The sequence below is a fragment of the Streptomyces sp. NPDC044064 genome (assembly GCF_056434245.1).
This window is the reverse complement of the sequence record NZ_JBWKFN010000032.1, coordinates 1-57,671: the sequence shown is the minus strand read 5'-3', so window position 1 is coordinate 57,671 and position 57,671 is coordinate 1. Positions and strand designations below refer to the sequence as shown.

Genomic DNA, 57,671 nt, shown 5'->3' with positions numbered 1-57,671 from the left:
GACGGCGAACGCCGCGGCCAGTTCGATCACGACCGTCTCCCGCCTGCGGGCGCGCCTCCCGGAGGAGCTTCGGGTACTCACAGCCTACGAAAGCCCTCCCCGGGCCGCCGCCGAAGCCGGCCGCGGCCCGCACGCCCCGGAATCCGGACCCGGTCCTACTGCAGCATCCCCGGGATGATCTCCCCGTCCTCGGCGGTGGCCCCCCTGATCGTGATGCCCGCCGGTGAACCCGGCAGCATCAGGGAACCGTAGGTGCCGGTCACGTACAGGTCGGCCATGCCGTCCCGGTCGGTGTCGCGCAGCCGTACCGTGCCGCCGAAGGCGTCGTCCTCCTGGGGGTAGCCGGGAACGCCGGGGCTGCTGCGGGTGAACCACTTCGAACCCTTGCCGGACAGACCCGTGCGCGATCCCCACAGGACGGTGACCGCACCCTCGTCCTTGTGGCTGCCGTCGTCCTCATGGGGCCCGACACCGCCAGGTCGCCCTAGCCGTCGCCGTTGAAGTCGGCCGGGTACTTCGCGGGGGCGGCCGCGGCCGGCGAGGCCGGCGCGACCGGGGGCAGGCCGCAGGCGAGCAGGGCCGCCGCCAGAAGCGTGGGGCGCTTGGGCAAGGGGTCTCCAGGGTCGAACGAGCGTGCCGCATGCGGTCGTTCACGCGTCCGGGGTGCCATGGCGATCAGGAGACAGCCGGCAACTGACGAGGGTTGCCGGGGACTTGGGTGAACAGTTGAGGTCTCTGTGGTGTACGGGGACGGGGCCCCTCACACCCGGCTCGACGTCGCCGTGTCCGAGGACAGCCGCTGGGCGACATAGATCGGGACGACCGACAGCAGGACGAGGACGGCTGCCACGACGTTCACCACGGGCGCCTGCTGGGGCCGGGTCATGTTGTCGAAGATCCAGATGGGCAGGGTCTCGATACCGGGTCCCGCCGTGAAGGTCGTGACGACGATCTCGTCGAAGGACAGGGCGAAGGCGAGCAGGCCGCCGGCCAGCAGCGCGGAACGGACCAACGGGAAGGTGACGTCGGCGAAGGCGCGGAAGGTGGTCGCCCCCAGGTCCATCGCCGCCTCCTCGTACGAGGAGGCCGTCCGGCGCAGCCGCGCCACCACGTTGTTGAAGACCACCACGATGCAGAAGGTGGCGTGGCCGACGATCACGGTGAACAGACCGAGGCCCACACCGATCGGCGCGAGAACGGTGCCGAAGGCCGAGTTGAGCGCGATGCCCGTGACGATGCCGGGCAGCGCGATCGGCAGGACCACGATGAACGACACCGTGTCGCGGCCGAAGAACCGGTACCGGGCCACCGCGAACGCGATCAGCGTGCCGAGGACCAGCGCGATCGCGGTGGCGCCCAGGCCCGCCTTCACCGACACCCACAGGGCCTCGCGCGCACCGGAGTTGTCGAGGGCCACGGACCACCAGCGCAGCGTCAGCCCGGGCGGTGGCCAGCTCGCACTGCGGTCGGGGTTCAGGGAGTTGACGAGGACGAGCAGGAGCGGGACGTAGATCACCGCGAAGCCGAGTGCGGCTCCTGCCCGCAGGGCGGTGCGCGCGGTGCGGCTGAGATGCATGGCGCTCTTCTCCTACAGGCTGGTCAGGGCGCCCGTGCGGCGGATCGCCAGCAGGTACAGGACGATCACGAGCACGGGAACGGTGCCGAGCGCTGCCGCCATGGGCAGGTTGAGTTCGATGTTGGAGTACACGAGGTTGCCGACGAGCTGGGTCTTGCCGCCGACGATCTGCACGGTGATGTAGTCGCCGAGGCTGAGCGAGAACGTGAACACGGAGCCCGCGGCCACGGACGGCAGCACCATGGGCAGCACCACCGAGCGGAAGGTGCGGCCGGCCTTCGCCCCGAGGTCGGCCGAGGCGTCGAGCAGATTTCCCGGAAGCTGTTCGAGGGCCGTGTGGATCGGCAGGATCATGTACGGCAGCCACAGGTAGGTCAGGGTGAGCACGGTGGCGGGCAGCCCGAAGCCCGGGCCGCTCAGCCCGAAGGGCCTCAGCATCCAGTCGGCGAGGCCGCCCTCGGAGAGGATCAGCCGCCAGGCGTACACCTTCACCAGGTAGCTCGCCCACAGCGGCGTGAGGATCGCCACCACGAGCAGCGGGCGCCACTTGGGGCGGGCCACCCGCGCGGTGTAGAAGGCGACGGGGAAGGCGATGACGACGCACAGCACGGTCACCGCGAGCGCCACGCCCACGCTGCGCAGGATCACCTGGCGGAAGACCGGGGTCGTGAACAGGGCGTGGAAGTTGTCCGTCGACCAGACCCTCACCACCTGGGAGGTGAAGGAGTCGGTCGTCCAGAACGCGGAGACGAACAGGATCGTCAGCGAGCCCAGGTAGAGGACGGTCAGCCACAGCAGCGGCGCGGTGAGCAGCAGGGCGAGGCGGAGCCGGGGTCTGGTGTGCAGCGCTCCGGCGAGCCGCCGGACGGTGCCCCGTCCGGCGGCGGGCGTCACTTCACTCGTCACGGCTCAGCCCTTGATCTCGGTCCAGGCCTGCACCCACTTCGCGTACGGCACGCACTTGACGTCCGTGCGGCCGTCGAGGCACTGCTCGATGGGGGTGTTCCAGAAGGCGATGTTCTTCCAGTAGCCCTCGTCGGCCGCGTGGTAGGTCGTGCAGAAGTTCTTGTCGCTGGTCTCGGCACAGGCCCTGGAGTTGGCCGGCGCCTCACCGAAGTACTCGGCGACCTGGGCGTTGACCTTGGGGGAGACGATCCAGTCGAGCCACTTGTAGGCGCAGTTGGGGTGCTTGGCCTTGGCGTACACCATCCAGGTGTCCGACCAGCCGGTCGAGCCCTCCTTGGGGACGAACGCCTTGACCTTGGCACCCTCGCCGGCGGTCAGATTGGCGATGACCTGCCAGGTGGTGCCGACGACCGAGTCCCCGCTCTTGAAGGCGGAGATCTCCTTGAGGTAGTCGCTCCAGTACTCGCCGATGTCCGCGTTCTGCTGCTTCAGCAGGGCCACGGCGGCGTCGAACTGCTTCTGGTCGAGGGCGTACGGGTTCTTGATCTTCAGTTCGGGCTTGGCGGCCTTGAGGTACAGGGCCGCGTCCGCGATGTAGATCGGCGAGTCGTACGCGGTGACGTGCCCCTTGTACTTCGGGGCGTCGTCGAAGACCGCCGACCAGGAGGTGGGCGCCGGGCTCACCTTCTCGGTGTTGTACATCAGCAGGTTGGCGCCCCGGCCGTGCGGGATGCCGTACATCTGCCCCTTCACCGAGTTCCAGGAGCCGTTCTTCAGTCCGCTGAAGACGTCCTTGTAGTTGGGGACGAGGCCGGTGTTGACGGGGGCCGCGTCACCGGAGGCGATCAGGCGCAGGGAGGCGTCCCCGGAGGCGGAGACGGCGTCGTACTCCCCGGTCTTCATCAGCTTGACCATCTCGTCCGAGCTGGCGGCGACCTTGGAGTTGACCCGGCAGCCGGTCTGCTTCTCGAAGTCGCTGACCCAGTCCACCTTGGGGTCGTTGGAGCCGTCCTCGACGTAGCCCGCCCAGGCGATCAGGTTGACCTGGCCCTCGGTCTTCCCGAGCTTCGTCGGGGCCTTGAGGTCGGGCGGGTTGAAGCCGGTGGCTGAGGAGCCGCTGCCGGAGGAGCTGCAGGCGGCGGTGAGCAGCAGGGCCGCGGTGCCGGCCGCGGCCACGAGGGTTCGGGTGAGACGCACGACGTTCTCCATGAGTGAGGGAGCCTTGCGCGGAGCGGAGGGTTCGGGGGGGTGGGGTCAGGAAGGGATCCGGACGGAGTGTCCGCGGTGCCACCGGAGGCGCACCCGGGTGCCGCGGTAGGCGGCGACGTCCTCGGAGGAGGTCTCGAGGTTCTGCTGGAGGGCGGTGAGGCGGCCGCCGCCGTCGAGGTCGACGAGGAAGCGGGTGGCGTCGCCGAGGTAGACGACCTCGGCGACCGTGCCGGTGACGGTCGCGTGTCCGGGCTCGTCCGCCTCGGCGGACTCCTTGAGGACACGGATCTTCTCCGGGCGGATGTTGTACGTGCCGGGTGCGCCGACGATCCGGTGGGCCGCCTCGCCCTCCAGCAGGTTCGAGGTGCCGACGAAGCCGGCGACGAACGGGGTCGCCGGGCGCTCGTATATCTCGGCGGGGGTGCCGACCTGGGCGATGCGGCCCTGGTCGAAGACGGCGATCCGGTCGCTCATCGTCAGGGCCTCCTCCTGGTCGTGGGTGACGAAGACGAAGGTGATGCCCACCTCCCGCTGGAGTGCCTTGAGTTCGACCTGCATCTGTTCGCGCAGCTTCAGGTCGAGGGCGCCGAGGGGCTCGTCGAGCAGCAGGACCCGGGGGCGGCCGACGAGGGCGCGGGCGAGGGCGACGCGCTGGCGCTGGCCCCCCGACAGCTGGGCGGGGCGCCGCTGGCCGTAGCCCTCCAGGCGGACCTCGGCGAGCGCCTTGCGGGCGCGGACGAGGCGTTCGGGCTTGGGCACCTTGCGGACCTTGAGCCCGTAGGCGACGTTCTGCTCGACCGTCATGTGCGGGAACAGGGCGTAGTCCTGGAAGACCGTGTGCACGTCCCGCTCGAACGGGGCGAGGCCCGTGACCTCCTGCCCGGCCAGTTCGATCCGGCCCGCGGTGGGCGTCTCGAATCCGGCGACGAGCCTGAGGACCGTGGTCTTGCCCGAGCCGGAGGGACCGAGCATGGAGAAGAACTCCCCGTCCCGGATCTCCAGATCCACACCGGCCACGGCGGTCGTCTCCCCGAACGACTTCCGCACGTCCTGCAGCCGGATCGCAATTCCCTCCATGCGGGAACCTTTCTGGCGCGCTCTGAGTTGACCGCAAACATATGAAGTCATAGTTCTAAGCTCAAGATCCCCTTAGGGTAAAGTTTGAGTCAACGCACAAGGTGGTGGCCGTGAGGCAGCACGAGATCGACGGCGGCGCCCGGGGAGCGGGCGGCGGTGCCCGTCGTGCCGTCTTCGCGCCGGTGGACAACCGGGCCCGCGTGGACACGGTTGTCCGCCGCATCGGCGACGCCATAGAGCTGGGACTCCTCGCCGACGGCGAGCAGCTTCCCGGTGAGAGTGAACTGGCCGGGCAGCTCGGGGTGTCGACGGTGACCCTGCGTGAGGCACTGATGGCGCTCAGGCAACAGGGTCTGGTCACCACCCGCAGGGGCCGCGGCGGCGGCAGCTTCGTGTCGCTGCCGGAAGTCCCCGCCGACGACCGGCTCCACGCCAGGCTGGGCGGCTGGAGCACCGAGGAACTGCGTGACCTGGGCGACCACTGGGCCGCCCTGTCCGGCGCAGCCGCCCGCCTCGCCGCCCAGCGCACCGAACCCGAGGACCTCAACCCCCTGCGACGCACGGCCGAGGAGCTGGCGCACGCGCCGGAGACGGCGGCGCGCAGCCGCCTGTACGGCCGCTTCCACGTGGAACTCGCCGCCGCAGCCCAGTCCGCCCGGCTCACCCGCGAGCAGGTCGCGCTGCAGAGCGAGGTGGGCGCGCTGCTGTGCCTGGTCCTGGGGAGCGGTGAATATCGTGAAGAAGTGGCGGACCGTCACCGCGCCGTGATCTCGGCCGTGCAAGATGGGGCCCACGAATCGGCCGGCGCACTGGCCGAGCGGTGCGTCAGGGAGTCGACGGCCCGGCTCGTCGCCGTACGCCTCACCCTCTGAACGCGCCGCGTCCGGTTCCCGTCCCGCTGGAGGACACCATGGGCTGGAGCCCCGGGCAGGTCCACTCGGCTGCCGCGACGCTCGACACGGACACCGAGGCCTGGGTCGCCTCGCAGGTGGGCCGTGCGCTGGAGGCGGTGTTCGAGGCCGTTGCCGCCACCCGGGCCGACACCGCGGCCCTGCTCGCCAGGACGGCCGCACAGGGCCGTCGCCCCGCGAGCGCGGACCTCGCCGCCCTCCGCCCCGGCCTGCACCAGCGACTCACCCGCCAGGAACTGGTCTCCGGCGTCGGCTTCGTGGCCGCCCCCGGCCTGCTGGCCGACGTACCCGCATGGCTGGAGTGGTGGCAGACAGGCGCCGACGGCGACGTACGCCCCCTCCTGCTCGACCTCGATCCCGGGCACTCGGCGTACTCGGACTACACGCACTGGGACTGGTTCGCCCTGCCTCGCGACACCGGGCGCCGCGCCGTGGCCGGGCCGTACGTCGACTACCTCTGCTCCGACGAGTACAGCCTCACCCTGTCCGCACCGGTCGAGACCGAGGGACGTTTCGCCGGGGTCGCCGCTGCCGACGTCTATCTACGGCACTTCGAGGCGGCCGTACTCCCGCTGCTGCGTCGGCTGCCCCGGCCCGCCCATCTGGTCAACGCCCGCGGCCGGGTCGCCGCCTCCGCCGACCCCGCCCACCTGGCCGGTTCCCTCACCAAGGGCCCCGACTTCGGCGACCTGCTCACCGAGGGCACGCCCGCCGAGCACGCGGGCCTGCGGCTGGTGCCCTGCCACGGCGTCCCGCTCGTCCTCGTGCTGGCCGGGACCTGAGACGCCGGACGCAGCCGCCCAGCACGTCCAGCACGCCCAGCACGTCAGGGCTCCGAGGCGGCCCGTTCACTCGGACGGGTCATTCCCGCGGCCTTCCGCGTGCCCGGGCGCATGGGCGGTCCCGAGCCGGTGAGACATCGGTCATGGAAGAACCGACACCCGGCGGCCCGTTTCCGGCTCCCCACATCCCGCCCGGGTCCGACGTGGTGTTCACGGCGGACTTCGCGTCCGTCACGCAGTGGGTCGCGGGCCGTTCGTGGGCGTATCCCGACGGCGGCCCGGTCAACCCGGGCGACGACAAACTGGACCACCTCGTGCCCGATGCCGACTACTGCCGCTCGGGCGTCTTCCGGGCCACGCGCCGGCCGGACGGCAGATGGAACACGGGACTGCTGACCACGGAGGGCAGCGAAGAGGCGTTCATGGTCCGGTCGGGAGACGTCCTGGAGGCCCGGGTGCGGCTGCCCCGGGAGATCGGCGCCTGGCCGGCCATCTGGACCTGGCGGGACGGCGACCAGGAGATCGACGTGTTCGAGTACCACCCCGACAACCCGGACCTGCTGGAATTCACCAACCATGTGCGCGGCGGCGGCAGTTACTTCCGCGCCGCCGCCGTACGCCCCGGAGCCTGGGTCGACCTGCGCACCGAGTTCGGGTCCCGCTCCGTCGTCTGGTCGGTGAACGGCGCGCAGGCCTTCGCGGACTCACGCGGCGTGGGGCGCGGCTGGCACGCCCATCTCATCGTCAACCTGTCCGTGTGCGCCGGGCGTTACCACCCTGCGCCCGCTGCGACGACGACCGAGATGTCGTTCGAGGTGAGCGAACTCGTCGTACGGCGCCCGTCCGGCGGGGGAGTGCCGGGCGAGCGGCCGGCCGCGGAGGGAGGTGAGCAGCAGCCGGCGTGACCGGGACTCAGTCGGCCGTCCACTCCCGGTACGGTACCCGCGCCGCCTCGCGCACCTCCCCGACCGTGCTCCACTCGTTGCCGCCCAACCGGGCCAGGGGGCGCAGCAGTCCGATGTCCGGCCGGCCTTCCACCAGGACGTCCTCGCTCACGGCCGCGTGCACGACCTGGCCGAACACCACCGTCGAGTCGCCGAGCCGCAGTGCCGAGTGCAGCGTGCACTCGAGCGCCACCGGGGAGGCGGCCACGCGCGGCGGCTTCACCCGCAGCGACGGTTCGGGCCGGATGCCCACCGCGTCGAACTCGCCCTCGTGCCGCGGAAAGTCGGTCGCGGTCGCGTTGACCTGCTCGAAGAGCTGCTCGGGCGCGAAGTTGACGACGAACTCCCCTGTCTCCTCGACGTTGCGCAGTGAGTCCTTCCGGCCCACGGAGGTGAACTGGACGATCGGCGGGGCGGTGCAGGCCACGGTGAAGAACGAGTGCGGGGCGAGGTTAGCGGTCCTGCCGTCCGCGGTGAGGGTCGAGACCCACGCGATCGGGCGGGGTACGACCACGGCGGTCAGCAGACGGTAGAACGAGCCAGGATCCAGGGACTGGGGCGAGTAGTCGACGCGCATGGCAGCAGGCTATGCGGCGCCACCTCCGGCCAGAGATCCGTTCTGCAAAGAGCCAGCAAAGGTGTACCGCCCCACGGTGAGGTGGCCACGAAAAGGGCAGGCGCGCGCACAGCGCTGAGCAGGGCGCTGAAGGTGCGATCAAAAGGTCAAACCCCTTTGTCTGCTTCGGATTTCGTTGATCAGGCCGGGGTTGTACCTGCGTTCCGCGCATGCCACGCTCCCTTCCGTCGCGACACCGAGATCATCGACTGACCGGACGCAATCGCGAAGGGCCACCGTGCGTTTCGAGACACTCAAAGCCAAGATCCACCGTGCCACCGTCACCCAGTCCCACCTCAACTACGTCGGTTCGATCACGATCGACGTGGACCTGATGGAAGCGGCGGGCATCCGCCGTCACGAGAAGGTCGACCTGGTCAACGTCACCAACGGCGCACGCCTGTCGACCTACGTCATCGAAGGACCCCGAGGGTCGGGCGTCATCGGCGTCAACGGCCCCTCAGCCCGCCAGGCACAGGTCGGCGACCTCGTGCTGATCGTGTCGTACGCCTCCGTCACTCCCGAGGAGGCCGAGGAGTTCGAGCCGAAGGTCGTCTTCGTCGACGGCAAGAACAGGATCACCGGCTTCGGCGGCGACCCGGCGGAGGTTCCGCCGGGCAGCGGCCTGGTCCGCGGAGACCAGGTCGCCGGAGCCTGACCCGGGCGGGGCCCCGGGGCGGCGTCAAGCCCCGGGGCCCCGCCCACCCTCCCCACTCCTGTCACCTCGGCAGCCTCCGGACCGGCCGCCCCCCCTCGCGGCCCGTCCCCCTACCTGAACGGGAACGAAGTGCACCCCACCCACTCCGCATCCGCAGAGACCTCCACAGCCACGGTCCTGAAGAGCGCCCTCACGCACTACGACGCCGAACTGCGGCAGGCGTTGACCGTACTCGAACCCGACCGTGCCGACGGCCCCGACGGGATCCCGGCGTTCTCCCCGGCGTTCCGTCTGCCCGACCCCAGCCCCGCTCTGGAACGGTTCTTCGCCGTCTCCCACATAGGCGTCACCGACCTGCCCTCCTACCGCGGCCATCGCCTCCGCCTGCTCGACCTGATGCGCAATCCGGCGACCCGCACCACCAAGACCCTGGCCTCGCTGGTGATCGTCGCCCGTGCGGTGCGGCACATCACCACGACCGGCGAGCGCGTCCTGATCGTGACCCCGTCCTCCGCCAACAAGGCCACCGCACTGCGCGACGCGGTCCACCGGGCCGTCGACAGCGGGCTCGTGACGGCGGATCAGCTGCACATCGCGAGCGTGGTGCCGGCCCAGTCCACGGCCAAGCTGTGGGCGTCACCACTGAGCGACGATCCCGCACTGCGCCGCCGCAACCCCCTCGTGGTGCACGACTCCGCGGAACCGGCGTCGGTCAAGGACCTGGCCACGGCGTTCGCCGTCGCCCATGCCGACCGGCTGTGGAGGCAGTACGGCACCCGCGTCTGGTACACCCTCGGGCTCGACAACTACCGGGCAGCGGACGTGCTGCGGGCCTTCGCCGAGCGGGACCTGCTCCCCACGGACGACGACGGCACGCACAGCCGCACCCATGTGCACTCCGTCTCCAGCGCCTTCGGACTGCTCGGACACGATCTGGGCCACCGCACGGTCACAGCCGGCGGACGCAGCCTGCCGCAGGCCCGCTATTTCCTCGTCCAGCACCTCGGCACCCCGGACATGGTGCTCAGTCTGCGCCACGGCAGCCACGACCGGGAGAACCTGCCCGCGTACCGCTTCGACACCGCCACGGGGCTGTACCGGCAGGACGACGACCCGCACTTCCCGGCGACCACCTTCCATCCCGAGGAGCAGCTCGACCCCACCTTCTACACCCGACGCCCCGTCACCTCGGCCCGGATGGACCCCCTGGTCGCCGCGCACGGCGGAGGAGGAGTCGTCGTCTCCCTGCACGAGTGCCTGAGCCGCTATGCCGAGGTGCGCGGCCTCCTCGCCGCCGCCGGCCTCGCCCTGCCCGCCGATCCCCGCAGGCTACGAGAGTGGTCACTGGTCATGGCCGTCACCGGCACGCTCAACGCCGCCGACCGCGGCCTGCTCCCGGACAGCGACGACCTGCTGATCCACGGCTCGGGCAGCTACGCCGACCAGGACTACCGGCCGGTCCCCGAGGCTCACCGCCGCTTCGCGGCCGACGTGACAGAACTCGCGGGCCACATCGAGGACGCGGTCCGCGCCACGGCCACCCGGTGAACCGGCCGCGGACCGGACCACACGAACAGGAGGAACCATGCCCAGGCAAGCCGACAGCCTGCTGTCCCTGACCGACTTCAACGGCGCACCGCTCGCCGACGAGCTGGTGTGGAAGAGCTTCCACGCCCTGCTGGACCGCCACGGCTACGTCTTCATGAGCCGCGTACCCGACACCTTCGACCCGGTGGCCTTCTGCAAGCGGCTCGGCGACTTCGTCCCCCAGTACACCGGCGTCCTGGTCGGCGACGTCAGGCCGGAACCGGGCATGGACGAGTTCTACCACGCGGGCAACACCAAACCGCTCTACCCGCACTCCGAGGGCTACGACTTCGAGGGCCTGCCTCCGCGCTACCTCGCCCTGTGGTGCGAGACCCCCAACACAGGAGCCGGCGGGGAGACCACGCTCGCCGACGCGTACGCCTGGACCGGAACGCTCACCGAGGACGACCGCGCCTACCTGCGCGAGCGGATCTGGAGCTGGGAGACCACCGACGCGATGCGCCACCTCGGCCTCGACCTGCATCCCGAGCACCCGGTCATCGAGGACCACCCCGACGGAACCATCGTCCGCTACTCCTTCAACAATCTGGTCCGCGCCGACGACGAGCGCATAGGCCCCCTGCTCGAGGGCGCGAAGGCGTACTTCGAGCGGGAGCACATCACCGTCCAGTACGAGCGGCGCGACATGCTCGTCTTCGACAACTGGCGCATGCTGCACGCCCGCAACGCCTTCACCGACGCCGGACGTCACCTGCGGCGTATCCAGATCGCCCAGCGGGTCACCGCATGACGGCCGAGGAGGTCGCCCGGCACGGGGAAGCGCGGGGCGTCGCCGTGGTGGGCGGCGGCTCCCTGGCCCGCGCCATCTGCTATTCGCTGGCCGTCGCGGCCGTGCCCCCGCCCGGTACGGTGACCGTGCTCGCCCGTTCCGCGCCGGCCGCGCACGAGATCGCCTGTGTCGCGGGCGCCCGAGCGGCGGTCTCCGGTTCGCCGGCCCGCTTCACGGCAGAGCCCGTGGACGCGGCCGACCAGGAGGCGCTGGCCGCGATCCTCGCCCGCACCCGGCCCCGGGTCGTGGTCAACTGCGCGTCCGTACAGTCCCCTTGGGAGGCCGCGCGGGATCAGTCGGCATGGACGGACCTGCTCGCGACCGGCGGCTTCGGTATCGGCCTGCCGCTCCACGCCGTGCTGGCCCGCAGCGTGGCCCAGGCGATCCGGCGCAGCCGGATCCCCGCGCTGTTCGTGAACGCCTGCTACCCCGACGCGGTCAACCCCCTGCTGCACGCCGAGGGACTGCCCGTGTTCTGCGGCGTCGGGAACTCGGCCACGCTGGCGGCGTCCCTGCGCGCCGTGCTGCGACCGCGGGCCGGTGAACGCCTCAGAGTGCTCGCCCACCATGCCCATCTGCACGCTCCCGCCGACGCCTCGGACGAGGTCCGGGTCTGGCTGGACGACCGGCCGGTGCCGCACGTGGGTGAGCTGCTCGCGGCCCACCGTGCCTGCTCCCGCGAGGAGTTGAACGCGGTGACGGGACACACCGCCGCGGTGCTCGCCGCGCGGCTGGCCGCGGAGCAGGAGGTGCACGCCGACCTGCCCGGGCCGCTGGGGCTGCCGGGCGGCTACCCCGTCCGCATCACAGGCGGTCGCATCGCCCTCGACCTGCCTCCCGGCCTCACCCAGGAGGACGCCGTGACCTGGCAGACGAGGATGGCCGCACACGACGGTGTCACGGTGCTCCCGTCCGGCGAGGTCCGCTTTGGGCCACGGGCCCACCAGGCCCTGACCGCCCACCTCCCGGACCTGGCCGGCGACCGTCGCGCCGGCGACCTCGCACCGTTGACGCACCGGCTTCTGCGCCTGCGCGACACCCTGCGCATGCAGCGGCCCGCAGTGCACGTGGACACGGCCGCGTGACGTCCTGACGCACCCCCCGGACCCCGCCGCCCACGTTCCTCGGGGGCAGGCGGCCCAGCAATGATCCGCGACAGAAAGGCGGCCCGTGCCATGCGGGCGGGCCGCCGGAAGGAGGCCAGTCATCAGCCGGCTTCACACCCCCCGCGCACGCGCCGCCGCGGCGATCGGCCGAGGGCTCGGTGGCGTACCGGCCCCGGGACTGGTGATGGGCGGTGTGCTCGGCCTGCAGTGCGGGGCCGCACTCACCACTCGCCTGTACCCCGTCGTGGGGCCGGCCGGGGTGGTGACCCTGCGGCTGTGCATCGCCGCCGTCGTCCTCACCGCCCTGTGGCGGCCCCGGATCCGGGGTGACCGGGCCACCCTGTACATCGCCGCGGCGGCGGGCACCCTGCTCGCCGTGCATCATCTCGCCTACTACGAAGCGGTCGACCGGCTGCCCCTGGGCGCCGCCACCACCCTGGAGTTCCTCGGCCCCTTCGCCATCGCCCTGTGCGGTTCGCGGCGCGTGCCGGATCTGCTCTGGGCGTGCCTGGCGGCCACCGGAGTCGTGCTGCTCAGCCGATCCGGGATCGCCCTCGACACCGCGGGAGTCCTCTGCGCCACCGCCGCCGGTTGCTGCTGGGGCGGCTACATCCTGGTCGGCAAACAGCTGGCCGAGCGCGTCCCCGACGGACGCGGTCTCGCTCTCGCCGTCACCTGGGCCGCACTGCTGAGTCTGCCGTACGGCATCACACAGGCGGGCAGCCGGCTCCTGGCCCCGGGAACCCTCGCCGTGGCCGCCGTCGTGGCCGTCCTCTCCAGCGTCCTGCCGTACACCTTCCACCTGGAGGCGCTGCGCCGGCTCCCGCCCCGTGTGTTCGGTGTGCTCACCAGCCTGGAACCGGCGGTCGGTGCCCTGATCGGGCTGGTCCTGCTGGGCCAGCACCTCGCCGCGACCCAGTGGGCGGGCGTCGCCGCCGTGGCCCTCGCCTCGGTGGGGGCCACGCGCACGGGTGGGACCACGGACGTTCCTGACGAGGCAGCAGAGGCCGAGGACGACGACGGCCTGTCCGAGGAGACGAGAGTGATGCCCGGTCGGCGTTCGCCCGGGAAGGGGGCGTGAGAGCGCGAAGCGGGGGCGAGGAACCGGCCTCAGCCGCCGGTCCAACCGGGGACCGTCGGCAGCACCCGCTCGGCGACGCGGAGCAGTGCCGTGTCGTCCGGTGGTACGTCGTCCTGGCGCCAGATGGCGACCTCGAACGAGCCGCCCCCGTCCTTGGCGTCACGGGCGACCAGCAGATGACGGGCGAGGCCACCCGGGCCGGTGCCGATCTTGCCGCCGCCGAGGTTGATCTTGAGACCGATGGTCTGCCCCGAGTACAGGACGGCGGGGTGACCGAGAATCTTCTTCGACTCCGCGGACCTGCCGAGAAGCCCGGAGAACTCGCGGACCCGCATGTCGCCGTCCGACGCCCACAGCTTCACCGAGTACGTCTTCAGCGAGACCTCCGCATCGGGTGAGGGGGTCTCCTTGCCGTCGGCGTCCTTGAACGAACTCTCGGACCCGTAGGCGGTCTCGGCCTTTTCCCGCGGTGTGCCGAGGAGCGTGGGCAGGTCCGGGCGGTTCAGTGCCTTGCACAGCTGTTTCGCGGACACGCGCTCGGACACCGGCTCGTCGTCGTACGAGCACGTGGCCGGTCCCGGCTCGGAGGGGCGCTGCAGTGCCATGTGCACGAGCAGGGCTCCCGGTATCCCCAGGGCCAGCACCGCCACTAGCGCCTGGACCCAGGGTCTGCGGTCCCTCTCGGACGCGGGATCGTCGACGTCAACCATGTTCCCCCACCTCGGTCGTCCCCCGGCAAACGCTGGAGGATCCTAACCGGTGATCGTCTTCGCCGGCATCCCCGATTTCGTGGTGCCCGTCAGTCGACCGGCCAGGTGTGCACCGGGGCGTTGAGGTGCATGAAGTCGATGTACAGCTCGGTCATCCGCCGCAGGGCCTCGTGCCGGCCGGCGTGCGTGGTGGCGTCGATGCGGTGGAGCATCTCCTTCTGCCACACGGCCCCGTTGCGGGCCGTGACACAGCGCTGCTCGATGATGCCGAGCAGCGGCTCCCGCCAGGCCGCGTCCATGCCGGACAGCTCGAGCCCGCGGTGCGCCAGCGGCAGCAGCCGCCGCAGGACCAGTTCGGGCACCGGCAGTTCACCCATGCCGGGCCAGTACAGCAGTGCCTCGATGCCGTGCCGGGCCGCCGTGTGGAGGTTCTCCTCGGCCGCGGAGAACGACATCCGCGACCACACCGGACGGTCCTCCTCCACCAGGGCGCGGGTGAGCCCGTAGTAGAAGGCGCCGTTGGCGAGCGTGTCGGCGACGGTCGGTCCGGCGGGCAGCACCCGGTTCTCCACCCGGACGTGCGGCTTGTCGTGGGCGACGGCGTAGACGGGCCGGTTCCAGCGGTAGATCGTACCGTTGTGCAGGGTGAGTTCGGAGAGTTCGGGGATGTCCCCGCGGTCCAGCGTCTCCCCGGGGTCCTGCTCGTCGGTCAGGGGCAGCAGGGCCGGGAAGTAGCGCAGGTTCTCCTCGAAGAGGTCGAAGACGCTGTTGATCCACCGTTCCCCGAACCACACCCGCGGCCGTACGCCCTGGATCTTGATCTCCTCCGGGCGGGTGTCGGTCGCCTGCTCGAACAGCGGGATACGGGTCTCGTGCCACAGCTCCTTGCCGAACAGGAACGGCGAGTTGGCCGACAGCGCGACCTGGACCCCGGCGATCGCCTGCGCCGCGTTCCAGTAGCCGGCGAAGGTCTCCGGGGACACCTGCAGATGGAACTGCGTGCTGGTGCACGCGGCCTCCGGAGTGATCGTGTCCGCGTAGGTCCGCAGCCGGTCGACGCCGTCCACCTCGATGCGCAGGTCCTCGCCCCGGGCCGCGAAGATCTGGTCGTTGATCAGCCGGTAGCGCGGGTTCTCCGACAGGGACTCCTCGCCGATGTCCTCCTGGCGCAGGGTGGGCAGGATGCCGACCATGACCAGCCGGGCGCCGACCGATCTGGACCGCTCGTCGGCGTGGTTCAGCGCCGCGCGGATCTCGGACTCCCAGGCGTCGGGTCCGCCCGTCGTCAGCCCACGCGGCGGAACGTTGATCTCGAGGTTGAACCGGCCCAGTTCGGTCGACCACGAAGGGTCCGCGATCGCCTCCAGCACATCGGCGTTGCGCATCGCGGGCTCGGCCCGGTCGTCGACCAGGTTCAGCTCGATCTCCAGTCCGACCTGAGGTCGTTCGGACTCGAAGCGTGCGTCGCGGAGCATCTGTGCGAACGCGTCGAGGCACTCCTGCATCTTGATCCGGTACCGGCGGCGGTCCTCGCGGGTGAAGACGAGCGCCGGGACGTCCCGTCCCATCGGCCCTCCAGGGTTCCGCTCCTCGGACACCTCTCCAACCAGAGTCCCACCGACGGGCGAACCCCACCAAGCGGATGGAGCGGCGCCCCGGTCTACAGGGCCCGTGCGACGAGCAGGGCCACGTCGTCGTGGTCGTCGGGATGGCGCAGGCCGTACAGCAGCCGGTCGCAGGTCTCCTCGAGCGGCCGGCTGGGCTCGTCGAGGAAGCCGAGGAGGACGGAGAGACGGTCGTCGATGGGGTGCTGCCGGGTCTCCACGAGGCCGTCGGTGTACAGCACCAGCAGGTCGCCGGGGGTCAGTTCGGCCGTCGTGGTCTCGAACGGGATGCCGCCGACACCGAGCGGGGCCGCGGTGGGCAGGTCGAGGTACACCGGTGCCTGACCGGGCCGCGCCAGGGCGGGCGGCATGTGTCCCGCGTTGGCGATCGTGCACTGCCTGGTGCGGGGGTCGTAGACGATGTACAGGCAGGTGACGATGTAGTGCTCCAGATCGCAGGTGATCTTGTCCAGGTGCTGGAGCACCGCGCCGGGGGCGAGGTCCAGGTCCGCGTACGCACAGGTCGCGGTGCGCAGCCGGCCCATGGTGGCGGCCGCGTCGATGCCGTTGCCCATGACGTCACCCACCACCAGGGCGGTCTTCTCGTCGGCCAGCGGGATGACGTCGTACCAGTCGCCGCCGACCTCGCTGGTCGCCTGTGCCGGCTGGTAGCGGGAGGCGAGTTCCAGGCCCGTGTGGTGCGGCGAGTGGTCCGGCAGCAGGCTGCGCTGGAGCGTGAGCGCGGTGTTGCGCACGCTCTGGAACCAGCGGGCGTTGTCGATGGCGACGGCGGCACGGCTGGCCAGCTCGCCGGCCAGGACGACGTCGTCCTCGTCGAAGGGCAGCGGGTTGCGGGTGCGCTTGAGATCGAGGGCGCCGAGCACCTCGCCGTGGGCGATCAGCGGCACGGCCAGATACGAGTGCACGCCGGCCTGGGCCAGGAGCTCGCCGGACTCCGGATCCCGGGCGATCTGCCGCAGATCCCGGGCACCCACGTGGCGCACCATGACCGGCCGGCCGGTGTGGACGCACAGGGTGACCAGGCGGTCGCCGTCGTACGAGGCGACGTTGCCGGGCGCGCCGGCGGCGCGCAGCGCCACGGTGGGGTGAGCCGCCTTGAGGGCGAGGGCGCGGAACAGTTCGGGGCCGTTGTCCGGCCGGCGGGCGCGGCGCAGGGCCAGCGCGGAGTCGAGGACGTCCACGGCGACCACGTCCGCGAGCACGGGCGTGCAGATCTCGGCCAGCTCGAGAGCGGTCTGCTCGACCTCCAGCGTGGTGCCCACCCGCGCGGACGCGTCCGCGATCAGCGCCAGGCGCCGCCGGGCCCGGTCGGCCTCGGCGGCCGCGTGGTGCCGCTCGGTCACGTCGACGACCGACGTGGCCGCGCCCAGTACCCGGCCGCCCGGGTCCTCCAGCCGGTAGAAGGACAGCGACCAGGCGTGCTCGTGCTCCGGATCGGCCGGCGGATGGCCCACGTGGTACTGGTCGAGGAGGGGCATGCCGGTGGTGAGCACCTGGCGCAGTGCGGACTCGACGGTGTTGACGTCGGGGAACGGCAGGGTCTCCCGCAGATGACGGCCGATGTGGTCCTCGGCCGGGATCCCGTCGATCCGCTCCAGCGCCGGGTTGACCAGCAGGTACTTCAGATCGGGATCCATGAGGGCAAGCCCGATGGGGGACTGGTTGATCAGCCGCTCGCACAGCGCCAGGTCGGTCTCCACGCGCTGCAGCAGGGTGTGGTCGGCCGCAATGCCAAGGGCGTACACGTCGCCGAGGTCGTCCAGCAGCCGCATGGTGCGGAACTCCGTCAGCCGGCTGCTGCCGTCCTTGTGCCGCACGGGAAAGGCGCCGGCCCACCCCCGGCCGGTCTCCAGCACCTCCGTGAACAGGCTCACCACGGCCTGCAGATGCTCGGGACGGATCAGCAGCCGCACCGCGAACTTCCCGAGGACGTCCTCCGCCGTGTAACCGAAGAGGTCCTCGGCCTGCGGGGTCCAGAAGACGATGCGGCCTCGGGTGTCCAGCGCCACCGCGGCCACGCTCAGCATGTCCAGCAGGCCGGTCGGCCGCGGCGGCTCGGGGCTCTGCTCGTCGTCGCCGGCGCGCAAGGATTCCAATGCCATGCCAGAACCACCTCCAGCGGCCGGTCACCCGTCCGGGCCGGTACGGCCGCAGGCCCGAGCGCCGATGACCGTCACCTCCATGCTGCCCCCAGGATTCCGCCTGCCCCAACCGCAGCACCGGCCCATGCGTATCCAGCGGACAAGCAGGACCATGGTGGAGAAAGAGGATGGAGCAGATGGAACCACCGCGAGAGGGTTTCGACGCGTCCGCATCCGTGGCATCGCGTGGTCTCCTGGACGCCTCCACCGACGCCGCGGCGGTGATCTCGGCGGACGGCGTCGTGGTCGGCTGGACCGTGGGCGCGGAAGCGCTGCTCGGCCGGCGTGCGTCCGAGGTCGTCGGCCACCCCGCCGCACGCCTGCTGGCGGTGCCCGCGGATCCGGCCCGTGCCGCCGCGATCGCGCAGCGGTGTCGCGCCGGAATGGGATGGAACGGCGTCGTGCCCGTGCAGCACCGGGACGGCCGCCGCATCGAGCTCGATCTGCGGGTCTCCGCGGCCTTCCGGATGGGCGGGCAGGAGTGCTTCCTGCTCTCGGCACGCGAGCAGCGGCCGCAGTGGACGGTCGGCCAGTCCGTCCTGGACGGATTCCTGACCCGCTCACCGGTCGGCATGGCCGTGATGGACATGGAGCTGCGCTACGTCTGGCTGAACGACACACTGGAACGCTTCGGCGGCGTGCCCAGGGACCAACGGCTGGGACGCCGGCTGAGCGAGCTGCTGCCCGGGCTGCAGGCGGACACCCTGGAAGGCCTGATGCGCAAGGTGCTGGCGACGGGGGAGCCGGTCACCGACTACGAGTATCTCGGCTGGAGCTGGGCCGATCCGCACCGCCAGCACGCCTACTCCACTTCCTTCTTCCCTCTGGTGAACGCCGGCGCCGGCGTCACCGGGGTCTGCTACATGGTCCTGGACGTCACCGAGCGCTGGACCGCCCGCCGGCTCCTGTCCCTGGTCAACGAGGCCGGCACGAGCATCGGCACGACCCTCGACGTGCTGCGGACGGCCCAGGAACTGGCCGACTTCGCGGTGCCCCGGTTCGCGGACTTCGTCACCGTCGACCTCCTGGAGCCCGTGTTCAGCGCCGAGGGCCACGGAGCCTGGCTGACCGACGCCGGGCCGGCGCCCGTCCGGCCCGTGATGCGTCGCGCGGGACTGCAGTCCGTGCGGGAGGGCTGCCCCGAGGCCATGGCGGGGATCGGTGAGGAGGTCGACTTCCTGCCGCCGCTCCATGACATCAACCTCCTGATCAGCGGCGATCCGTTCCTCGTCCCGACCCTCGACCCGAACGACGCCCCGTGGATCGCCGAACAGCCCGAGCGACTGGCCCGCATCCGGGAGTTCGGCCTGCACTCCCTCATCTCCGTACCGATGCGGGCACGGAACACGGCGTTGGGCCTGACCACGTTCGCCCGCTCCCTCAACACGGTCCCGTTCGGGCAGGACGACGTCCTGCTGGCCCAGGAACTGGTGGCACGGGCGGCGGTGTGCGTCGACAACGCCCGCCGCTACACCCGGGAGCACACCGCCGCCGTCACCCTGCAGCGCAGCCTGCTGCCCCACGTCCTGACCGGGGGAACGGCGGTGGAGGTCGCTTCCACCTATCGTCCGGCGGACCCCACGGGCGGTGTCGGCGGTGACTGGTTCGACGTGATCCCCCTGTCCGGCGCGCGCGTCGGACTCGTAGTCGGGGACGTGGTGGGTCATGGGATCACAGCGGCGGCGACCATGGGCCGACTGCGTACGGCGGTGCAGACCCTCGCCGACATGGAGATGCCTCCCGACGAACTGCTCGCCCACCTCGACGACCTGGTGCTGCGGCTGACCGACGAGGAGGCCGACCGCGCCCCGGCCGACGGGGACACGGCGACGTTCATCGGCGCGACCTGCCTCTACGCCGTCTACGACCCGGTCTCCAGGCGGTGCTCGATGGCCCGGGCCGGGCACCCGCCGCCCGTCGTCGTCATCCCGGACGGGCGCGCCTACTTCCCCGACGTCCCGGCCGGGCCACCGCTCGGGCTGGGCGGCATGGCCTTCGAGGCCACCGAGATCGAATTGACCGAGAACAGCCTCCTGGGCCTCTACACCGACGGCCTCATCGAAGGAAGCGACGGGGACGTGGAGTCGCGCATGGCCCGGCTCGCCGAGGCACTGGGGCGGACCGGCACGGACCTCGACGCGCTGTGCACCTCCGCCGTGCGGCAGCTGGTGTCGGCACCGCAGCCCGACGACGTCGCCCTTCTGCTGGCCCGTTCCCGCACCCTCGCAGCGGACCAGGTGGCGTCGTGGGACGTGCCCCCCGACACGGCCGCCGTCGGACACGTCCGGGCCGCGGCGACCCGCCAGGTGATGGACTGGGGCCTGGTGGAACAGGCCCTGACGACGGAACTCATCGTCAGTGAACTGGTCACCAACGCGATCCGCTACGCCGACTCGCCCATCCGCCTGCGGCTGCTCCGCGACGCCCGCCTGACCTGCGAGGTCGCCGACGGCAGCAGCACCGCCCCCCGCCTGAGACACGCCCGCAGCACGGACGAGGGCGGCCGGGGACTGTTCATGGTGGCCCAGCTCGCCCTGCGCTGGGGCGCCCGGTACACGGCCGAGGGGAAGATCATCTGGGCCGAGCAGGAGATCCGCTGAGGCCTGCGCGGCACCGGCGGACCCCTTCCGGGCGAGTCTCAGCGGAACGCCGCGGCGTTGCGCGCCGCCCACGCCGCGAAGGGGGTCGCGGGACGCCCCAGGATTCGCTCGACGTCGCCGCTGACCGCCTGCTCCTGCGGGGTCGGCTCGCCGAGGACGGACAGGGTTCCCTCCACCACGGCGCTCGGCATGAACCGCGCCATCTGCGCGCGGGCCTCCTCGCGGCTCTGCTCCACGAAGGTGACCGGTTCGGCGATGGCCTGTGCGAGGGCGGCGGCCCGCTGCCGGGGTGTGGTGGCCTCGGGACCGGTCAGGGTGTACGTCATGCCGTCGTGCCCGCCCCCGAGCAGGACCGCGGCGGCGACCGCGGCGACGTCGTCCGGGTCGACGAACGGCAGTGCCACGTCGGCGAAGGGTGCCGCCGCGGTGCGGTGGTGCCGGACGGGCTCGGCCCAGGCGAACGCGTTCGAGGCCAGCCCGCCCGGGCGCAGCACGGTGAAGGCGAGTCCGGATCGGGCCAGGGCCGCCTCGAAGCCGGCGGCGTGCGCGTAGCTGTGCGGCCGGGTGCCCGCGCCCTGCGAGGACACCAGGACCACCTTGGTGACACCGGCCGCGGCCGCCTGCTTCAGGATTCCTTCCGGATCGTCCCCGGCGACGAGCAGGAACAGTGCCGTCGCGCCCTCCAGCGCGGGACCGAGACCGGCCGGCTGCCCGAGGTCGGCGGCCACGGCCCGCACCCCGGCCGGGACGTCCTCGGGGGCGATGTGCCGGGCCACCGCGGTCACGGCCGCCCCTTCCCCGGCCAGCTTCGCGACCAGGGCCCGCCCGACGTTCCCCGTACCACCCGTTACGACGATCATGACAGCTCCTCGACTGAGTTAGTTGACTAACTAAGTCGCTACGCTAACCGGTCCGTCCGGCGCTGTCTATCCTTAGTCAGGTGACTGACTCAAAATCCGGTACAGCGGCCGGATCCGCCGGCTCCCGGCGGGGCGGCAAGCGTGAACGCCTGGTCGAAGCGGCCGTCCAGGTCTTCCACCAGCAGGGCGTGGAGAAGACCACCCTCGGGGACATCGCCCGGGTCGCCGACGTGCCCCTCGGCAACGTCTACTACTACTTCAAGACCAAGGACCAGCTGGTCGAGGCCGCGGTGGAGGCCCACTGCGACCGGCTCACCAGGCTCACGGCCCGACTCGAGGAACTACCCGGCCCGGCCACCCGCCTAAAGGCCCTGGTGGCCGGCTGGGTCGAGGAGCGCGAGACGGCGGCCCGCTTCGGCTGCCCCTTCGGCACCCTGGCCACCGAACTCGACAAGCGCGACGACGGCCTGGACCTGGCCGCCGCCCAGGTGATGCGGGCCCTGCTCGACTGGGTCGAGGGCCAGTTCACCGAGCTGGGCCGACCCGACGCCCGCGCCCTCGCCGTCGAACTGGTCGCCGCCTACCAGGGCATGTCGGTGCTCACCAACACCCTGCGCGATCCCGGACTGATGGCCGGTCAGGGCGAACGCCTCCAAGCCTGGATCGACGGCTTCGCACAGCCCTGATCCAGGCTCTCGCGCCCCGCTGAGCACGGGGCGCGGATCGCCCCGGCCGCGGCTCCGGGGCGGTGCCGCTTCTCGCGGGGCGCGCGGCCGGCTACTCGGCCGCCGTCGCGTAGTCCGCGAGGGAGACGTGGCCCGAGTTGGCCAGCGGGATTCCCTCCAGGTAGGGGGCCGGCAGGTCGAAGCCCTCGACCAGCTCCGTCATGTGCGGGGCGAGGCCGCGCACCGCGTCGTCCAGCAGCTGGGGCAGGGCGCGCACCTGCTCGGCGGAGAGATGGCCGTCGGCCAGCAGGTCCCCGGTGTGCTCGCGGAGCTGCTGCAGCAGGAACAACACGCAGAGCCGCTCCAGCAGATCTCGGGCCTCGGGGTCCGCCGCCCGGGCGACCGCGTCCAGGAAGGCGTCGGCGGCCCGCAGCCGGGCGTGCACCGAGACCATCTCCAGGGCGGCGGAGGAAGCCCCGTTCCAGCGCTCGACCGGATCCCCGGACGGCCCCCGGCGCAGCGCGGCCCGGGCCCGGTCCTGCCAGTCGGCCTCGGCCCGGGCCAGCAGCCCGCGCAGATGCCGGGGATCCGTCAACCGCTCCACCCCACCGGGGTGTTCGGGCGCTTCTCGCGGCGGCTGGTGCTCGAAGAGCATCTCGGCGGCGGCCTTCACCCAGATCACCAGGTTGTCACCCTCGGCGGTGATCGTGCCCTCGACGTACTGCGGGAACTCGGACAGGCCGTTGGCGGCGAACAGGCCCTGCGCGCCGCAGCGTTCCCGGCACTCGACGGTGATGTCCCGTGCCTGCCAGGTGATCCAGCTCTTGGCGATCGCGACCAGCCGCTCGGTCTCCGCCTGCTGCCCGGCGTCGTGGCCTGCGTGCACGGCGGCCCAGCGGGCGAGCGCCGAGCGGTGCAGGAAGGTCATGGCGTAGGCCGAGGCCAGGCCCTTCAACAGCCGCCCGTGGTGCGAGCGGTGGGCGTTGACCGGGATGCGCTCGCCCGCGCGGGGCCCGCTGACCTGCCGCTGGTCGCCGTAGCGGACGGCTATGGCGAGCGCGGCCCGGGTCGCGCCGACGGCGGCGCCGCTCATGCACAGCTTGCCCATCGTGACCCGGCCGATGGACTGCAGGAACCTCTTGCGACGGTTGCCGAGGCTGCTGTGGAAGCGGCCGTCGGCGTCCAGACGGCCGTGCTCGGACTCCAGCAGGGCGTCACGTGGCAGCAGCACCCGGTCGAACGCGGTCAGGCAGTGGTCCACCGGGGCGCCGGTGCGCAGGGGCAGCCGGCGGACCCGCACTCCCGGCAGCAGGCCGCGCTCGTCGCTCAGCGGGGTCAGGAACAGGAAGACGCCCTCGTCCCGGCCCTCGACGATGAGGCGGGCGGCCACCACGGCACTCTTGGGCCCGCCGGTCATGCTGGTGTTGGGCATGAACTTCTGTGCGCCCACGTGGGGGGTGTTCAGCACGAATCCGCCGGTGGCCGGGTCCAGTTCGGCGGTGGTCGCCAGGGCCGAGGCGTCGTTGCCGTGGTCCAGCTCCGTGCACAGGAACGTGCCGGTGCGCCGCAGGGTCGCGAAGTCGGACAGGTCCCGGCGCCCGGCGCCCTCGTGATCGAGCAGACTGCCGAGGAAGAGGTTGTAGTGGATGCTCGCCACCGTGCACAGGCCCCCGCCGCCGTCCACGATCGCCGCCCACTCGTGCAGCCCCGCCAGCAGCTGCGGGTCGTCCGCCAGCGGCTCGGCCCCTCCGGCCGTGTCGTTCACCAGCCGCAGCCACTCGTAGGAGAGGGCGGCGCGCTCGGCGGGTCCGAGGCCGGGACGGTGGCGGAACGTGTCCTTCGAGATGAGGTCGCGCCACATCCCGTGGATGTGCTCCCGGTCGTCGCCGTCGAAGAGGAGCCGGGCCAACTCGCCGGACACGGCGCCGGAGAACGCTCCGCCGGGTCCGGCATGCAGTCCGTCGGCCCGGAACGTGTCCGGACCAAGTGTCTGATCCGTGTCGAAGTGCTCGATCTCCGGCAAAGAGGGGAGATGTACCTGGGGTGTCAGAAGGGTCATGGCCCTCTCCCGTCGTCGCTGAACCGGAAGGGTGTGGATGCGCAGAGTCAGAAGATACGGACCTCCCGGTTTGCTTATCAAGCCAAATTTCTGCCAACGGTGGCCGAACTTCGGTGTCTTGGGGACACTCCCCGGCCTCAGAAGTAAGCGCGATGCTCAACTCCGGTCCGGTCCGGCGGACTTCCCTGAACCGGCAGATGCTGCGGGAACGTTGAGATACCGGGCGACAGGTTTTATTGTGGCGGTCAGCGACGGCTCGGCGAGTTCCCGCGTACCTGGTGAGGAGGGGCGCATTCACATGGTTGAAAGGCCATCTTCCGAGGTGGCAGGATACGTACCTGTCGGTTTCTTTTTGTGGCCGACCGGTCCGTGAAGCCAGTGCGGAGGATGTGCCGTGGCCCTGCAGGAACGAGCGATCAGGACGAGGCGCAACATCCTGGTGGCAGCCGCCGACGTGTTCGCCGACGTCGGCTACGAGGCGGCGACCATCTCGGAGATCCTCCAGCGGGCGAACGTCACCAAGGGCGCCCTCTACTTCCACTTCTCCTCCAAGGAACAGCTCGCCCAGGCGGTCCTGACCGACCAGTTGAAGTCGGTGCCGGAATCGCCGCCGCGGGAGCTGGTGCTCCAGGAGGGACTGGACGCCGGCTTCCTCCTCGCTCATCTGCTCGGCTCGGGCGACCCCATGGTGCGCGGCAGCATCCGCCTCACCGTGGACCAGGGGTCACCGCACGACGGGCTGGACCGGCGGGTGCCGATGGCCTCCTGGGTCGACTACAACGCCGCACTGCTCGAACGGGCGAAGGCGAACGGGGAGGTGCTGCCCCAGGTCGACGTGGACGCCGCGGCGAAGGCCTTCGTGGCCGCGTTCACCGGGGCGCAGGTGCTGTCCAAGATCATGAACAACCATGCCGACCTGATGGAACGCGTGGTCGACCTCTACCGGCACCTGATGACCAGCATCGCGGTCCCCGCGGTGCTGGTGCGCCTGGACATGTCGCTCGACCGGGGCCGACGCGTCCACGAAGAGGCCATGGAGCTGAGCGCGGAACCACAGGAGGCGCCGGCCGCCGGCTGAACGAGGTCTCTCCGCGGACCACGGACACCGGCACCGCCTGGAGCCGGGGAAGCGGACATCGCTGCCATGGGCACGTCGCAACGCCACAACGTGATGCAGAACCGACCCAGGGAGCACATCGATGGAAGAGACCGCCTGCCCTTACGCCCTCGACCTCACCGGCCAGGACCACCTGGGGGAGGCCGCGATGCTGCGTGCCCAGGGCCCCGCGGTCCGGGTGGAGCTGCCCGGAGGCGTGCTCGCCTGGGCCGTCGTCCGGCAGAGGTACGTGGAGCAGCTGCTGACCGACCCGCGCGTCTCGCGCAGCGCCCGCCTGCACTGGCCGCCGTTCATCGAGGGGAAGATAACGCAGGAGTGGCCCCTCTACCCATGGGTGGCGAACGAGAACATGCTGTTCGCCTACGGGGAGCACCACACCAGGCTGCGCCGGCTCGTCGCCGGCGCGTTCACCGCGCGACGCTCCGAGGCGCTGCGCCCCCGGGTGCAGGAGCTGTCGGCCGAACTGCTGGGCACACTGGCGGCCCTCCCGCCCGGCACCCCGGTCGACCTGCGCACCGCGTACGCGGAGGTGCTGCCGCTGCGGGTCATCTGCGAGCTGTTCGGCGTGCCGCAGGGTGCCGAGACGGACGCGCTGTCCGCGGCGTTGAGCACGGTGTTCAGCTCCACCGTCAGCGGCCAGGAGATGGAGGCCGCCCGGCTGGAGGCATTCGGTCGGCTCGCCGCACTGGTCAAGGCCAAGCGGGAGCGGCCCGGTGACGACCTCACCAGCTCCCTGATCGCGGCCCGGGACCAGGGGGACCGGCTCACCGAGGACGAACTGCTCGGGTCCCTCTTCATGTTCATCGCGGCGGGACAGGACACCACCGCCACCCTCATCACCAACGCGGCCGGCGCGCTGCTGACCTGCCCCGAGCAGCTGGCGCATCTGCGCGCGGGCCGGGCGACCTGGGCGGACGTGGTCTCCGAGACCATGCGGGTGCACACGCCCGGTGCCTACGCCCCGATGCGGTTCGCGGTCGAGGACATCGACCTCGACGGGGTGCGGATCAGCAAGGGCGACTGCATCCTCGTCAGCTTCGCGGCCGGCGGCCACGAGACCGACCGGCACGGCCCGGACGCGGACCGCTTCGACCTGCTGCGCGGCGGCGACCGGGACATCCTCGGCTTCGGCCACGGAACCCACCGCTGCCTCGGCGCACCGCTCGGGGAGATCGAGGCCGCCTCCGCTCTCGCCGAGCTGTTCGACCTGTTCCCTGATGTGCGGCTGGCCTGCGCCCCCGAGGAGTTGGCCCCGCTGCCGACCTTCATGCTCAACGGATTCCGGTCGCTGCCCGTGCTGCTGCGTCCGTCGGTGTCCTGAGCGCGCGGGCGGACATGTCCGCCGGAAGTCCGCCGCCCGTCGCGGGCGGCGGACTTCCTTGTGCACCAAGGGAGCGGAGCCACGTCCTTCATCCGGACTTCTCGCATCCGTAAGCCAAACCAAGCACGCGGTTTGCTTCATGGCCGACGAGGTGCCAGGTCACTCCGACGCAGGAATGTGCCTGGTCCCCGGTGTTTTCGGCCTGGTGGTCCGTCAGGCCTTGCCGCACCGCGCCCACATAAACATACTGAACATGCGGTTATTAGAGGAGGGCGTCATGGTCAAGCAGGTACGGGCGGTTCGCACACGGCAGGCCCTCGTCCGCGCGGCGGCGGAAGCCTTCGCCCACGACGGATACGCGCGCGCGTCCCTGCCTGCGATCAGCAGGCGGGCCGGGGTGAGCGCCGGCGCGCTGCACTTCCACTTCCCGAGCAAGGACGCTCTCGCGAGCGAGATCGAGTGCGCGGCGGCGCGCACGGTGGAGGAGATGACCACGCACTGCCGGGCCACGGGCGGCAGTGCGCTGGGGGCACTCGTTTCCGCGATCCGCCAACTGGTGGTCGCGTTAGCGGCCGATCCGGTCATGCGGGCCGGGCTGGCGCTCAGCGGCGACCCCGCACGCGACGGCGGGACCGCGGTGGTGGACTCGTGGCACGGCTGGGTGCGTGAAGTGATCGGTCAGGCGCAGGAGGCGGGAGAGCTGACGGACGACCTCTCGCCCGAGTGCGTGGCCGGAGCCGTGGTGGCGGCGACGGTCGGCTTCGAGGTCCTCGGCAGCGGGGACCGGGACTGGCTGCCGAAGGACCGCATGGTGGAGTTCTGGACCTGTCTGCTGCCGCGGCTGGCCACCGTGCCCGGACCGGACTTCACCCGGGTGCTGGAGAGCGAGGCGACCGGCGACCGGGACGCCGAGAACAGCATGGCGGGTCTGTAGGACGGCCCAGCCCTGCAGAGCAGGCGGCTCGGCGGCGCACTGTTGCCGCGCGCGTGACGCGTGCCATACCCGGACTGGGGAACTCGGCGCCTCGTCGGCCCGACTCCTGAAGCGCTACGGCTCCGACCAGGTGATGCCGTACGACGTGATCTGGAGACGCGCTTGATGGACGAGTCCCGTCAGTCCCCCTCCGGCGCGGGCGCGGTGCTGCGCACAGCGGTGCCCCCGCCCGCCCTCTGCGGATTCCTTCCGTTGCTGGCCCTGCTGTTCGCGCTGTCGTACGCCGTCGGCGCCGCGGCCGGACCCGTCGCCCCCGGCATGCACGGCACCGGCGTCGGCGTCGGCACCGGCCCTGGCGGCGGAGGCATCGACGACGGCGGCGACATGGGGCGGATGCACGGGGGAAGCCACTGATGGGCGCGGAACCCGCGGTCGCGGACCTGACGAGCACCGATCCGGCAACCGTCGACCCGGCGACCACCGATCCGGCAACCGTCGACCAGGCGACCACCGACCTGACCGTGGGCGGGATGACCTGTGCGGCCTGTGTGAAGCGCGTCGAGAAGAAGCTCGGCCGACTCGACGGGGTCACGGCGGTCGTCAACCTGGCGACCGGGCGGGCCCGCGTGAGCCACCCGGCGCGGATCAGTCCCGAGGAACTCGTCGCGGCCGTCGAGCAGGCCGGGTACACGGCAGAGATCCCGCAGCGACCCGAGAAGCGGCTGCGCGAGCGTGGGGGAGGAGCGGGCCCGGAGGAGGAAGCACGGCAGGAGGCACGGCAGGAGCGTGACCGGCTCCTGGTCACCGCGCTGCTCGCGCTGCCCGTTCTCGTCCTGTCGATGGTGCCCGGCCTGCAGTTCCGCAACTGGCAGTGGCTGTGCTTCGTACTGGCCGCCCCGGTGGCCGTGTGGGGGGCCTGGCCCTTCCACGAGCGGGCGGTGCGCGGGCTGCGGCACTCGGCGGCCACCATGGACACCCTCGTCTCCCTGGGCGTGCTGGCCTCCTTCACCTGGTCGGCGTACGCGCTGTTCCTCGGCGGAGCCGGGGATCCCGGCATGCGGATGCCGTTCACCCTGCTGCCCTCCGCATCGAGCGGTGCCGCGCATCTCTACCTCGAAGCGGCCGTCGGCGTACCGCTGTTCGTGCTGGCGGGCCGCTTCCTGGAAGCACGGGCCCGGCATGGGACCGGGTCCGCACTGCGGTCGCTCGCGGAACTCGCCGCCAAGGAGGTGGCGGTGCGCGAGGACGGCACGGAACGACTCCTTCCCATCGAGGAGCTGACGGTCGGACAGGTCTTCGTCGTGCGGCCGGGAGAGCGGGTCGCCACCGACGGTCAGGTGGTGGAGGGCAGTTCCGCGGTGGATCTGTCCCTGGTCACCGGAGAGAGCGCGCCCGTCGAGGCCGGGCCGGGCTCCGCGGTGACCGGCGGGGCCCTCAACACCGGCGGACTGCTGCTCGTACGGGCCACGGCGGTCGGCGCCGACACCCGACTCGCCCGGATCACCGAGCTGGTGACGGAGGCGCAGGCGGGCAAGGCACGGGCGCAGCGGCTGGCCGACTCGGTCGCCGGTGTCTTCGTGCCGGTCGTGCTCGCACTGGCCGTCACGGCGCTCGGGTTCTGGCTCGGTGCGGGCGCCGATCCGCAGGCCGCCGTCACGGCCGCGGTGGCCGTCCTGGTGGTGGCGTGCCCGTGTGCGCTGGGCCTGGCGACCCCGACCGCGCTGATGGCGGCCACCGGCCGAGGAGCCCAACTGGGTGTCCTGGTGGGCGGCCCGCAGGCCCTGGAGGGGCTGCGGCACATCGACACGGTCGTCCTGGACAAGACCGGCACCCTCACCTTGGGCCGGATGAGCGTCGCCAGGGTCACCGCCGTACCCGGCGGGCTCGGAAGTGACGCGGCGCTGCGGCTGGCCGCCGCGGTCGAACAGGGCTCGGAGCATCCCCTCGGCCGGGCCGTCACCGCTCACACCCCCGGCCCGCTTCCGGCCGTGAGCGGCTTCCGGGCGGAGGCCGGCCGGGGCGTGCGCGGACGGGCCGAGGGGCGGCTGGTCGAAGTCCTGGCCCCCGACGACCACTTGCCCACGACGCTGGCCGAGGCGCTGCCGGTGGCGGAGGCCGCCGCACACACGCCGGTCCTGGTCCGCGTGGACGGGATCGCCGAGGCGCTGATCGAGGTCGGTGACGTCGTACGGCCCGGGGCCTACCGGGCGGTCGACCGGCTGCGGCGCCTCGGCGTACGGCCGGTGCTCGCCACAGGCGACCGCGAGGCACCCGCGCGGGCCGTCGCCACGGAGCTGGGCATCGAGGAGGTGCACGCCCGCTGCACACCCGAGGACAAGGCGTCCCTCGTACGAGACCTCCAGCAGCGGGGCCATCGGGTCGCCGTCATCGGGGACGGTGTGAACGACGCGGCCGCGCTGGCCGCCGCCGACCTGGGCATCGCCATGGGCGGCGGCACGGACGCCGCCATCGGCGCGGCGGACGTGACCCTGGTGCGCGGGGACATCGAGGTCCTCGCGGACGCGGTCCGCCTGGCCCGGCGCACCCTGGGCACCATTCGGGCCAACCTCGCCTGGGCCTTCGGATACAACCTCGTGACGGTGCCGCTCGCCCTGGTGGGCCTGCTCACCCCGATGGTCGCCGCGGCGGCGATGTCGGTCAGTTCGCTGCTGGTGGTGGGCAACAGCCTCCGGCTGCGCACCTGGCAGCCGTCCTCTGCCGGGAGGCGTACCCGATGACCGAGCAGAGCCCGTGGCGTCCCACCCGGCGCCGGCTGACCGACACCCTCCTCGCGGCCCTCGCACCCGTCACGGCGGGCAGCCTGGCCCTCGGCGGCCTGACCACATGGGTCGGCGCCGGGAAGGCGGGCAGCCCGGCCCGCGTCACCGTCTCGAAGGCGCGGGTCCTCCTGCCGTACGGCGGCACGAGGGAGACGGCCGCCTTCTTCGACCTCTCCAACGCCGGCGGCGCCGACGACCGGCTGGTCGAGGTCACGTCCTCCCGAACCGGCGGCCGGATCACACTCAGCCGGCACCGCAGCACCGGCTCGGGAGCCGCCGCCAAGACCGACACCGACTCGGCGGTCGTCCCCGCGGGCCGCACCCTGTCCATGTCGCCGCACGGTCTGGACGTGAACCTGCGGGCCGGGGCCGGGTGGCGCACCGGTGACCTCGTGCCGTTCACACTGCACTTCGAGCACAGCGGGGCCGTCGAGGCGCTCGCAGTGGTGATTCGCCCCGGCTGACGGCGGTCCCGGCCTCCCCTCGGATGTCGGATCGAACGCGTCACCCGTTCCCGCCATTTGAGGTGTTCTGGATCACATCACGCCGGTTGAGTGACACGGCGGGGGAAATTCCGTACCGACGGATGATGACGGACAGCCAGATGCGAGGATGAGACGCCATGACAGCAGGGTGGTGTTCTCGCACAGTACGGGCCGCGGTGTTCGCGGCCGTCTGTGTGGTGCTCGCCGCCCTGGGCCACGTCATGATGTCGGGTCAGCACGTGCCCGGGTGGGCACTGGCCGCAGGCCTGGCCGTGACCGGTGCCGCAGGCTGGTCCCTGGCGGGCCGTGAGCGCGGGCTCCCGCTGGTAGTGACCGTGGTGGTCGCCGCCCAGGCGGCGCTGCACGAGGCGTTCTCGTTCGCCCAGTCGGCCTGCGCCGACACGGCCTCCACGCCCATGACGTCGATGCCCATGGGCTCCATGCCCATGGGCTCCATGGGGCACATGGACATGAGCGGCACGGATCACCTGGGGCACATGGGGCACTCCATGGGCGACGGCTCGTCGTCCTTCGGAATGCTCGCCGCCCACCTCTTCGCCGCCCTGCTGTGCGGTCTGTGGCTGGCGTACGGCGAGCAGGCAGCGTTCCGCATCCTGCGGGCCGCGGCCGCACGGCTCGCGGCACCGCTGCGGCTGCTGCTCGCCCTGCCCGACACGCCGGTCCGGCCGCGGCCGCGCGTCCGCCGGCGTCGCTCGCGGCGTGCGCCGCGGCTGCTTCTCCTCGTCCACTCGATCATCTCGCGGGGTCCGCCCGCCGGGGTCGCTGTCGCCTGACGACAGCCGGTTTCCCGAGGCCGCCCCGTGCGCCTCGGGCCTCGGCCGTACGCCCGCGCCACGCCGTACCCCCGCGTGAGCGCCCGTAGGGCCCATTCCCCTCTCACCGGACCGCCGGCACCCGATCGTGCCCGCGGCCCGGATCCCGGATGACCCGAGAAGGACACCAGGTGATCACTCCTGCCCTGCCCACCTCGCCCGAAGACAGCACCGTCGACGGCAAAACGGTGTCGACCGACGAGTCGATCACCGCGTGGGCCCTTGCGGCCCGGGGCGGCGACCCCCGTGCCGTGGAGCGTTTCGTGCGCGCGCTGCACCGCGACGTCCTGCGCTACGTCGCCCATCTGTGCGCCGACCCCCAGGCCGTGGACGACCTGGCGCAGGACACCTTCCTGCGGGCGCTCGGCAGCCTGCACCGCTTCGAGGGCCGTTCCTCGGCCCGCGCCTGGCTGCTGTCCATCGCCCGCCGCGCCGTCATCGACAGCTACCGGTACGCGGCCGCCCGGCCCCGGCTGTCCGACGTCCCGGACTGGCAGACGGCCGTGGAACGGGCCCAGCCGCGCGACCTGCCCGGCTTCGACGAGGGCATCGCCCTGCTGGATCTGCTGGCCGCCCTGCCGGACGAGCGCCGCGAGGCATTCGTCCTCACCCAGTTGGCCGGTCTGCCGTACGCGGAGGCGGCCGCGGCGAGCGGCTGTCCGGTGGGCACCGTGCGCTCCCGTGTGGGGGGGGGGGGGGGGGCGCGGAGCGATCTGATGGAGGAGGGGGGGGGCGCCCACGAACACAGGGCAGGGGGGGGGGAAGCGACAGCCGTCGTGGTGGAACTAATTCGCCGTGAGGGTGCCGGTACCTGCCGGCACCCTCGGCTTCGGCTGTCTCGATCGGGCGGGAACTCCAGGCATCTCCGCCCCGACTACTGGACCGGGCGACGGACGTTCGCCCGAGTACCAAGTGGACCTGGAGACATTCGATGCGTGTGCGTGTGTGGGGCGGTACCGCGGCCCTCGTGCTCGGCGGCCTGCTGACGGCGGGCTGTGGCGGCGGGAAGGAAGCGGCGGACGAGAGCGCGGGCAAGGCCGTCTCCGGCGGCTATCCGGTGTCGGTCACCGACTGCACGGGCGCCAGGACGACGTTCTCCGCCGCACCCAAGAGGATCGTCACCAGCAACGCCTCCGCCCTGGAGCTGCTGCTCCGCCTCGGGGCGGGGGACCGCGTGATCGGCACCGGCTTCCCGCCCGGCAAGGGCAGCCTGCCGCGCGATCTCGCCGCGAGGGCGCGGAAGGTCGAGGTGCTCAGTGAGAGCGTCATCCCCAAGGAGAAGCTCCTCGGATCCGGCGCCGATCTGTACCTGGACACCTTCGCCTCCATGGGCGGCATGGGCGGCGAGGGCATGGGGGACGCGCCCACCGAGGAGGAGTTCCGGGCGGCCGGGATCAAGCACATCCACCTGAAGTCCACGGCCTGCGCCGCCGGTAGCAGGACCCCGGTCACCGACCTGTCGGCGGTCGAGGCCGACATCACCTCCCTCGGCGCGGTCACCGGCACGAGTGCCAGGGCCGAGGAACTCGTCACCGGGATGCGGCAGAAGGTGGCCGCCGTCCGGAAGGCGGCCGGCAGCAGGCCGGAGAGTGCTCGGCCGACGTACTTCTTCTTCGACTACGACGCCGGCACCAAGCAGCCCACCGTCACCTGCAACCGCCAGATCGCCAACGCGGTGATCACCCTGGCCGGCGCACGCAACGTCTTCGCCGACTGCGACGGCGACTTCAAGCAGGTCGGCTGGGAGGACGTGATCTCCAGGAACCCGGACTGGATCCAGCTCGGGGTGCGCGACCGGGGCAGCGACGCGGCCGACGAGAAGGCCTTCGACGAGGCGGAGAGCTGGCTGAGGTCCAATCCGGCCACCAAGGGGCTGAAGGCGGTGAAGGAGGGCCACTTCGTGCGCGTGGGCTCCGAGCAGACCACCATCGCCGGGGTGGAGAACGCCGACACGGTCGAGGCGATCGCCCGGGCCCTCCACCCCGGGAAGGTCCGTTGACGGTGCTGTCCACGCCGACCGCGTCCCGCCGTACGCGGACGCAGACGCGGACTCTTCCCGTGGTGCCGCTCGCCCTGGTCCTCGGCGCGGCGCTACTGGCCGCGCTGACCGCGGCCGTCGCCTGGGGCTCTACCTCCATCGCGCCGGGCGAGGTGTGGAGCGTGGTGTGGCACCGGCTGTCCGGTGACGCGCCGCGGCCGGGCACCGACGACCTCATCGTGTGGCAACTACGCGTCCCGCGCGCCCTGTTGGCGGCACTCGTCGGCGCAGGCCTCGGTCTCGTCGGTACAGCGGTGCAGGCCCTGGTGCGCAACCCGCTGGCCGACCCGTACCTGCTGGGCATCTCCAACGGCGCCTCGCTCGGCGCGGTCGCCGCCCTCGTGCTCGGACTCGGTGCGGGCGGAGCGCTGGGCCTCGGTCTGTCCGGCGCGGCCTTCGCCGGAGCGCTGGCCACCTTCGCCCTGGTCTGGGCGGTGGCCCGGCGCGGCGGCGGCTTCGCGCCGCTCAGACTGGTGCTGGCCGGCGTGGCCGTCGGCCAGTTCCTGTCCGGCTTCACCAGCTACCTGGTGCTGCGGGCCGGGGACGAGCAGCAGACGCACGGCGTCCTGTTCTGGCTCATGGGCAGCCTCGGCGGAGCGAGTTGGCAACTGCTCGCCGTGCCCGCGGTGACCGTGCCGATCGCCCTGCTGTGGCTGCAGGCCCGCGCCCGCGGGCTGAACGCCCTGCTGATGGGCGACGAGACGGCCGCCGGACTCGGCATCGACGTCGGGCGCCTGCGCCGCGAGCTCTTCACGGTGACCAGCGTGCTGACCGGTGTCCTGGTCGCGGTCTCCGGTGCGATCGCCTTCGTCGCGCTGATGGTCCCGCACGTGTGCCGTCTGCTCGTCGGCGGCGACCACCGGCGCCTGCTGCCCGTCTCCGCGCTGTGCGGTGCCCTGCTGCTGGTCGTGGTCGACATCGTCTGCCGGACTGCCATGGACACGCAGGAGCTGCCGGTCGGCGTGGTGACGTCGCTGCTCGGAGCCCCCGCGCTCCTGTACCTGCTGGACCGGCGCCTTGGGAGCGGCAGTTGAGGATCGACATCGAGGACCTGCACGTCGCCTACGCCGGGCGCACGGTCGTGGCGGGTGCCCGGCTCATCGCCGGCCAGGGCGAGATCACCGGCCTGGTCGGCCCGAACGGCAGTGGCAAGTCGACGCTCCTGCGCACCGTCTACCGGCACCTGCGACCCGCCGCGGGGCGGGTGCTGCTGGCCGGCACCGACCTGCGCGACCTGACCCCCGTCGAGTCGGCCCGGCACATCGCGGCCCTCCCGCAGGAGCGCGGCAGCGACTTCGAGCTGAGCGTGCGCGAGGTCGTGGCCATGGGCCGTACGCCCTACAAGCGTGCATTCGCCGGAGAGGACGCCGCGGACCGGGACATCGTCCTGCGGGCACTCGCCGACGTCGGCATGGCGGAGCACGCCGGACGCCGGTTCACGGCCCTGTCCGGCGGCGAGCGTCAACGGGTGCTGCTGGCCCGCGCGTTCGCCCAGGACCCGGACGTGCTGGTGCTGGACGAGCCGACCAACCATCTCGATGTCCGGCACCAGGTCGAACTGCTCGCCCTGCTGCGCGCCCGGCGCCGTACGACCCTGGTGTCGCTGCACGACCTCAACGCGGCCGCCTCCGTGTGCGACCGGCTGCATGTGCTGCACGCCGGAGCCGTGGTCGCCTCGGGGCCGCCGCGCGACGTCCTGACCCCGGCGCTGATGGCCGAGGTGTTCGGCGTGCGGGCGGCCGTCGTCGACCACCCCCTCACCGGCGACCCGCTGATCGCCTTCGACCATCGCGCCGGGAACTCCGAGGCCGTTCGCCCCGACTTGTGGGACGAGGCCGCCGACCGGCGGTCCATGTGCGAAGGGTGAGGGGCAAAAGGGTGACACACGAGGGGCCCGGCCCGGAACAACCCGGTGACATACCCGGCGGTGCGGACCGCTGGCCGCTGGTGGGGCTGGCGGGCCTGCTGTCGTTCGTGGCGATGCTCGACATGAACATCGTCAACGTGGCCCTCGCGGACATCGCCGACGGCCTGCGGGTGTCCTCGGCGACCGCCCAGTGGGCCGTACTCGGCTACCAGCTCCCCGTGGTGGCGCTGCTGTTGCCCGCCGGGCGTTGGCTGGACGGGGTGAGCCTGCGCCCGGCCGTGCTGTCCGCCACGGCGGGCTTCGCCCTGTGCAGTGCGCTCGCGGCCCTCGCGCCCTGGGCGGTCTGGCTGGTCGCCGCCCGCCTCGCCCAGGGCGCCTTCGCCGCCGCGCTGTTCGTCCTGATGCCGGTCCTCGCGATCCGCTCCGTACGGCCCGAGGCACGCGGCCGGGCCATGAGCGTGCCCGCGACCCTGGGCCCGCTGGGCGCGGTCACCGGACCGGCCGTGGGAGGTCTGCTGCTGGACCACTTCGGCTGGCACTCCGTGTTCCTGGTGAAGCTCCCGTTCTGCGCGCTCGCACTGGTGGTGGCGTGGCACGCGCTGCCGCGCGAGGGACGGCTGCGCCTGCCCGGCCGACGCGAGTCGGCGGACGCGCTCCTGGTCGCGGGCGGCGTGGCCGTGCTCCTGCTGGCGCTGACCCTGGCTGCGGACACGGACACCCCGGCGTGGCTGCTGCTCGCGCTCGCCGCCCCACCGCCGGTGTGGTGGTGGCTGCGCGGCCCCGGCGGCCGTCCGGTGGCCGACGTGCTGCGGGCCTCGGCGCTGCTGCGGCCGCACGGCGCCGTGCTGGCCCTCGCGACCGGCTTCGCCGCCCTGCACTATGTCGTCGCCCTGCACCTTCGGCGCGTGGACGGTGTAAGCGCCACGGCCACCGGCCTCACGGTCCTCGCCTTCCCGCTCGCCATGGGTCTGGCCGGACCGCTCGGCGGGCGCCTGGCGGATCGGTACGGTGCCCGTCCGGTCGCCGTGACCGGAGCCGTGCTCACCGCGTCCGGCCTGCTGTGGTGCGTGCCGCTGGGCGACGGCTGGTCACTGCTGGACGTGGCCTGGCGGCTGGCGCTCGCCGGCCTCGGCATGGGCCTGAACGGCGGACCGGCCCAGGCCCTGGTCATGGGCGCCGCCCCACCGGACCGGACGGCCACCGTCGGGTCCACGGTGCAGCTCGCCCGCAGTCTCGGCTTCACGCTCGGCCCCGCGCTGGCCACCACCGCCTGGACCCTGGCCGGTGCCCGGGCCGGACTGTACCTGGCCGCCGTCGCCGCCTGCCTCGCCGTACCGCTGCTCGCCCGGCCCGGCCGACGGCCCACCGCCCTCTCCGAGAAGTCCGCCGACTCCGTTTCCCCCTGACCGGGAGGAGCCCAGTCCCCATGCTCACTCGCCCTGGGCCGGCGCCCTGCCGCTCTCCCTGAGATGACCACCGACCTGGTCTCCACCTGTCCCGGGAGCCGACCGGTGCTCGCCCGGCCCGGCCGGCCCCGGCCACCGACCCGGCATCTCCCTGACAAGGAGCTGCTCCGACGCTCGCCCTGCCCGGTCTGCATCCCGTGACCGTCCCGAGAAGACCGCCCCCGGCCTCCTCCTGTCCCGGGAGCCGACCTGCGCTCGCCCTGCCCGTACGGCCTCGGTCGCCGTCCCGGAGAAGGAACACCGACCCGATGCCTCCCTGACCAGGAGCCGCTCCGACGCTCGCTCCGCCCGGTCGGTACCCCGTAACCGTCCCCGACAAGACCGCCTCCAGCCGCCCCCTGAAGCCCAGGAGCCGACCTGTCCGGCCGACGCCCCGCCCCGCCCCTCCCCTCCCTGACCAGGAGCCGACTCACGCTCACCCGGCCCGGCCGGCACCCCGCCGCCCTCCCCGAGAAGACCACCGCCCCCACCGCCCCCATTTCCCCCTGACACAGGAGCCGTCCCCATGTGCGGAATCACCGGCTGGGTGTCCTTCCACAGCGACGCCCGCACGCAGACCCCGGTCATCGAAGCCATGATCGCCACCCTCGCCCCGCGCGGCCCCGACGCCGGAGGCGTATGGCTCGGTGAGCGGGCCGCGATCGGCCACCGGCGGCTGGCCGTGATCGACCTCGAAGGCGGCGTCCAGCCGATGACCGAGAGGCCCGACGAGCCGACGATCGTGCTGAGTTACAGCGGCGAGGTCTACAACCACCACCAACTGCGTGCCGAGTTGCGCCGCAGAGGACATGTCTTCCGCACCCGCAGTGACACCGAGGTGGTGCTGCGCGCCTACGCCGAATGGGGCGAGGCGGTGGCCGAGCACCTGGAGGGCATGTTCGCGTTCGCCGTGTGGGACGAGCGCGAGCAGCGGCTGCTGCTGGTGCGGGACCGGCTCGGCGTCAAGCCCCTCCACTGGGCCGCCGTCGACGGCGGCCTGGCCTTCGCCTCCGAGCCGAAGGCGCTCTTCGCCCACCCGGAGATACGGCCCCGGGTCGACGCGGACGGGCTGCGGGAGGCGTACAGCCTGCTGTTCAACACCGGACCGACGGTGTGGTCCGGGGTACGGGAGGTCGAGCCTGGCGGGCTTCTCCTCCTGGACCGGGACGGCATCCGTGAGCGCCGCTACTGGCAGCTGGAGGCGGCCGCGCCCCACACCGACGACCGGGACGCGACCGTCGAGCGGATACACGAGCTGGTCGGCGCCGCAGCGCGTGGCCAGCTGGAGGCCGACGTCCCGCTGTGCAGCCTGCTCTCCGGAGGGCTCGACTCCACCGTCCTGACCGCCCTGCTCGCCGCTGAACTCCGTTCGCGGCAGGGGCCCGAAGCCCGGATCCGCTCCTACGCGGTCGACTACAGCGACCAGGCCGTCGAGTTCACCGGCGACGTCCTGCGCACCGGCCACGACACCCCGTACGCCGTCGAAGCGGGTGCCTTCATCGGCACCGACCACAGTACGGTCGTCCTCGACCCGCGCGCGCTCCTCGACCCCGGGCACCGGACGGCGGTCGTCGTCGCCCGGGACTCGCCGATCGGCGTCGGCGACATGGACACCTCGCTGTATCTGCTGTTCGGCGAGATTCGGCGGCACTCCACCGTCGCCCTGTCCGGCGAGGCCGCCGACGAGGTCTTCGGCGGCTACCCCTGGTTCCACAGTCCCAGGGCGCTGGCCGCAGACACCTTCCCCTGGCTGCTGGTGACCGGCGACGAGGCCGCGATGCCGCTCAACCCCGAACTCGACCTGCGCATCGCCGAGTTCCGCGACGACACCTACCGCACCGCCCTGGCCGCCGTACCCCACTTCGACGGCGAGACCCCCGCCGAGCACCGCCTGCGCGAGCTGCAGCACCTGTCCCTGACCCGCTGGCTGCGCCAACTCCTGCACCGCAAGGACCGGTTGAGCATGGCCCAGGGCCTGGAGGTGCGGGTGCCGTACTGCGACCACCGGCTCGTCGAGTACGCCTTCACCACGCCGTGGGCCCTGCAGAGCCACGACGGCAGGGAGAAGAGCCTGCTGCGCGCGGCGGGAGCCGGCCTCGCCCCGGACTCGGTGCTCCACCGGCCCAAGAACCACTACCCGGCCACCCACCACCCCAACTACAACCGCGGCCTGCAGCAGCTGGCCCGCGACGCCCTCGCCGCCGAGCAGGTCCGCGCCCTCACCGACGAGACCCGCCTCAAGCCCTGCCTGGACACACCGCCAGACCGGCTGGAGTGGGGCCACCGACTGCGTCTGGAACGCGTCGTCGACCTGGCCCTGTGGCTGGACCACTACCGCCCCGAACTCGCCCTCTGAGGAGCATCCGTGACGACTCTGCCCGACCCGGTCCCCCTGATGGGCTGCCCCTACAAGAGAAACCCCTACCCCCTCTACGAGCAGATGCGCGAAGCCGGCCCGGTCCACCGCGTCCTCTTCCCCAGCGGCGTACACGCCTGGCTGGTGACCGGCTACGACGCCGCCCACTCGGCCCTCGGCGACGACCGGCTCGGCAAGAACCACGACCGGGGCAACGACCGCTGGCGCGCCCGCGCCTCGATCATGCCCGAGCCGCAGCACTCCCGGCTTCAGGTCCATCTCCTTCACCAGGACCCGCCGGAGCACACCCGCATGCGGCGCCTCGTCACCGACGCCTTCACGCCGCGCCGCATCGAGAGCCTGCGCCCCCGCTTCCAGGAACTGGCCGACGCACTCGTGGCCGCGCTGCCCGAGACCGGTCCCGCGGACCTCGTCAGCGGCTTCGCCGCGCCCTTCCCCTTCCAGGTCCTCGCCGAAGTCATCGGTCTTCCGCAGAAGTTGGCGGACCGCTTCGACCGTGACTGGGGAAAGGTCGTCCAGCCCGTCGGACCCACCGACCCCGGGCGGCCCGCGTACGAGGCGCGGCTGCACGGCCTGCAGAGCTACATCGCCGACATCGTGGCCCACAAGCGGGAACACGAGGACGACGACCTGCTCAGCCGGCTCGTCGTGGCCCGGGACCGGGGTGAACTGTCCCAGGAGGAGCTGGACTCCATGATCTTCCAGCTTCTGGTGGCCGGCCAGGAGCCGGTCACCAACCAGATCACCACCGCCCTGATCGCGCTGTTCCGCCACCCGGACCAGCTGGCCCGCCTGCGCGACACCCCGGACCTGCTGCCCCGCGCCGTCGAGGAACTCCTGCGCCACGACAGCGCCTTCGAGCTGACCACCTGGCGCTTCTTCGACCGGGACAGCGACCTGCACGGCACCACGATCCCGGCCGGCGACTCCGTGATCGTCTCCCTGTGCGCCGCCAACCGGGACCCGCGCCGCTTCCCGGCCCCCGACAGCCTCGACCTCGGCCGCAGTCCCAACCCCCACCTCGCCTTCGGCCACGGCGTCCACTTCTGCCCCGGCGCCGCCCTGGCCCGCGCCGAACTCCGGATCGCACTCGGCACGCTGCTCGCCCGGCTGCCCGGCCTGCACCTCGCCGTCGCCGACGAGGACCTCGCCTGGATCCCGGCCGTCCTCGGCCGCGGCACCCACCACCTGCCCGCCGGTTACGACCGACGCCGCTGACCGAGACCCCTCTCCCCAAGGAGTGACATGCTGTTGACGACCGCCTCGCCCACGCGCATCAGCACGGACATCCTGAACCTGCTGCTGCCGTACCACCGCACCACGGACCGTGCCCCCGCCCCCGCCGAGGCGTTCGCGCACCAGCGGCGCCGGATCGCCGGCTTCGTGCGCGCCGGCGCACCCGTCGAGTTCACCCTGCCCGGCTTCCCCTGCAAGTCCCCCAACCCGGCCAAGGTCCTCGGCCACCTGCCCGACCAGGCGGAGCGCCTGTCCCTGTGCTTCCTGAACACCCTGTGCGCCGAGATCGAGCGGATCCACCCGCCCGGCGCCCGGGTGGTCATCTGCTCCGACGGCCATGTCTTCGGCGATCTCGTCCGGGTGCCCGACCGGCACATCGACGCGTACGGCGACGAACTGCGCGCCCTCATCGTCGACTTGGGGCTCGGCAACCTGTCGGTCTTCGACCTACGGGACGTCTACGGCCCTCTTCCGTACGACGTGAAGCGCGCCCATGTGCAGGACCGCTACGCCCCGACGGCCGAGGCCCTGCGCGCCCTGGTCCGGTCCGACGACGCCACCCGCGACCTCTACCGCGGCATCACCCGCTTCCTCGTCGAGGACACCGCCGACTTCCCCGGCACGCGCTCCGCCCTCCAACGCGATTGCCGCCGCCGGGCCTACGACGTCATCCGGCGCAGCCGCGCCTGGGGCGCCCTCATCGCCGAGCACCACCCCCGTGCCGTCCGGCTGTCCATCCACCCGCAGCCCGTCGGCGACGTCAAGTTCGGCATCCGTCTGCTCGACGCCCCGGACGCCTGGACCACTCCGTGGCACTCGGCCGCCCTGCGCCGCACCGACGGCACCTGGACCCTCCTGCCCCGCGAGCGGGCCGCCGGGCTGGGCCGTCTGGTCGACCACGACGACAGACCGAGCCATTTCGAGCAGCACCGATCGCACGTTCCGTAACGTGGGGATCATGACCGGCGAGAGAGATCTGCAGAAGCTGCTGAGCGGGATGCGTCCGGAGCTGAATCCGGGCCGCTACGTGTTCACCACCGTCGAGGGCAATGTGCCCTCCGGCATCACCCCTGTGGTCACGGTCGCCGAACAGGAGGGCCTGACCCTGGTGGCGCGGCTGGACGAGGCGGACGCGGCGGGGCTGGGGTACGACTACGTGGCCGCCTGGATCACCTTGCGCGTGCACTCGGCACTGGAGGCGGTGGGGCTGACCGCCGAGGTCGCGCGGGAACTCGCCGAAGCCGGCCTGAGCTGCAACGTCGTCGCCGGATTCCACCACGACCACCTTTTCGTGCCGTACGAGCACGCTCACCAGGCGGTGGCCGTCCTGGAGGGTCTGGCCCGGCGCTCCGCCTGATCCGGCACCGGGACACGGGGGTGTCCCTGGGGGTCAGGCCGTCTCTCCGGGCCGGGCCGCCGCTGCCAGGCTGGGCTGGAGGCGGCCGGCCGCGTTGATGTGGTCGACGGTCCAGATGACGCGTACCGCCGTGTCGGAGGCCCGCCCGTCGGCGTCCCGCAGGTCGCGGCGGACCGAGTCGACCAGACTCGCCTCGGCCGCGGGGTCGGGCGGCAGCGGATCCCGGACGGCGGAGCGACCGGCCAGGCTGACGGCCAGATCCCGGTACCAGCCGGCCACCCGGCCGGCGGCACTCAGCAGCACCAGGCGTGCCTCGGCGCGGTCCGTGCCCGCGTGCAGCTCGCTCGCGCGCTGCCACAGTCCGAGCACCGCGTCCGCGGCGAGCCGAAGACCCACGATTCCGGTGACCAGGGTCGTCAGGTCGGCCAAGGAGACGGGCTTCGCACCGCGTTCGGCCAGGAAGCTCCTGAACGCGTCGTCGAGCCTGCGCGCCGCGGCCGCCGCCTCGCGGCCCTCCTCCAGCGGAGCGTCCGCCGCCGTGGGCCGGACACCGCACCGGCCCACTGCGTACTCGACGGCCCCGGCCAGATAGCGGGCGCTGTCGGTGTACGCCTCGGCCAGCGCCCGGTCCACGGCGGCCGCGGCACCGCGCGGCCAGAAGAACAGCCCGACCAGCACGCTCACGGCACAGCCGATCCCGATGTCCTGGACCCGCAGCAGCACGATGTGCCAGTCGGGGTGCTGGCCGATGTTGAACAGGATCACCAGGGTGATGGTGAAGGCCGCCTGACCGGCGGCGAAGGACACCGCCGCCGGGGCGATGCCGGCGATCAGCACCGCGACGGGCAGCAGGAACCACAACGCGGTGCCGTGCCGGCCGATGAGCTGCAGCAGCCCGGCGCCGATGACCGAGCCGGCGATCGTTCCGCCCAGCGCCCGGATCGCGTTCTGCCCGGTGCTGAGAGCGTTCGAACGCAGCACCGACAGGGTGCCGAGCAGTACCCAGAACGAGTGCTGCACGCCCGTCAGCACCGCCAGGGTGACCGCGATGCCCAGACCGACCGCGCCCCGGAGACTGTTGTGCAGCCACACCGAGTTGGGCCGCAGGTGTGCGACGGCCCGCTCGCGCGCCGCGGCCAGCGGCCGGCCAGGGCCGCCCGGTTCGAGGCCGAGGAGCCGCTCCGGCCAGTCGCGCCGTTCCGCCGCGGCCGCCAGATCCACGTTGTCCGCGATCTGCAGGGTCGCGAACCCCAGTTCCTGGGCACGGAACGACATGTCGAGGGTCTCCAGGAACGCACGGACCCCCGGCTCCGTACTCGGCCCGGGCAGGTGCACCGGCAGCAGTGCGGTGGCGCTGCGCTCCATCCGGCCGATGGCCGCGCGCAGCCGTGCCGTCCCCGCACGCAGCGCGTCGGGGGAGCCGCGCGGCTCGTCCAGCAGATCGGCGGTCCGTTCCAGCACGGACGCGGCTGCCTGCCGCACCACGAGGGCCCGCGGATCGCAGACCGGGTGGCCGCCCGACGGCGGAGCGCTGTCCGCCACGATCGTGCTGAGCCAGGTCAGTTCGTCGACCAGCCGCACCAGGGCGCGCGAGCCGGCGGACAGCCCGGTGGGCCGGTAGGGGGTCCCGTCGAACGCGGTGCGCAGGTCGGCCGTGGCGACCGCGGTCTCGTCGGCGGTCTCCCGGCACCTGCGCACGCCCGGTGCGTCGGCCCCTGCCGCCAGGTGGGACGCGTCGGTGCGCAGCTGTGCCGCGGCCGCCCGGCACACCCGGGCGGCGGGCGCGCTGAGCGGGTCCGCGGTGGGGCGCGGCCACAGCAGCGAGACGGCGAGCAGTGCGGCGGCCGAGGCGAGTCCCGCGCCGGCGAGCCGCTCGGGCAGCTGCGACAGCGGCGCGGGCGTGGTCACCGGCAGCACGAAGGCGAGGAGCAGCGCCGTCGAGGCGCCGGCGAGCACCGAGCTGACCACCCCCGAGAACAGCACCACGAAGCCGACCACGACGGTGGCGGTGACCGCCACCCAGCCCTCGCGGGCCGCGAGCGTCCCCAGACAGATGAGCAGCAACCAGGCCACCGCGAGCCCCACATGGGCGCGCAACCGCTGCACCATCGGTCCGGTGAACTCGACCAGCAACAGCATCGAGAAGGAGCCGAACGCCGCGAAGGTCGCCATCGCCGACGAGTGGAACGCCTGTGTGCACAGCGCGAACAGCGCCGGCATGACCAGGGCGGTACGGGCCGCCCTGCGCGTGGCGGCCAGCCCCGGGTCGCGCGAGCGCAGCCACGCCGGGATCCTCGTCCACCACCTCGGCATCGGGCCGGCCTCCTGCGCGCTACCAGGTCACCGGCAGGGCCCTCGGCCCGCGGATGAGTCCCTCGCGCTGGAACTCGACCTCGCCGGCGGGTACGGCGAGCCGGACACCGGGGAAGCGGTCGAGCACGGCCCTGATCATGACCTCGGCCTCCATACGGGCCAGCAGAGCCGCCAGGCAGAAGTGGGGGCCGTGCCCGAAGGCCAGGTGCCCGGCACCGTCCCGGTCGAAGTCCAGCACGTCCGGTTCGGGGAAGACCGAGGGATCGCGGTTCGCCGCGACATAGGCGTTGTACACGGCCTCGCCCTTGCGGATGACGTGACCGCCGATCTCCACGTCCTCGGTGGCGATGCGGGGGATCCCGACACCGTTGCGGTGCGGGACGAAGCGGTACAGCTCCTCCACGGCCCCGGGCAGCAGTTCGGGAGCGCTGCGCAGCCGGTCCAGCTGCTCCGGATGGGTCAGCAGCGCGTACATCATCGAGCCGCTGTTGTTGCGCACCGCGTGACCGCCGCTGACGTAGATGGCCATGGCCAGCGAGATCGCCTCCTCGTCGGTGATCTCACCGGCCCGGGCGGCGTGGGCCAGCACTCCCGCCAGGTCGTCGCGGGGTTCGGCGCGGCGGCGTTCGAGCAGGTCGACCACGCGGCTGCGCGTCGTCCGGCGCGCCGCCCGACTGCGTGCGCCGCCGTCCGGGGCCTTGGACAGGAGCGCTTCGGAGTTCCCGGCCCACTCGTGCCAGTCGTCCTCGTCCGCGCCGAGGAAGAAGCAGACGACGGCGATCGGGAAGGGGGTGTGCAGATGCTCCATCAGATCGCCCGGAGAGCCGGCCTGCTCCATCCCGTCGAGCATCCGATGGGCGGTGCGCTCCGCCAGCGGGCGCAGCCTGGCCATGCCCTTGCCGGTGAACGCCCGGGCCACGACCCTGCGCAGCCGGGTGTGCCGGGGCGCGTCGATGTACTGCAGACCCGCCGTCTGCGAGGCAACGGCCTGCGGCACCATGCTGGTCACCGAGCTGCCGACGACCCGCTCACGGGAGAAGCGCGGATCGGACGTGACGAAGCGGACGTCCTCGTACCGCGTGACCAGCCAGGCGTGCCCGGAGCCGTAGGGCAGGCTGATCCGGGTGATGGCCTCGTCGCGGAGCACCTCGTCCAGGAAGGGATCCGGGTCCAGGGCCGGAAGGTCGTCGACGGCCCAGGGCCGCACCGGAGGAGGAGGCGACGCGGACGCGGATTCCGGTTCGAGGGTCATGGCTCATCACTCCTGAATGTCCCGTTGCCCGGGCGCGGAGCCCTGGTCGAGCAGCCGACCTCGCCCGGACGGCGGGAGCGGCCCGGCACCCTCGGCCACGCCCTGTCCCTTCTCTGCCCCTCCCCGTAGCGTGCCGCAGGCACCGACCGCCCGCACGCCGAAGACGCCCGTCGCGTCATGTTCGTCGGCTCTACTGCGGACGCCACCGGAGTGTGTGCTGCCTCCATGGCCGGCCCGGCGCAGCAAGCCAACGATGGGCGTCATGCGCCCCAGTCGACGAACCACCCTCCTGTCCGCCGCCCTGCTGGCGGCATCGGCGGTCACCCCCGCGGCCGCCGCCCGAGCCGACGACGGTTCTGGCCGCCGGCGCCGGATCACGGTCCCCGGCGCCGAACGGCAGCTGGTCTCCCGCCACGACGACCTGACGACCAGTGCCCTCACCGGCACGCCCTACACCGACCCGGCCGACTGGGCCGGACTCACCGCCGCGGGCACCCACAACCCCTCCGGCGTGCCCGGCTGGCAGATCGACGGCTACTTCCCCGGCTCCTCGCACCTCAACACCACGCACGGCTGGAACCACGACGCCCAGTTCGTCATCCGGCTGCCCGAGGAGTGGAACGGCAAGCTGGTCGTCACCGGCGCCCCCGGCGTCCGCAGGCAGTACTCGATGGACACCCTCGTCTCCGACTGGGTACTGGCCCAGGGCTGCGCCTTCGCCGCCACCGACAAGGGCAACTGCGGCCCGGACTTCTACACCGACGGCGTTCGTCCCGGCGACGCCGTCGCCGAGTGGAACCGGCGCACCACCCAGCTGACCCGGGCCGCCAAGGCCGTGGTGGCCCAGCACTACGGACATGCCCCGCGCCGCACGTACATGACCGGGATCTCCAACAGCGGCTACCTCACCCGCTGGCAGCTGGAGAACCATCCCGAGCTGTACGACGGGGGCGTCGACTGGGAGGGCCCGCTGTGGCGGCCGCAGGGCCCGAACCTGCTCACCTTCCTGCCCACCGCCGTCGCCCGCCAACTGGGCCGGGCCGACGACGAGGACATGTACGCGGCCGGCTTCGCACGAGGGTCGGAGTTCCTTTGGCCGTACCACGAGAAGGTGTACTGGGGCCTGACCCAGAAGATCTACCGCGCCGAGTTCGACCCGGGCTACGACCCCGCCTGCCCCGGCGCCTCGGCCGGTACGACCCCGGAGGAGATCCTCGCTCCCTGCCCCTCCGACGCCGCGTACGACTACGCCGCACGGCCCGGGCCCGTCCATGACGCCGTCGCCCGGATCTCGCTCACCGGCCGCATCGGCCGGCCGATGGTCACACTGCACGGAACCCTGGACGCGCTGCTGCCCATCGCCGTCCAGTCCGACGTCTATGCGCGGATGATCGCCGAGCAGGGCCGGTCCGGACTGCACCGCTACTACCGGATAGAGGGCGGCACCCACGTCGACAGCCTGTACGACACCTTCCCGGACCGGCTGCGGCCGATCCTGCCCTGCTACCGGGCCGCCTTCACCGCGCTGACGGCCTGGGTGGAGCGGGGCGAGGTGCCGCCGCCGAGCGGCACCGTTCCCCGGCCGCGCTCCGGTGCTCAGGTCGGCACCGGCTCACTCACCTGACCTCGGTCGGGCCGGGGTGCCTGCCTGTGCCAGGACCTCCCCGGCGATCGCGAGCGCCTCGGCGCGGTCCTCGGGGACGACACCGATCCGGGTGCGCCGGTCCAGCAGGTCCGCCGCGTCGAGTGCGCCCTCGTGCCGGGCGGCCCACACGAGTTCGGCCCGGGTGACCGGATGCCCCGGCAGCACCGGTTCTGCCAGGGCCGGATCCCGTTCCACGAGGGCGTGGACGGCCGGGGCCTCGGTGCCGTAGCGGCGGACCAGCCGGCGCGGCGCGGGCACGGCGCGCAGCCGGTCCGGTGCGGTGGCGCCGACCAGCGGCAGGGAGGCGGTGGGGGAGGGGCGCACGGGCAGGCCACGGGCCTCCACCGCGGCGTCCACGGCGTCCTGCGCCATCCGGCGGTAGGTGGTGAGCTTCCCGCCCACGACGGTGGTCACCCCGTCGGGCGAGGTCAGCACCGCGTGCCGCCGGGAGATGTCGGAGGTACGGGCCGGTGCGTCACCCGGGCCGTCGTGACCGCTGGTGTCCAGCAGGGGGCGCAGCCCGGCGAAGGCGCCGACGACCTCGTCCCGGCGTACCGGCGTGTCCAGGACGGACCCGAGCACGTCCAGCAGGAAGCCGATGTCGGTCTCGGGGACCTCCGGCACGTCGGGGATCGGGCCGTCGACCGGCTCGTCGGTGAGTCCGACGTAGACCCGGCCGTCCCCCTGGGGCAGCACCAGGACGAAGCGGTTGGTCTCGCCGGGGATCGGAAGGTGCAGGCCGGCCGGCAGGGCGCCGAGCCGCTCCGAGCGCAGGACCAGGTGGGTGCCGCGGGAGGGCCGGATCCGGATCCCCTCGACCAGGTCACCCGCCCATACACCGGCGGCGTTGATCACGGCGCGGGCGCGGATCTCGCCCTCCTCGCCGGTGAGTTCGTCGCGGATGCGGGCGCCGGTCCCGGTCGACTCCAGCACCCTGACCCGGGTCAGTACCCGGGCGCCCCGCGCGGCGGCGGTGCGCGCCAGCGCGGTGACCAGCCGGGCGTCGTCGGTGACCTTCCCGTCCCAGGACAGCAGTCCGCCGCGCAGGTCGGCCGCGCGCACCGAGGGTGCCAGGTGCCGGGCCTCCGTCGCCGACAGCCGGCGCGGGGCGGGCAGCACCTGACGCGGGGTCCGCGCGGCCAGCCGCAGCATGTCGCCGGCCCGGAACCCGGCCCAGGCCAGGGAGGATTGCGCCCGCGACACCAGGGGGGTCAGCGGCAGCACGAACGGCTGGGCGGCGACCAGGTGCGGGGCGGTGCGGGTCATCAGGACACCGCGTTCGACCGCGCTCTCGTGGGCGACGTCGAACTGCGCGGAGGCCAGATAGCGCAGCCCGCCGTGGATGAGCTTGGAACTCCAGCGGGAGGTGCCGAAGGCCAGGTCGTGCGCGTCGACCGCGACGACGTCAAGACCGCGGGCGGCCGCGTCCAGGGCGGCTCCGGCCCCCGTGGCGCCGAGCCCGACGACCAGGACGTCGGCGACCCTGCCGTCGGTGGCCTCGGCCAGTTCCAGGGTCCGCCGGCCCGCGCTGAGGGACGAGCCTCGTACGGCCTCGTGGTGGCTCATGGCGTCAGGGTCCTCTCCAGAAGGGTGCGCAGCTCGCCCAGCAGGGCGGCGGAGTCGAGGTCGGGGTCGTCCTCGTCGGTCATCGTGCGCAGGGACAGGGCGAAGGACTGCACGATCAGCAGCAGGCCCCGGGCCTGCCGCTGCAGGTGAGCGGTGCGTACCGATCCGTCCGCGTGGCCCTCGCGCAGTGCGCCGGTCAGCAGCTCCAGCAGCGCCTCCTGGCTCGCCCCGCGCCGGTCGAGCACGTAGGGGAGCAGCAGTTCGGGATCGACGTCCACGATCTTGCGGAAGAGCGGGTGGGCGCGGAACGCCTCCACCCCGGCCACCAGACCCGCCACGATCCGGCCGCGCGTGTCGGTGCCGGGGGAGGGTTCCGGTATCGCGCGGGTGGCCACGTCGATCCACTCACGGGTCATCAGATCGCCCACCAGCGTGCGCAGGTCGGGCCAGCGCCGGTACAGCGTCATGCGCGAGACGCCGGCGCGGCGGGCCACGTCGGCGAGGGTGGTGCGGCGGACCCCTACGGCCAGTACGCAGTCGCGCACCGCGTCGAGCACGTGATCGTTACCAGAACTGTCTGCACCGTTGTGACGAATAGGCGTCATGTGTCACAGTGTAACGCCCCGGGGGCCGGGCGGAGACGCCGCCGCGCGAACCGAGCACACCGATCTGTGAGGACGACCCTTCGATGGACATGCTGTGGAACGGCTGGGGCGACCCGGCCAAGGCGGCACCGCTGCCCGACTCGGTGACCGGACTGCTGCGCGACCTGCTCGGCGTCAAACCGCGCACCACGCCGCCGCTCGCCCTGGAGGACATCGACCTGCCCGCGCCCACGGCCGGTCCGGCCGCGCTGAAGGCGCTCGCCCAGGCCGTCGGCGGCGAGGAGCACGTCCGCACGGACGCCGAGAGCCGTATCCGGCACACCCGCGGCAAGTCCACCCCCGACCTGCTGCGGCTGCGCGCCGGCGACGTCCGCGACGTCCCGCAGGCCGTGGTCCTGCCCGCGACCCACGACGAAGTCCTCGCCGTACTACGAGCCTGCGCCGGGCACGGCCTGGCCGTCGTCCCCTTCGGCGGCGGCACCTCCGTCGTCGGCGGACTCGCCCCCGAGCGGCGCGCCTTCGTCGCCCTGGACCTGCGCCGCATGAACCGCCTGCAGCTTCTGGACCGGGTCTCCCGCACCGCCGTGCTCCAGCCCGGTCTGCGCGCACCCGAGGCCGAGGCCCTGCTCAACGAAGAGGGCTTCACCCTCGGCCACTTCCCGCAGTCCTTCGAGTGGGCCACCATCGGCGGCTTCGCCGCCGCCCGCTCCAGCGGACAGGCCTCCGCCGGATACGGCCGCTTCGACGAGATGGTGCTCGGCCTCACCCTCGCCACCCCCGAGGGAACCGTGGAGACCGGCCGCGCCCCCCGCTCCGCCGCGGGACCCGACCTGCGCCAGCTGATCCTCGGCTCCGAGGGCGCCTTCGGCGTCATCACCTCCGTTCTCGTACGGATCCGCCCGCTGCCCGAGGTGCGCGTCTACGAGGGCTGGCGGTTCGCCTCCTTCGAGGAGGGAGCGGCGGCCCTGCGCCGGCTCGCCCAGGACGGACCCCGGCCGACCGTGCTGCGCCTGTCCGACGAGACCGAGACGCTCATCGGCCTCGCCCAGCCGGACGCCATCGGCGCCGGCCTGGAGAGCAACGCCGGATGCATGGCGATCACCGGCTACGAGGGCACGGCCGAGGACACGGCCCAGCGCCGTGAGCAGGCGGCAGCCGTCCTGCGGGACGCCGGCGGCACCCTGATCGGGTCCGAACCGGGCGAACGCTGGGCCCACGGCCGCTACTCCGCGCCGTACCTGCGCGACTCCCTGCTCGATGCGGGAGCCTTCGCCGAGACACTGGAGACCGCCGCCTTCTGGTCCCGGATCCCCGAGCTGTACGCGGCGGTCCGCACCGCCCTCACCGACACCCTGACCGAGGCCGGCACCCCGCCCCTGGTGATGTGCCACATCTCGCACGTGTACGAGAACGGCGCCTCCCTGTACTTCACGGTCGTCAGCGCCCAGGGCGAGGACCCCGTCGCGCACTGGGCGCGCGCCAAGCACGCCGCCAACGACGCCCTGCTCGCCGCCGGGGGCACCATCACCCACCACCACGGGGTGGGCACCGACCACCGCGACTGGTATGTCAAGGAGGCCGGACCCCTCGCCGTCGAGGCCCTGCGCGCCGTCAAGCGCCGCCTCGACCCCGAGGGACTCCTCAACCCGGGCGTCCTGCTGCCCACCGACTGATCCGCCCCACCCAGCCCGTCACTCTCGTCATCGCCCGGAGGCCCACCGATGCGACAGTTCACCGCCGTCGTCAACCCGACCGCGGGCGATTCGACCGGGGCGGCATCGCTGCTCCAACTGGCCCGACTGCTCCGCGAGGCAGGGGCCGAGCTGGAGACGGAGTACAGCCACAGCCTCGCCCACGCCCAGGACATCGCCCGGCAGGCCGGGGAGCGCGGCCGGGTGGTCCTGGCGGTCGGCGGCGACGGCATGGCCGGCGGCATCGGCGGAGCGCTCAGCGGCACGGGTACGGTCCTGGGTCTCGTGCCCGCCGGACGGGGCAACGACTTCGCCCGGGCGCTGAACCTGCCGTCCGACCCGGCCGAGCTCGCCGACATCCTCCTGCACGCCGAGCCCAGCCGGGTCGACACCATCGAGGTGGAGTCCGCGGTGCACCAGCGCACCGTGGTCCTCGGCAGCGTCTACGCCGGGGTCGACGCGCTGGCCAACCGGCACGCCAACGAGGCCCGGCTGCTGCGCGGGTCCGCCTCGTACTACGCGGGCGGCCTGCGCGCGGTGACCACCTGGCGGCCGGCGGACTACCGCGTCACCGTCGACGGCGAGGAACACACCCACCGCGGCTACACCGTCGTGGCCGCCAACTCCCCCTACTACGGCTCCGGCCGGCTCATCGCCCCCGGCGCCAGGGTCGACGACGGACTGCTGGACATCGTGATGATCCGCGAGGCCCCGCGCCGGCTGTTCTTCGCGCTCATGAACGAGCTGAAGACGGGCGGACACGTCCGCCGCCCGGAGGTACGGGTCCTGCACGGAAAGGAGATCCGTATCGAGGCCACCCGTCCCGTCCCCTACGGCGCCGACGGCGAGGTCGAGGCGACGCTGCCGGTGACGGTGCGGGTACGGCCCGCGGACCTGCCGGTGCTCTGGCGCCCGGCCGCCGCGGACCGCCCCTGATCCCTCAGCGGTCGTGGGACAGGGCCAGCAGTTCGGCGAAGGTGCCGCCCGCGTGGACCAGGTCGTCGTAGGTGCCCTGCTCGGTGATGCGGCCGTCGTCCAGCACCACGATGTGGTCGGCGACCTTGGTGTTCTCCAGCCGGTGGGTGACCACCACCGTGATCCGGTCGGCGGCGATGGCCCTGATCCGCTCGAAGATGCCGTGCTCACCCCGCGGGTCCATCTGTGAGGTGGGCTCGTCGAGGATCAGCAGTTCCGGCCGGCGGTACAGGGCACGGCTGCAGGCGAGCCGCTGCCACTGGCCGCCGGAGAGTTCCGCCCCGCCGAAGACCTCCCGGGCGAGCAGGGTGTCCAGGCCGGCCGGGAGGTTCTCCACCGCCGCCCGCATCCCGACCGCGTCGACGGCCTCCCACACGGGACCGTCGTCGTCGCTGCGGGGCTGGCCGAGCGTGATGTTCTCGCGGACCCGCAGCGGCCACTGGGCGAAGATCTGCGGCACCAGCCCGGTCCTCGCCCACACGGCAGCGGGGTCGGCGTGGGCGAGGTCCGTGCCGTTCCAGGTGACCTTGCCCTTGTCCGGCAGGTAGATCCCGGTGAGCAGCCGGGTCAGGGTGGACTTCCCCGAGCCGTTGACACCGACGATCGCCAGGATGGACCCCTTGCGCAGGGTGAGGGAGACACCGTCCACGGCCGGTCTGTCCTTGCCGGGGTACTGGTACACCACCTCGTCGAGCCGGATCTCCTCGACCGTCCGGGCGACGGCGCGGTCACCCCGGCGCGGGGCGCGGGCCGCCGCGTCGTCCAGGAAGGCCTGCATGTCGCCGAGATAGAGACTGGTGTGGAAGACCGCGGCGCCGTTGACGACGACCTGCGACAGTGCGGCCAGGGTGGTCTGGACGGCGACGACCGCGGTGGCGGCGATCGCGAGCGCGATACGCCCGGTCACCGCGAGCCAGGCCAGCGCCGCCCAGGCGGTGACCAGGAAGACCCCGCCGGCGAGCGCGGAGAGCAGCGCGATCCGCAGCGTGCGCGGGGCCGCCGCGAGAGTGCGCCGGTCGCACCGGTCGGACAGCGACCGGTACCAGAACACCAGGTAGTCCGTCATCGAGTTGGCCCGTACCTCGTCCCCGTACTTCGAGGTCGTCGCCCACCAGCGCATCATCCCGCGTACGTTGCGGTCGGCCACGTTGGCGTAGTGGATCTCGTAGTCCACCCGGGCCGTCAGCACGGCACCGATCCCCGCGGGCAGCACGGCGAGGAGGAGCAGCGGCAGCATCATCATGTTGAGCACGGACAGACACCGCTGGCGGTGATCATGCGGATGAGCGCGGACATGAACCGCTGGGCGTCGGCCACCATCACAAGCGTGCGCATCACCCCCATCTCCGCAGCCTCCTGACGGTCGGTGAAGCCGTCGACCGCGTAGGCCGCCGCTTCCACCCGGCACACCGCCTCCACCAGCGCACTGTCGGTCTCCGTGGTCAGCAGCGGTGTGATCCGGCGTTCGGCGTACGTCGCCACCGCGCCCGCACCCCGGGCGAGCGCGGCAGCGGCGGCCACGACCACCAGCGCCGGCACGGCCGCGCCCAGCCGACCGCCGACCGGGCCCGGCCCGAGGACGTGCCCCATCGCCCGGGCCGTCGCGGCGAGTTGGACCGCCGCGGACACCCCCGTCACCACCTGACAGCCGAGCAGCAACTGCACCGCACGCCGGTCGGTGCGCCACGACAGCCGTCCGATCCGGGCCAGAACCGCGGGAATCTGCTCGCACATCCGCCGGAAGGACACCTCGGCCAATGGATTGACCGAGTACTGCCCGCTGTATCTGATCTCCGCCGGCGGTGGCGGAGGAGGTGTCGCGTCCTGCTGATCGTGTGTGTCGGCCGAGGTCAACGTGATCCCCCTGACGGTCGCTCCGGCTGGTCACGTGGCTCAACGACCCGGCACCAATATCGAACACACGTGTTTCGGCCGTGCTCCGAACCCCGGCGCAGAGCTCATCGCGGAGCGTGCTTGATGCACCGACCCTTGCCGCACAACAGGAGTCAGCGGGAGGGGGGTTGGCCGAAACGCCGACCAGCGGGCGCCGGTCCCGCCGCCGGCACGGCGAGGCCGTGTCCCTCGTACGTCCAGCAGCTGGATGGGCGCCACGCGCCCCTCGAGCAGAGTCGTCTCCTACGTGACGCGCACCGAGGGCGCCGACTTCAAGGGCATGCAGTACGGCTTCAGCGACCGGGCCTCCGGCGCCGCGCTCGAGACCGTCCCCTTCCAGGGCGGTGGCGACGGTGACCCGCCGCCGCATCAGCGCAGCCGGCTGGAGACGGTGATCTGGGACGTCTCCCCGCACGCGACCCGGCTGACGATCGCTCTGCACGACTTCTGCCGGCCTGACGAACGCAACCTGGTCCTGCGTGACGTGCGCGTCCCCGCCTCCTGACCGGATGCCTCCGCACTGACGTCCGACGTTCATCCGCCCATGACGCGCGGCCAATAGCGGCGTTGTCAGGTCAAGATCATGCCGCCGAGGCCGGCGTGCTGTGGCTTGGCTCACATCATCCCGCCCACCCGTGATGATCACGGACTGGAATGCGCTTTCGGGATGGGTTGCCTGTGTGGCAGGCGAGCCTGACGTGACGTTACTTCTATGGCCGTTCCCGGCCGATTGTGGGGGTGGACTCTCCGTGAGCCGTCGTACAGCGCATGCGTACAGACCCTTGAACCTCAAGCGGCGGGCATGGCTGACACTGGGGGCAGTGGTCCTGGGCGGCGGGGGCGTGGTCTCCTACGCGGTGGCCAGTCCCTCTCACGACTCGGGTGGCGCCGGCCGGGCCAAGCGGCCGGTGAAGGTCTACGACCTCGCGCTGAAGGGCACCGCGAACGGCAGGCGCGAGCTGCCCCGCACCGACACCGCGCAGTTCTCGATGCTCGGTGTGTCCTGGACCGGCGCCGTCAAGCGGCTCGAGGGCACGGCCCAGGTGCGCACCCGCAGCCGCGAGACCGGGGACTGGAGCGCATGGCGTGACCTCGAGGTGAACGTCGACCCGCTGGAGCGCCCCGACGCCGATGCCCGTGGCGCCTCCGAGCCGCTGTGGGTCGGCTCCTCCGACGGCGTCCAGGCGCAGGTCGTCCACAGGGACGGCTCGACCGCCCCGCTGCCGAAGGGCCTGCAGGTCAACCTGGTCGATCCGGGCGTGGTGACCGACGCCGAGACCAAGTCCGGCGCCGGTGGCGCCCATCCGGCCGCCTTCGCCACCGAGACGGCGTCGCCCTCGGAGACCCCGAGCGAGTCGGCCACGGCGAGCCAGACCGAGTCGTCCTCGGGGATCCCGGCCGAATCGCCCTCGGAGACCCTGCCCGAGTCGCCTTCGGCGAGCCAGAGCGAATCCCCGTCCATGAGCCCGTCGGCCACCACGCCGACGGCGCCGTCGTCCACCGTGCCGGAACCGCCGATCACCTCCCGGGCCGGCTGGGGCGCCGACGAGTCGATCAGCCCCGACGCGCCGGAGTACAACGCCGACGTCAAGGCCGTCTTCGTCCACCACACGGACGGCAGCAACGACTACTCCTGCACCGACTCGGCGTCGATCGTGCGGAGCATCTACGCGTACCACGTGCAGGTCAACGGCTGGAAGGACATCGGCTACAACTTCCTGGTCGACAAGTGCGGAACGGTCTTCGTGGGCCGCAAGGGCGGTGTCGACCTGCCGGTGCTCGGCGCCCACACCTACGGCTGGAACCGTGAGGCCGCGGGCATCGCGGTGCTCGGCGACCACACCACCACCGGCGCCGCAGACGCCGCGCTGGCCTCGATCGCCCGCGTGGCCGCGTGGAAGCTCGGGCAGTACGGCTTCACCCCCGAAGGGACCGCCCAGCTGACGGCCGGCGCCACCCAGACCAACTACTCCGGCACGAAGTTCACCGCGGGCAGCACGTATGCCTTCCAGCGGATCTCCGGGCACCGGGACGGCTACAACACCCAGTGCCCGGGCAGCTCCCTCTACGCCCAGCTGCCGACCATCCGCTCCTGGGCGGCCGGCCCGGTGCAGGGCCTGAAGGTCACCTCGGTCGACAAGGCGGCCCTCTCCGGCTCGACCTACTACACCAAGGGCGCCGTCACGGTGCACTGGTCGACCAGCACGCCGGGCTCGCTCCTCTCCAAGTTCGAGCTGCTGGTCGACGGCGCGACCGCCGCCAGTGTGTCCGGTGGCGCCACCTCGGCCGGTGCCACACTGGCCGCGGGCACGCACACCGTCGCCGTCCGGGCCGTCCACCAGTCCGGAAAGTCCACGACGAGCGCCGCGCTGAAGGTCGTGGCCGAGACGACCGCACCGACCTTCATCACCGCCCCGAAGCTCTCCCTGCGCACCGGCACGGTCAGCACCGGCGCGGTCCCGGTCACCCTCGGCTGGAAGGCCGCCGACGAGACCGCACTGCGCCGGGTGGACCTGCTGTCCCCGACGACGGCCACCTTCGGCCCGACCACCACCAGCTCCAACCGCACGGCCGCGTCCGGCACCGCCGCCACCTGGTCGATGCGCGCCTACGACTACGCCGGCAACTACCGCACCTCCTCGCCCTCCTTCACCCCGGTGATCCTGCAGGAGACCTCCGCCACCAAGTCCGGCAGCTGGACGACCCGTTCGTCCGCCGGCTACCTCGGCGGCAAGTCGTACTCCAGCGGCTCCAAGGGCGCCGCCCTCACCTGGACCTTCACCGGTCGCTCCGCCGCCTGGGTGGTCTCGCGCGCCGCCACCTCGGGGCAGGCGTACGTCTACGTGGACGGCACGAAGACCGCCACGATCGACCTGAAGTCCACCACCACCCAGTACCGCCAGGCCATCTGGACCAAGACCTGGTCCAGCAGCGCCAAGCACACCGTGAAGATCGTCGTGGTCGGCACCAGCGGCCGTCCGACCGTCACCACGGACGGCCTGGTGTACATCAAGTAACCGCATACACGGTCCCCGTCGAATATCCGCACACGCAGTCCTCGTCCGCCCAGGGGGAACCCTGGGCGGACCCCTACACTGGGTGCCCGCATGTGCGTGAACGGTGAAGTGGGCGGGGGCAGGAGAGGGCTGTGGCGGAGAACGGCGGCTTCGAGGACCCGTCGGCCGAGGTGCTGGCGGCGGCGGCCGCGACGTTCGGGCTGCTCGCCTCGTCGGCGCGGCTGCACCTGATGTGGGCGCTGGCGCAGGGCGAGAGCGATGTGACGCACCTCGCCGACCGGGTGGGCGGTGCGCTGCCCGCGGTCAGCCAGCACCTGGCGAAGCTGAAGCTCGCCGGGCTCGTCAGCTCCCGCCGTGAGGGCCGCCGGCAGGTCTACTACATCGACGACCCCGACATCGTGATCGTCGTGCGGGTGCTGGTCGGACAGCTCACCGCTCGCTCGCAGCACGCGCCCTCCTCCGTACGGCAGCTGCACGGCGTCGAAGCCTGAGCCCACCGGGGCCCCTTCCCCGGTTCCATGAGATCCCTCACCTGTGAATTCCCACAGGATCCGTACTGTCCGGGCCACGGGTTTGTTAGATTGCGCAATCACGCAATTCAGGCGGAGCCACCGTTTCCCGCCTGCCCGAACACCGCCGCGCTCGCCCGGCCGCACACCCGACGGCCCGGCCTGCAGAGCCCGACCGTTCATGGGAGTGGGTAGATGAGCGACCCCTGGGACGGCCCGGGCGGCCAGGCCACGCGCGACCGCAGCGCCCGGGTGCCCGGACAGCGCACGGGCGAGCCCGACGGACCGCGCCCGGGAGGCCGGGCCGGCTCCCGCTCACGTGCCGGCGGTCGTTCACGGCGCCGAGCCGGTGCGGGGCGCGGCAAGCGGGTGCTGAAGATCGCCGCGGTGTGCCTGTCGCTCCTGATCCTCGGCACGGCCGGCGCGGGCTGGTGGTTCTACCAGCATCTGAACGGCAACATCCAGAGTGTCTCGCTGGACGGCAAGGGCGGTTCGGAGAAGGCGGATGCGTT

The 57,671-nt window shown here is 72.3% G+C and carries 48 protein-coding genes and 3 pseudogenes (1 of these 51 running past the window's edge); 33 read left to right on the top strand and 18 right to left on the bottom strand.

The genetic code is table 11. The features are described from left to right. The 7 genes from AC07DS_RS37425 to AC07DS_RS37395 form a co-directional block, all read right to left on the bottom strand. Window positions 1–30, bottom strand: the beginning of a protein-coding gene (locus tag AC07DS_RS37425; RefSeq protein WP_479152776.1) for a DMT family transporter. Its footprint begins 819 nt before the window's first position; the window shows 30 of its 849 coding nt (coding positions 1–30); it begins with the start codon at window positions 28–30; its stop codon lies off the left edge, out of view. Window positions 31–155: 125 nt separating this feature from the next. Beyond that, window positions 156–278: a hypothetical protein gene (locus tag AC07DS_RS37420; protein ID WP_479152774.1), complete on the bottom strand. Its 123-nt coding sequence runs from the start codon at window positions 276–278 to the stop codon at window positions 156–158. Window positions 279–484: 206 nt separating this feature from the next. Continuing rightward, on the bottom strand, window positions 485–610 hold the full coding sequence (locus AC07DS_RS37415; protein WP_479152772.1) for a hypothetical protein: 126 nt from the start codon (window positions 608–610) through the stop codon (window positions 485–487). A 150-nt stretch (window positions 611–760) separates the two neighbouring features. After that, window positions 761–1,576, bottom strand: coding sequence for an ABC transporter permease (locus AC07DS_RS37410; RefSeq protein ID WP_479152770.1), 816 nt, complete (start codon window positions 1,574–1,576; stop codon window positions 761–763). 12 nt (window positions 1,577–1,588) lie between these two features. Beyond that, complete coding sequence (locus tag AC07DS_RS37405; protein WP_479152768.1) at window positions 1,589–2,482, bottom strand: ABC transporter permease; 894 nt, start codon at window positions 2,480–2,482, stop codon at window positions 1,589–1,591. A gap of 3 nt (window positions 2,483–2,485) precedes the next feature. Continuing rightward, the gene (locus AC07DS_RS37400; protein WP_479152766.1) at window positions 2,486–3,679 is read right to left on the bottom strand and encodes an ABC transporter substrate-binding protein; all 1,194 of its coding nucleotides are present in this window, start codon (window positions 3,677–3,679) and stop codon (window positions 2,486–2,488) included. A gap of 57 nt (window positions 3,680–3,736) precedes the next feature. Continuing rightward, entirely contained in the window at window positions 3,737–4,768 is a 1,032-nt protein-coding gene (locus tag AC07DS_RS37395; RefSeq protein ID WP_479152764.1) for an ABC transporter ATP-binding protein, read from the bottom strand. 110 nt (window positions 4,769–4,878) lie between these two features. Between AC07DS_RS37395 and AC07DS_RS37390 the strand changes: the two genes are divergently transcribed. From AC07DS_RS37390 to AC07DS_RS37380, 3 genes are all read left to right on the top strand, one after another. Beyond that, the gene (locus tag AC07DS_RS37390; protein WP_479152762.1) at window positions 4,879–5,640 is read left to right on the top strand and encodes a FadR/GntR family transcriptional regulator; all 762 of its coding nucleotides are present in this window, start codon (window positions 4,879–4,881) and stop codon (window positions 5,638–5,640) included. A 38-nt stretch (window positions 5,641–5,678) separates the two neighbouring features. Further along, the gene (locus AC07DS_RS37385) at window positions 5,679–6,461 is read left to right on the top strand and encodes a cache domain-containing protein (RefSeq protein ID WP_479152760.1); all 783 of its coding nucleotides are present in this window, start codon (window positions 5,679–5,681) and stop codon (window positions 6,459–6,461) included. A 143-nt stretch (window positions 6,462–6,604) separates the two neighbouring features. Beyond that, window positions 6,605–7,366, top strand: coding sequence for a beta-glucanase (locus AC07DS_RS37380; RefSeq protein ID WP_479152758.1), 762 nt, complete (start codon window positions 6,605–6,607; stop codon window positions 7,364–7,366). Between the two features lie 7 nt (window positions 7,367–7,373). On the opposite strand, the gene AC07DS_RS37375 is transcribed toward AC07DS_RS37380, so the two are convergent. Next, window positions 7,374–7,982 (bottom strand): flavin reductase family protein, encoded by a 609-nt coding sequence (locus tag AC07DS_RS37375; protein WP_479152756.1) that lies wholly within the window; start codon window positions 7,980–7,982, stop codon window positions 7,374–7,376. A gap of 277 nt (window positions 7,983–8,259) precedes the next feature. Between AC07DS_RS37375 and panD the strand changes: the two genes are divergently transcribed. The 5 genes from panD (at window position 8,260) to AC07DS_RS37350 (ending at window position 13,243) form a co-directional block, all read left to right on the top strand. Further along, on the top strand, window positions 8,260–8,679 hold the full coding sequence (panD, locus tag AC07DS_RS37370) for an aspartate 1-decarboxylase (protein ID WP_479152754.1): 420 nt from the start codon (window positions 8,260–8,262) through the stop codon (window positions 8,677–8,679). Window positions 8,680–8,808: 129 nt separating this feature from the next. Then, window positions 8,809–10,227 carry a DUF6002 family protein gene (locus AC07DS_RS37365; protein ID WP_479152753.1) on the top strand — a complete coding sequence of 473 codons (1,419 nt, stop codon included), beginning with the start codon at window positions 8,809–8,811 and terminating at the stop codon, window positions 10,225–10,227. A 37-nt stretch (window positions 10,228–10,264) separates the two neighbouring features. Continuing rightward, window positions 10,265–11,017 carry a TauD/TfdA family dioxygenase gene (locus AC07DS_RS37360; protein WP_479152751.1) on the top strand — a complete coding sequence of 251 codons (753 nt, stop codon included), beginning with the start codon at window positions 10,265–10,267 and terminating at the stop codon, window positions 11,015–11,017. Continuing rightward, window positions 11,014–12,141, top strand: coding sequence for a hypothetical protein (locus AC07DS_RS37355; RefSeq protein WP_479152749.1), 1,128 nt, complete (start codon window positions 11,014–11,016; stop codon window positions 12,139–12,141). The genes AC07DS_RS37360 and AC07DS_RS37355 overlap by 4 nt, the downstream gene beginning before the upstream one ends. 205 nt (window positions 12,142–12,346) lie before the next feature. Further along, window positions 12,347–13,243, top strand: a complete 897-nt coding sequence (locus tag AC07DS_RS37350; RefSeq protein ID WP_479152747.1) for an EamA family transporter — start codon at window positions 12,347–12,349, stop codon at window positions 13,241–13,243. Window positions 13,244–13,272: 29 nt separating this feature from the next. Here the strand turns inward: AC07DS_RS37350 and AC07DS_RS37345 are convergent, their stop codons facing one another. The 3 genes from AC07DS_RS37345 to AC07DS_RS37335 all read right to left on the bottom strand — a co-directional run bounded on the left by AC07DS_RS37345 (window position 13,273) and on the right by AC07DS_RS37335 (window position 17,680). After that, entirely contained in the window at window positions 13,273–13,953 is a 681-nt protein-coding gene (locus AC07DS_RS37345; protein ID WP_479152745.1) for a DUF6215 domain-containing protein, read from the bottom strand. An 89-nt stretch (window positions 13,954–14,042) separates the two neighbouring features. Beyond that, entirely contained in the window at window positions 14,043–15,521 is a 1,479-nt protein-coding gene (locus AC07DS_RS37340) for a glutamate-cysteine ligase family protein (protein WP_479152743.1), read from the bottom strand. 92 nt (window positions 15,522–15,613) lie between these two features. After that, window positions 15,614–17,680: a SpoIIE family protein phosphatase gene (locus AC07DS_RS37335; RefSeq protein WP_479152741.1), complete on the bottom strand. Its 2,067-nt coding sequence runs from the start codon at window positions 17,678–17,680 to the stop codon at window positions 15,614–15,616. Window positions 17,681–17,856: 176 nt separating this feature from the next. Here AC07DS_RS37335 and AC07DS_RS37330 point away from each other — a divergent pair, with 176 nt between their 5' ends. Further along, entirely contained in the window at window positions 17,857–20,319 is a 2,463-nt protein-coding gene (locus AC07DS_RS37330; protein WP_479152739.1) for a SpoIIE family protein phosphatase, read from the top strand. A gap of 38 nt (window positions 20,320–20,357) precedes the next feature. Here AC07DS_RS37330 and AC07DS_RS37325 read toward each other — a convergent pair whose 3' ends face one another. Further along, window positions 20,358–21,179 carry an SDR family oxidoreductase gene (locus tag AC07DS_RS37325; protein WP_479152736.1) on the bottom strand — a complete coding sequence of 274 codons (822 nt, stop codon included), beginning with the start codon at window positions 21,177–21,179 and terminating at the stop codon, window positions 20,358–20,360. 80 nt (window positions 21,180–21,259) lie between these two features. Between AC07DS_RS37325 and AC07DS_RS37320 the strand changes: the two genes are divergently transcribed. Beyond that, a complete protein-coding gene (locus AC07DS_RS37320) occupies window positions 21,260–21,865 on the top strand; it encodes a TetR/AcrR family transcriptional regulator (protein WP_479152734.1) in 606 nt (201 codons plus the stop codon). Window positions 21,866–21,956: 91 nt separating this feature from the next. On the opposite strand, the gene AC07DS_RS37315 is transcribed toward AC07DS_RS37320, so the two are convergent. Beyond that, complete coding sequence (locus AC07DS_RS37315; RefSeq protein WP_479152732.1) at window positions 21,957–23,903, bottom strand: acyl-CoA dehydrogenase family protein; 1,947 nt, start codon at window positions 23,901–23,903, stop codon at window positions 21,957–21,959. A 394-nt stretch (window positions 23,904–24,297) separates the two neighbouring features. On the opposite strand from AC07DS_RS37315, the gene AC07DS_RS37310 reads away from it, so the two are divergent. From AC07DS_RS37310 to AC07DS_RS37235, 16 genes and pseudogenes are all read left to right on the top strand, one after another. Beyond that, complete coding sequence (locus tag AC07DS_RS37310; protein WP_479152730.1) at window positions 24,298–24,981, top strand: ScbR family autoregulator-binding transcription factor; 684 nt, start codon at window positions 24,298–24,300, stop codon at window positions 24,979–24,981. Between the two features lie 121 nt (window positions 24,982–25,102). After that, complete coding sequence (locus tag AC07DS_RS37305) at window positions 25,103–26,341, top strand: cytochrome P450 family protein (protein WP_479152728.1); 1,239 nt, start codon at window positions 25,103–25,105, stop codon at window positions 26,339–26,341. A gap of 277 nt (window positions 26,342–26,618) precedes the next feature. Beyond that, window positions 26,619–27,275, top strand: a complete 657-nt coding sequence (locus AC07DS_RS37300; RefSeq protein WP_479152726.1) for a ScbR family autoregulator-binding transcription factor — start codon at window positions 26,619–26,621, stop codon at window positions 27,273–27,275. Window positions 27,276–27,440: 165 nt separating this feature from the next. Then, window positions 27,441–27,689, top strand: coding sequence for a hypothetical protein (locus tag AC07DS_RS37295; protein WP_479152724.1), 249 nt, complete (start codon window positions 27,441–27,443; stop codon window positions 27,687–27,689). A 116-nt stretch (window positions 27,690–27,805) separates the two neighbouring features. After that, window positions 27,806–30,013 (top strand): heavy metal translocating P-type ATPase, encoded by a 2,208-nt coding sequence (locus AC07DS_RS37290; protein ID WP_479152885.1) that lies wholly within the window; start codon window positions 27,806–27,808, stop codon window positions 30,011–30,013. Beyond that, complete coding sequence (locus tag AC07DS_RS37285) at window positions 30,010–30,519, top strand: copper chaperone PCu(A)C (protein WP_479152722.1); 510 nt, start codon at window positions 30,010–30,012, stop codon at window positions 30,517–30,519. Before AC07DS_RS37290 ends, AC07DS_RS37285 begins: the two co-directional genes overlap by 4 nt. Before the next feature lie 158 nt (window positions 30,520–30,677). Next, window positions 30,678–31,334: a hypothetical protein gene (locus tag AC07DS_RS37280; RefSeq protein WP_479152720.1), complete on the top strand. Its 657-nt coding sequence runs from the start codon at window positions 30,678–30,680 to the stop codon at window positions 31,332–31,334. A gap of 170 nt (window positions 31,335–31,504) precedes the next feature. Continuing rightward, a pseudogene (locus tag AC07DS_RS37275) lies at window positions 31,505–32,098 on the top strand (sigma-70 family RNA polymerase sigma factor); the annotation flags it as partial. 206 nt (window positions 32,099–32,304) lie between these two features. After that, window positions 32,305–33,372 (top strand): ABC transporter substrate-binding protein, encoded by a 1,068-nt coding sequence (locus AC07DS_RS37270; protein WP_479152718.1) that lies wholly within the window; start codon window positions 32,305–32,307, stop codon window positions 33,370–33,372. A 2-nt stretch (window positions 33,373–33,374) separates the two neighbouring features. Next, entirely contained in the window at window positions 33,375–34,445 is a 1,071-nt protein-coding gene (locus AC07DS_RS37265; RefSeq protein WP_479152883.1) for a FecCD family ABC transporter permease, read from the top strand. Next, entirely contained in the window at window positions 34,442–35,278 is an 837-nt protein-coding gene (locus AC07DS_RS37260) for an ABC transporter ATP-binding protein (RefSeq protein ID WP_479152716.1), read from the top strand. Before AC07DS_RS37265 ends, AC07DS_RS37260 begins: the two co-directional genes overlap by 4 nt. Window positions 35,279–35,289: 11 nt before the next feature. Continuing rightward, window positions 35,290–36,684, top strand: coding sequence for an MFS transporter (locus tag AC07DS_RS37255; RefSeq protein ID WP_479152714.1), 1,395 nt, complete (start codon window positions 35,290–35,292; stop codon window positions 36,682–36,684). Between the two features lie 565 nt (window positions 36,685–37,249). After that, window positions 37,250–39,079 (top strand): asparagine synthase (glutamine-hydrolyzing), encoded by a 1,830-nt coding sequence (gene asnB, locus AC07DS_RS37250; protein WP_479152712.1) that lies wholly within the window; start codon window positions 37,250–37,252, stop codon window positions 39,077–39,079. 39 nt (window positions 39,080–39,118) lie between these two features. Further along, window positions 39,119–40,318, top strand: coding sequence for a cytochrome P450 family protein (locus tag AC07DS_RS37245; RefSeq protein ID WP_479152881.1), 1,200 nt, complete (start codon window positions 39,119–39,121; stop codon window positions 40,316–40,318). Between the two features lie 27 nt (window positions 40,319–40,345). Beyond that, on the top strand, window positions 40,346–41,284 hold the full coding sequence (locus AC07DS_RS37240; RefSeq protein WP_479152710.1) for an L-tyrosine/L-tryptophan isonitrile synthase family protein: 939 nt from the start codon (window positions 40,346–40,348) through the stop codon (window positions 41,282–41,284). 10 nt (window positions 41,285–41,294) lie between these two features. After that, window positions 41,295–41,693, top strand: a complete 399-nt coding sequence (locus AC07DS_RS37235; protein ID WP_479152708.1) for an ACT domain-containing protein — start codon at window positions 41,295–41,297, stop codon at window positions 41,691–41,693. Between the two features lie 33 nt (window positions 41,694–41,726). On the opposite strand, the gene AC07DS_RS37230 is transcribed toward AC07DS_RS37235, so the two are convergent. Both AC07DS_RS37230 and AC07DS_RS37225 read right to left on the bottom strand, forming a co-directional pair. Continuing rightward, a complete protein-coding gene (locus AC07DS_RS37230; RefSeq protein WP_479152879.1) occupies window positions 41,727–42,968 on the bottom strand; it encodes an FUSC family protein in 1,242 nt (413 codons plus the stop codon). 1,057 nt (window positions 42,969–44,025) lie between these two features. Beyond that, the gene (locus tag AC07DS_RS37225) at window positions 44,026–45,258 is read right to left on the bottom strand and encodes a cytochrome P450 (RefSeq protein ID WP_479152706.1); all 1,233 of its coding nucleotides are present in this window, start codon (window positions 45,256–45,258) and stop codon (window positions 44,026–44,028) included. A gap of 262 nt (window positions 45,259–45,520) precedes the next feature. Here AC07DS_RS37225 and AC07DS_RS37220 point away from each other — a divergent pair, with 262 nt between their 5' ends. Further along, a complete protein-coding gene (locus AC07DS_RS37220) occupies window positions 45,521–46,882 on the top strand; it encodes a tannase/feruloyl esterase family alpha/beta hydrolase (RefSeq protein WP_479152704.1) in 1,362 nt (453 codons plus the stop codon). On the opposite strand, the gene AC07DS_RS37215 is transcribed toward AC07DS_RS37220, so the two are convergent. Together AC07DS_RS37215 and AC07DS_RS37210 are read right to left on the bottom strand one after the other, a co-directional pair. Next, a complete protein-coding gene (locus AC07DS_RS37215; protein WP_479152702.1) occupies window positions 46,871–48,469 on the bottom strand; it encodes a glycerol-3-phosphate dehydrogenase/oxidase in 1,599 nt (532 codons plus the stop codon). The genes AC07DS_RS37220 and AC07DS_RS37215 overlap by 12 nt on opposite strands. Beyond that, a complete protein-coding gene (locus tag AC07DS_RS37210) occupies window positions 48,466–49,074 on the bottom strand; it encodes a TetR/AcrR family transcriptional regulator (protein WP_479152700.1) in 609 nt (202 codons plus the stop codon). The genes AC07DS_RS37215 and AC07DS_RS37210 overlap by 4 nt, the downstream gene beginning before the upstream one ends. Before the next feature lie 83 nt (window positions 49,075–49,157). Between AC07DS_RS37210 and AC07DS_RS37205 the strand changes: the two genes are divergently transcribed. Together AC07DS_RS37205 and AC07DS_RS37200 are read left to right on the top strand one after the other, a co-directional pair. Next, window positions 49,158–50,747 (top strand): FAD-binding oxidoreductase, encoded by a 1,590-nt coding sequence (locus tag AC07DS_RS37205; RefSeq protein ID WP_479152699.1) that lies wholly within the window; start codon window positions 49,158–49,160, stop codon window positions 50,745–50,747. Window positions 50,748–50,795: 48 nt separating this feature from the next. Then, on the top strand, window positions 50,796–51,701 hold the full coding sequence (locus tag AC07DS_RS37200) for a YegS/Rv2252/BmrU family lipid kinase (RefSeq protein ID WP_479152697.1): 906 nt from the start codon (window positions 50,796–50,798) through the stop codon (window positions 51,699–51,701). Between the two features lie 4 nt (window positions 51,702–51,705). On the opposite strand, the pseudogene AC07DS_RS37195 reads toward AC07DS_RS37200, so the two are convergent. Beyond that, window positions 51,706–53,594, bottom strand: a pseudogene (locus tag AC07DS_RS37195) (ATP-binding cassette domain-containing protein). 286 nt (window positions 53,595–53,880) lie between these two features. Here AC07DS_RS37195 and AC07DS_RS37190 point away from each other — a divergent pair. The 4 genes and pseudogenes from AC07DS_RS37190 to AC07DS_RS37175 all read left to right on the top strand — a co-directional run. Beyond that, complete coding sequence (locus AC07DS_RS37190) at window positions 53,881–54,138, top strand: hypothetical protein (protein ID WP_479152695.1); 258 nt, start codon at window positions 53,881–53,883, stop codon at window positions 54,136–54,138. Between the two features lie 277 nt (window positions 54,139–54,415). Further along, window positions 54,416–56,650, top strand: coding sequence for a peptidoglycan recognition protein family protein (locus AC07DS_RS37185; RefSeq protein ID WP_479152694.1), 2,235 nt, complete (start codon window positions 54,416–54,418; stop codon window positions 56,648–56,650). 131 nt (window positions 56,651–56,781) lie between these two features. Beyond that, window positions 56,782–57,141 (top strand): ArsR/SmtB family transcription factor, encoded by a 360-nt coding sequence (locus tag AC07DS_RS37180; protein WP_479152692.1) that lies wholly within the window; start codon window positions 56,782–56,784, stop codon window positions 57,139–57,141. Window positions 57,142–57,354: 213 nt separating this feature from the next. Beyond that, window positions 57,355–57,671 (top strand): annotated as a pseudogene (locus AC07DS_RS37175) (LCP family protein); the annotation flags it as partial.

Coding starts and splice junctions, on each gene's coding strand:
- AC07DS_RS37340 (WP_479152743.1), bottom strand. CDS start 15,521: ATGGGACGGGACGTCCCGGCGCTCGTCTTCACCCGCGAGGACCGCCGC.
- AC07DS_RS37410 (WP_479152770.1), bottom strand. CDS start 1,576: ATGCATCTCAGCCGCACCGCGCGCACCGCCCTGCGGGCAGGAGCCGCA.
- AC07DS_RS37395 (WP_479152764.1), bottom strand. CDS start 4,768: ATGGAGGGAATTGCGATCCGGCTGCAGGACGTGCGGAAGTCGTTCGGG.
- AC07DS_RS37360 (WP_479152751.1), top strand. CDS start 10,265: ATGCCCAGGCAAGCCGACAGCCTGCTGTCCCTGACCGACTTCAACGGC.
- AC07DS_RS37355 (WP_479152749.1), top strand. CDS start 11,014: ATGACGGCCGAGGAGGTCGCCCGGCACGGGGAAGCGCGGGGCGTCGCC.
- AC07DS_RS37235 (WP_479152708.1), top strand. CDS start 41,295: ATGACCGGCGAGAGAGATCTGCAGAAGCTGCTGAGCGGGATGCGTCCG.
- AC07DS_RS37230 (WP_479152879.1), bottom strand. CDS start 42,968: ATGTCGTTCCGTGCCCAGGAACTGGGGTTCGCGACCCTGCAGATCGCG.
- asnB (WP_479152712.1), top strand. CDS start 37,250: ATGTGCGGAATCACCGGCTGGGTGTCCTTCCACAGCGACGCCCGCACG.
- AC07DS_RS37350 (WP_479152747.1), top strand. CDS start 12,347: ATGGGCGGTGTGCTCGGCCTGCAGTGCGGGGCCGCACTCACCACTCGC.
- AC07DS_RS37345 (WP_479152745.1), bottom strand. CDS start 13,953: ATGGTTGACGTCGACGATCCCGCGTCCGAGAGGGACCGCAGACCCTGG.
- AC07DS_RS37225 (WP_479152706.1), bottom strand. CDS start 45,258: ATGACCCTCGAACCGGAATCCGCGTCCGCGTCGCCTCCTCCTCCGGTG.
- AC07DS_RS37280 (WP_479152720.1), top strand. CDS start 30,678: ATGACAGCAGGGTGGTGTTCTCGCACAGTACGGGCCGCGGTGTTCGCG.
- AC07DS_RS37295 (WP_479152724.1), top strand. CDS start 27,441: ATGGACGAGTCCCGTCAGTCCCCCTCCGGCGCGGGCGCGGTGCTGCGC.
- AC07DS_RS37210 (WP_479152700.1), bottom strand. CDS start 49,074: ATGACGCCTATTCGTCACAACGGTGCAGACAGTTCTGGTAACGATCAC.
- AC07DS_RS37205 (WP_479152699.1), top strand. CDS start 49,158: ATGGACATGCTGTGGAACGGCTGGGGCGACCCGGCCAAGGCGGCACCG.
- AC07DS_RS37380 (WP_479152758.1), top strand. CDS start 6,605: ATGGAAGAACCGACACCCGGCGGCCCGTTTCCGGCTCCCCACATCCCG.
- AC07DS_RS37325 (WP_479152736.1), bottom strand. CDS start 21,179: ATGATCGTCGTAACGGGTGGTACGGGGAACGTCGGGCGGGCCCTGGTC.
- AC07DS_RS37220 (WP_479152704.1), top strand. CDS start 45,521: ATGCGCCCCAGTCGACGAACCACCCTCCTGTCCGCCGCCCTGCTGGCG.
- AC07DS_RS37270 (WP_479152718.1), top strand. CDS start 32,305: ATGCGTGTGCGTGTGTGGGGCGGTACCGCGGCCCTCGTGCTCGGCGGC.
- AC07DS_RS37305 (WP_479152728.1), top strand. CDS start 25,103: ATGGAAGAGACCGCCTGCCCTTACGCCCTCGACCTCACCGGCCAGGAC.
- AC07DS_RS37385 (WP_479152760.1), top strand. CDS start 5,679: ATGGGCTGGAGCCCCGGGCAGGTCCACTCGGCTGCCGCGACGCTCGAC.
- AC07DS_RS37330 (WP_479152739.1), top strand. CDS start 17,857: ATGGAACCACCGCGAGAGGGTTTCGACGCGTCCGCATCCGTGGCATCG.
- AC07DS_RS37315 (WP_479152732.1), bottom strand. CDS start 23,903: ATGACCCTTCTGACACCCCAGGTACATCTCCCCTCTTTGCCGGAGATC.
- AC07DS_RS37290 (WP_479152885.1), top strand. CDS start 27,806: ATGACCTGTGCGGCCTGTGTGAAGCGCGTCGAGAAGAAGCTCGGCCGA.
- AC07DS_RS37375 (WP_479152756.1), bottom strand. CDS start 7,982: ATGCGCGTCGACTACTCGCCCCAGTCCCTGGATCCTGGCTCGTTCTAC.
- AC07DS_RS37420 (WP_479152774.1), bottom strand. CDS start 278: ATGGCCGACCTGTACGTGACCGGCACCTACGGTTCCCTGATGCTGCCG.
- AC07DS_RS37215 (WP_479152702.1), bottom strand. CDS start 48,469: ATGAGCCACCACGAGGCCGTACGAGGCTCGTCCCTCAGCGCGGGCCGG.
- AC07DS_RS37240 (WP_479152710.1), top strand. CDS start 40,346: ATGCTGTTGACGACCGCCTCGCCCACGCGCATCAGCACGGACATCCTG.
- AC07DS_RS37285 (WP_479152722.1), top strand. CDS start 30,010: ATGACCGAGCAGAGCCCGTGGCGTCCCACCCGGCGCCGGCTGACCGAC.
- AC07DS_RS37245 (WP_479152881.1), top strand. CDS start 39,119: ATGGGCTGCCCCTACAAGAGAAACCCCTACCCCCTCTACGAGCAGATG.
- AC07DS_RS37200 (WP_479152697.1), top strand. CDS start 50,796: ATGCGACAGTTCACCGCCGTCGTCAACCCGACCGCGGGCGATTCGACC.
- AC07DS_RS37335 (WP_479152741.1), bottom strand. CDS start 17,680: ATGGCATTGGAATCCTTGCGCGCCGGCGACGACGAGCAGAGCCCCGAG.
- AC07DS_RS37300 (WP_479152726.1), top strand. CDS start 26,619: ATGGTCAAGCAGGTACGGGCGGTTCGCACACGGCAGGCCCTCGTCCGC.